The organism is Streptomyces sp. NPDC001714, from assembly GCF_042892755.1.
Classification (GTDB): Bacteria; Actinomycetota; Actinomycetes; order Streptomycetales; family Streptomycetaceae; genus Streptomyces.
On record NZ_JBIAUL010000001.1, the window covers coordinates 1 to 55508 of the forward strand.

Annotated in this window: 52 protein-coding genes, 1 rRNA gene and 1 pseudogene (1 of these 54 running past the window's edge); 32 read left to right on the top strand and 22 right to left on the bottom strand. The window is 70.6% G+C overall.

Annotation, left to right across the window (positions count from 1 at the left end):
- The 10 genes from rrf to ACFY0P_RS00050 all read left to right on the top strand — a co-directional run.
- Positions 1–81: ribosomal RNA gene (gene rrf, locus ACFY0P_RS00005) — 5S ribosomal RNA — on the top strand; the annotation flags it as partial.
- 72 nt (positions 82–153) lie between these two features.
- Positions 154–798: an HAD family hydrolase gene (locus tag ACFY0P_RS00010; RefSeq protein ID WP_388905474.1), complete on the top strand. Its 645-nt coding sequence runs from the start codon at positions 154–156 to the stop codon at positions 796–798.
- Positions 799–891: 93 nt separating this feature from the next.
- Positions 892–1623, top strand: a complete 732-nt coding sequence (locus ACFY0P_RS00015; RefSeq protein ID WP_388905476.1) for a VC0807 family protein — start codon at positions 892–894, stop codon at positions 1621–1623.
- Positions 1624–1704: 81 nt separating this feature from the next.
- Entirely contained in the window at positions 1705–2922 is a 1218-nt protein-coding gene (locus ACFY0P_RS00020; RefSeq protein ID WP_388905478.1) for an MFS transporter, read from the top strand.
- Positions 2873–4045, top strand: coding sequence for an acetoin utilization protein AcuC (locus ACFY0P_RS00025; RefSeq protein ID WP_388905480.1), 1173 nt, complete (start codon positions 2873–2875; stop codon positions 4043–4045). The genes ACFY0P_RS00020 and ACFY0P_RS00025 overlap by 50 nt, the downstream gene beginning before the upstream one ends.
- A 357-nt stretch (positions 4046–4402) precedes the next feature.
- Positions 4403–5218 (top strand): phosphatase, encoded by an 816-nt coding sequence (locus ACFY0P_RS00030; protein WP_388905482.1) that lies wholly within the window; start codon positions 4403–4405, stop codon positions 5216–5218.
- A 130-nt stretch (positions 5219–5348) separates the two neighbouring features.
- Positions 5349–5558 (top strand): helix-turn-helix domain-containing protein, encoded by a 210-nt coding sequence (locus ACFY0P_RS00035; RefSeq protein ID WP_067299677.1) that lies wholly within the window; start codon positions 5349–5351, stop codon positions 5556–5558.
- Positions 5559–5688: 130 nt separating this feature from the next.
- Positions 5689–5787 carry a 30S ribosomal protein bS22 gene (locus tag ACFY0P_RS00040; RefSeq protein WP_003948845.1) on the top strand — a complete coding sequence of 33 codons (99 nt, stop codon included), beginning with the start codon at positions 5689–5691 and terminating at the stop codon, positions 5785–5787.
- A gap of 170 nt (positions 5788–5957) precedes the next feature.
- Positions 5958–7043 (top strand): NAD-dependent epimerase/dehydratase family protein, encoded by a 1086-nt coding sequence (locus tag ACFY0P_RS00045; protein WP_388905484.1) that lies wholly within the window; start codon positions 5958–5960, stop codon positions 7041–7043.
- Positions 7044–7057: 14 nt separating this feature from the next.
- Entirely contained in the window at positions 7058–8161 is a 1104-nt protein-coding gene (locus ACFY0P_RS00050) for a lysophospholipid acyltransferase family protein (protein ID WP_388905486.1), read from the top strand.
- 108 nt (positions 8162–8269) lie between these two features.
- Here the strand turns inward: ACFY0P_RS00050 and ACFY0P_RS00055 are convergent, their stop codons facing one another.
- From ACFY0P_RS00055 to ACFY0P_RS00065, 3 genes are all read right to left on the bottom strand, one after another.
- Positions 8270–9520 (bottom strand): DUF5667 domain-containing protein, encoded by a 1251-nt coding sequence (locus ACFY0P_RS00055; protein WP_388905488.1) that lies wholly within the window; start codon positions 9518–9520, stop codon positions 8270–8272.
- Positions 9521–9755: 235 nt separating this feature from the next.
- The gene (locus ACFY0P_RS00060; protein WP_388905490.1) at positions 9756–10595 is read right to left on the bottom strand and encodes an ECF subfamily RNA polymerase sigma factor, BldN family; all 840 of its coding nucleotides are present in this window, start codon (positions 10593–10595) and stop codon (positions 9756–9758) included.
- Between the two features lie 499 nt (positions 10596–11094).
- The gene (locus ACFY0P_RS00065; RefSeq protein WP_351486201.1) at positions 11095–12018 is read right to left on the bottom strand and encodes an HAD-IB family hydrolase; all 924 of its coding nucleotides are present in this window, start codon (positions 12016–12018) and stop codon (positions 11095–11097) included.
- A 148-nt stretch (positions 12019–12166) separates the two neighbouring features.
- Between ACFY0P_RS00065 and ACFY0P_RS00070 the strand changes: the two genes are divergently transcribed.
- From ACFY0P_RS00070 to hemB, 6 genes are all read left to right on the top strand, one after another.
- Complete coding sequence (locus tag ACFY0P_RS00070) at positions 12167–12442, top strand: glutaredoxin family protein (RefSeq protein ID WP_167449868.1); 276 nt, start codon at positions 12167–12169, stop codon at positions 12440–12442.
- 280 nt (positions 12443–12722) lie between these two features.
- Positions 12723–13478 (top strand): redox-sensing transcriptional repressor Rex, encoded by a 756-nt coding sequence (locus ACFY0P_RS00075; RefSeq protein ID WP_388905493.1) that lies wholly within the window; start codon positions 12723–12725, stop codon positions 13476–13478.
- Positions 13475–15175, top strand: a complete 1701-nt coding sequence (locus ACFY0P_RS00080; protein WP_388905495.1) for a glutamyl-tRNA reductase — start codon at positions 13475–13477, stop codon at positions 15173–15175. Before ACFY0P_RS00075 ends, ACFY0P_RS00080 begins: the two co-directional genes overlap by 4 nt.
- Positions 15172–16131 (top strand): hydroxymethylbilane synthase, encoded by a 960-nt coding sequence (gene hemC, locus ACFY0P_RS00085; RefSeq protein ID WP_388905497.1) that lies wholly within the window; start codon positions 15172–15174, stop codon positions 16129–16131. Before ACFY0P_RS00080 ends, hemC begins: the two co-directional genes overlap by 4 nt.
- Entirely contained in the window at positions 16128–17834 is a 1707-nt protein-coding gene (locus ACFY0P_RS00090; protein WP_388905499.1) for a uroporphyrinogen-III synthase, read from the top strand. The genes hemC and ACFY0P_RS00090 overlap by 4 nt, the downstream gene beginning before the upstream one ends.
- A gap of 244 nt (positions 17835–18078) precedes the next feature.
- Complete coding sequence (hemB, locus tag ACFY0P_RS00095; RefSeq protein WP_388905502.1) at positions 18079–19071, top strand: porphobilinogen synthase; 993 nt, start codon at positions 18079–18081, stop codon at positions 19069–19071.
- Between the two features lie 58 nt (positions 19072–19129).
- On the opposite strand, the gene ACFY0P_RS00100 is transcribed toward hemB, so the two are convergent.
- Positions 19130–19336 (bottom strand): hypothetical protein, encoded by a 207-nt coding sequence (locus ACFY0P_RS00100; protein WP_388905504.1) that lies wholly within the window; start codon positions 19334–19336, stop codon positions 19130–19132.
- Positions 19337–19624: 288 nt separating this feature from the next.
- On the opposite strand from ACFY0P_RS00100, the gene ACFY0P_RS00105 reads away from it, so the two are divergent.
- Entirely contained in the window at positions 19625–20830 is a 1206-nt protein-coding gene (locus tag ACFY0P_RS00105; protein WP_388905506.1) for a PLP-dependent aminotransferase family protein, read from the top strand.
- A gap of 13 nt (positions 20831–20843) precedes the next feature.
- Here the strand turns inward: ACFY0P_RS00105 and ACFY0P_RS00110 are convergent, their stop codons facing one another.
- From ACFY0P_RS00110 to ACFY0P_RS00120, 3 genes are read right to left on the bottom strand one after another with little or no spacing between them, the layout of a single operon-like run.
- Positions 20844–21617 (bottom strand): DUF4253 domain-containing protein, encoded by a 774-nt coding sequence (locus ACFY0P_RS00110; protein WP_388905508.1) that lies wholly within the window; start codon positions 21615–21617, stop codon positions 20844–20846.
- A 42-nt stretch (positions 21618–21659) separates the two neighbouring features.
- The gene (locus ACFY0P_RS00115) at positions 21660–21902 is read right to left on the bottom strand and encodes a DUF397 domain-containing protein (protein ID WP_388905510.1); all 243 of its coding nucleotides are present in this window, start codon (positions 21900–21902) and stop codon (positions 21660–21662) included.
- Positions 21899–22726 (bottom strand): Scr1 family TA system antitoxin-like transcriptional regulator, encoded by an 828-nt coding sequence (locus tag ACFY0P_RS00120; RefSeq protein WP_388905512.1) that lies wholly within the window; start codon positions 22724–22726, stop codon positions 21899–21901. The genes ACFY0P_RS00115 and ACFY0P_RS00120 overlap by 4 nt, the downstream gene beginning before the upstream one ends.
- Positions 22727–22839: 113 nt before the next feature.
- On the opposite strand from ACFY0P_RS00120, the gene ACFY0P_RS00125 reads away from it, so the two are divergent.
- Genes ACFY0P_RS00125 through ACFY0P_RS00135 form a run of 3 tightly spaced genes read left to right on the top strand, consistent with a single transcriptional unit; the run spans position 22840 to position 23797 of the window.
- Positions 22840–23268, top strand: coding sequence for an ATP-binding protein (locus ACFY0P_RS00125; protein WP_388905515.1), 429 nt, complete (start codon positions 22840–22842; stop codon positions 23266–23268).
- 8 nt (positions 23269–23276) lie between these two features.
- A complete protein-coding gene (locus ACFY0P_RS00130; RefSeq protein WP_388905517.1) occupies positions 23277–23492 on the top strand; it encodes a hypothetical protein in 216 nt (71 codons plus the stop codon).
- Complete coding sequence (locus ACFY0P_RS00135) at positions 23480–23797, top strand: type II toxin-antitoxin system PemK/MazF family toxin (protein ID WP_388905519.1); 318 nt, start codon at positions 23480–23482, stop codon at positions 23795–23797. The genes ACFY0P_RS00130 and ACFY0P_RS00135 overlap by 13 nt, the downstream gene beginning before the upstream one ends.
- Positions 23798–23859: 62 nt before the next feature.
- Here ACFY0P_RS00135 and argS read toward each other — a convergent pair whose 3' ends face one another.
- Positions 23860–25617 (bottom strand): arginine--tRNA ligase, encoded by a 1758-nt coding sequence (argS, locus tag ACFY0P_RS00140; protein WP_388905521.1) that lies wholly within the window; start codon positions 25615–25617, stop codon positions 23860–23862.
- A 279-nt stretch (positions 25618–25896) separates the two neighbouring features.
- Between argS and lysS the strand changes: the two genes are divergently transcribed.
- Positions 25897–27636, top strand: coding sequence for a lysine--tRNA ligase (gene lysS / locus ACFY0P_RS00145; RefSeq protein ID WP_388907243.1), 1740 nt, complete (start codon positions 25897–25899; stop codon positions 27634–27636).
- Between the two features lie 71 nt (positions 27637–27707).
- Here the strand turns inward: lysS and ACFY0P_RS00150 are convergent, their stop codons facing one another.
- The 3 genes from ACFY0P_RS00150 to ACFY0P_RS00160 all read right to left on the bottom strand — a co-directional run bounded on the left by ACFY0P_RS00150 (position 27708) and on the right by ACFY0P_RS00160 (position 31022).
- Entirely contained in the window at positions 27708–29048 is a 1341-nt protein-coding gene (locus ACFY0P_RS00150; RefSeq protein ID WP_388905523.1) for a DUF2637 domain-containing protein, read from the bottom strand.
- Positions 29049–29147: 99 nt separating this feature from the next.
- On the bottom strand, positions 29148–30041 hold the full coding sequence (locus ACFY0P_RS00155; RefSeq protein WP_388905525.1) for a DUF3558 domain-containing protein: 894 nt from the start codon (positions 30039–30041) through the stop codon (positions 29148–29150).
- Positions 30042–30173: 132 nt separating this feature from the next.
- Complete coding sequence (locus ACFY0P_RS00160; RefSeq protein ID WP_388905527.1) at positions 30174–31022, bottom strand: DUF3558 domain-containing protein; 849 nt, start codon at positions 31020–31022, stop codon at positions 30174–30176.
- 228 nt (positions 31023–31250) lie between these two features.
- Here ACFY0P_RS00160 and ACFY0P_RS00165 point away from each other — a divergent pair, with 228 nt between their 5' ends.
- The gene (locus ACFY0P_RS00165) at positions 31251–32444 is read left to right on the top strand and encodes an RtcB family protein (protein WP_388905530.1); all 1194 of its coding nucleotides are present in this window, start codon (positions 31251–31253) and stop codon (positions 32442–32444) included.
- Between the two features lie 70 nt (positions 32445–32514).
- On the opposite strand, the gene ACFY0P_RS00170 is transcribed toward ACFY0P_RS00165, so the two are convergent.
- From ACFY0P_RS00170 to ACFY0P_RS00185, 4 genes are all read right to left on the bottom strand, one after another.
- The gene (locus ACFY0P_RS00170; RefSeq protein WP_388905532.1) at positions 32515–33045 is read right to left on the bottom strand and encodes a hypothetical protein; all 531 of its coding nucleotides are present in this window, start codon (positions 33043–33045) and stop codon (positions 32515–32517) included.
- A gap of 169 nt (positions 33046–33214) precedes the next feature.
- Complete coding sequence (locus ACFY0P_RS00175) at positions 33215–33397, bottom strand: hypothetical protein (protein WP_388905535.1); 183 nt, start codon at positions 33395–33397, stop codon at positions 33215–33217.
- Positions 33397–34155, bottom strand: a complete 759-nt coding sequence (locus ACFY0P_RS00180) for an SDR family NAD(P)-dependent oxidoreductase (RefSeq protein WP_388905537.1) — start codon at positions 34153–34155, stop codon at positions 33397–33399. The genes ACFY0P_RS00175 and ACFY0P_RS00180 overlap by 1 nt, the downstream gene beginning before the upstream one ends.
- A 173-nt stretch (positions 34156–34328) precedes the next feature.
- Entirely contained in the window at positions 34329–34661 is a 333-nt protein-coding gene (locus ACFY0P_RS00185) for a YnfA family protein (RefSeq protein WP_388905540.1), read from the bottom strand.
- A gap of 122 nt (positions 34662–34783) precedes the next feature.
- Here ACFY0P_RS00185 and ACFY0P_RS00190 point away from each other — a divergent pair, with 122 nt between their 5' ends.
- The gene (locus tag ACFY0P_RS00190) at positions 34784–35260 is read left to right on the top strand and encodes a hypothetical protein (RefSeq protein ID WP_388905542.1); all 477 of its coding nucleotides are present in this window, start codon (positions 34784–34786) and stop codon (positions 35258–35260) included.
- Positions 35261–35294: 34 nt separating this feature from the next.
- On the opposite strand, the gene ACFY0P_RS00195 is transcribed toward ACFY0P_RS00190, so the two are convergent.
- Positions 35295–36092 carry a maleylpyruvate isomerase family mycothiol-dependent enzyme gene (locus ACFY0P_RS00195; RefSeq protein WP_388905545.1) on the bottom strand — a complete coding sequence of 266 codons (798 nt, stop codon included), beginning with the start codon at positions 36090–36092 and terminating at the stop codon, positions 35295–35297.
- 31 nt (positions 36093–36123) lie between these two features.
- Positions 36124–37509 carry an NADP-dependent succinic semialdehyde dehydrogenase gene (locus ACFY0P_RS00200; RefSeq protein WP_388905547.1) on the bottom strand — a complete coding sequence of 462 codons (1386 nt, stop codon included), beginning with the start codon at positions 37507–37509 and terminating at the stop codon, positions 36124–36126.
- Positions 37510–37520: 11 nt separating this feature from the next.
- Between ACFY0P_RS00200 and ACFY0P_RS00205 the strand changes: the two genes are divergently transcribed.
- Positions 37521–37724, top strand: coding sequence for a hypothetical protein (locus ACFY0P_RS00205; protein ID WP_388905550.1), 204 nt, complete (start codon positions 37521–37523; stop codon positions 37722–37724).
- Between the two features lie 12 nt (positions 37725–37736).
- Here ACFY0P_RS00205 and ACFY0P_RS00210 read toward each other — a convergent pair whose 3' ends face one another.
- Positions 37737–38432 carry a type 1 glutamine amidotransferase domain-containing protein gene (locus tag ACFY0P_RS00210; protein WP_388905552.1) on the bottom strand — a complete coding sequence of 232 codons (696 nt, stop codon included), beginning with the start codon at positions 38430–38432 and terminating at the stop codon, positions 37737–37739.
- Between the two features lie 194 nt (positions 38433–38626).
- Here ACFY0P_RS00210 and ACFY0P_RS00215 point away from each other — a divergent pair, with 194 nt between their 5' ends.
- Positions 38627–39157: a YbhB/YbcL family Raf kinase inhibitor-like protein gene (locus ACFY0P_RS00215; protein ID WP_388905554.1), complete on the top strand. Its 531-nt coding sequence runs from the start codon at positions 38627–38629 to the stop codon at positions 39155–39157.
- Positions 39158–39182: 25 nt separating this feature from the next.
- Here ACFY0P_RS00215 and ACFY0P_RS00220 read toward each other — a convergent pair whose 3' ends face one another.
- Positions 39183–40058 (bottom strand): alpha/beta fold hydrolase, encoded by an 876-nt coding sequence (locus tag ACFY0P_RS00220; protein WP_388905557.1) that lies wholly within the window; start codon positions 40056–40058, stop codon positions 39183–39185.
- 223 nt (positions 40059–40281) lie between these two features.
- Positions 40282–41322 (bottom strand): thaumatin family protein, encoded by a 1041-nt coding sequence (locus tag ACFY0P_RS00225; RefSeq protein ID WP_388905559.1) that lies wholly within the window; start codon positions 41320–41322, stop codon positions 40282–40284.
- 173 nt (positions 41323–41495) lie between these two features.
- Between ACFY0P_RS00225 and ACFY0P_RS00230 the strand changes: the two genes are divergently transcribed.
- Positions 41496–43445, top strand: coding sequence for a sigma-70 family RNA polymerase sigma factor (locus ACFY0P_RS00230; RefSeq protein ID WP_388905561.1), 1950 nt, complete (start codon positions 41496–41498; stop codon positions 43443–43445).
- On the opposite strand, the pseudogene ACFY0P_RS00235 reads toward ACFY0P_RS00230, so the two are convergent.
- A pseudogene (locus tag ACFY0P_RS00235) lies at positions 43390–43851 on the bottom strand (thaumatin family protein); the annotation flags it as partial. The gene ACFY0P_RS00230 and the pseudogene ACFY0P_RS00235 sit on opposite strands and share 56 nt — an antisense overlap.
- A gap of 15 nt (positions 43852–43866) precedes the next feature.
- On the bottom strand, positions 43867–44700 hold the full coding sequence (locus ACFY0P_RS00240; protein WP_388905564.1) for a DUF6597 domain-containing transcriptional factor: 834 nt from the start codon (positions 44698–44700) through the stop codon (positions 43867–43869).
- 75 nt (positions 44701–44775) lie between these two features.
- On the opposite strand from ACFY0P_RS00240, the gene ACFY0P_RS00245 reads away from it, so the two are divergent.
- From ACFY0P_RS00245 to ACFY0P_RS00270, 6 genes are all read left to right on the top strand, one after another.
- Positions 44776–45375: a TIGR03086 family metal-binding protein gene (locus ACFY0P_RS00245; RefSeq protein WP_388905566.1), complete on the top strand. Its 600-nt coding sequence runs from the start codon at positions 44776–44778 to the stop codon at positions 45373–45375.
- Positions 45376–45458: 83 nt separating this feature from the next.
- A complete protein-coding gene (locus tag ACFY0P_RS00250) occupies positions 45459–46568 on the top strand; it encodes an LLM class flavin-dependent oxidoreductase (protein WP_388905568.1) in 1110 nt (369 codons plus the stop codon).
- Positions 46565–47155 (top strand): FMN reductase, encoded by a 591-nt coding sequence (locus ACFY0P_RS00255; RefSeq protein ID WP_388905570.1) that lies wholly within the window; start codon positions 46565–46567, stop codon positions 47153–47155. The genes ACFY0P_RS00250 and ACFY0P_RS00255 overlap by 4 nt, the downstream gene beginning before the upstream one ends.
- A gap of 275 nt (positions 47156–47430) precedes the next feature.
- Positions 47431–48183 (top strand): response regulator transcription factor, encoded by a 753-nt coding sequence (locus ACFY0P_RS00260; protein ID WP_388905572.1) that lies wholly within the window; start codon positions 47431–47433, stop codon positions 48181–48183.
- Complete coding sequence (locus tag ACFY0P_RS00265; protein ID WP_388905574.1) at positions 48184–49638, top strand: ATP-binding protein; 1455 nt, start codon at positions 48184–48186, stop codon at positions 49636–49638.
- Between the two features lie 314 nt (positions 49639–49952).
- Positions 49953–55508, top strand: partial view of an RHS repeat-associated core domain-containing protein gene (locus ACFY0P_RS00270; RefSeq protein ID WP_388905576.1) — the 5' portion only. Its footprint extends 2358 nt past the window's final position; the window shows 5556 of its 7914 coding nt (coding positions 1–5556); the start codon lies at positions 49953–49955; its stop codon lies off the right edge, out of view.

The window sequence follows — 55508 nt, forward strand, 5'->3', positions numbered from 1 at the left end:
ATTCCGAACCCGGAAGCTAAGCCTCACAGCGCCGATGGTACTGCAGGGGGGACCCTGTGGGAGAGTAGGACACCGCCGAACAAATATTGAGAAAGGCCCACGCCGTCATGGCGTGGGCCTTTCTGCGTTTATGGGTTCGTTTAGGCTCGGGGCATGCGCTACGACCTGGTTATCTTCGACAACGACGGCGTCCTCGTCGACAGTGAGCCCATCTCCAACCGGCTCCTGGCCGCCTACCTCACCGAGTTGGGGCACCCGACCTCCTACGAGGACTCCATACGGGACTACATGGGATCCGCCATGCACCGGGTCCACGACCTCGTCCAGGAGCGCACGGGGCAGCGACTGCCGGATGACTTCGACGATGTCTTCCATGCGCGGGTGTTCGCCGCCTTCGAGGAGGAGTTGAAGCCCGTGGCAGGGGTGGCGCAGGTGCTGGAACAGTTGGCGGCGGACGGGGTGCCGTACTGCGTGGCGTCGTCGGGGAGCCATGAGCGGATCCGGGTCGGGCATCGGACGACCGGGCTCGACCGGTGGTTCGACGAGTCACGGATCTTCAGTTCCCAGGATGTGGGGCGGGGGAAGCCGGCGCCGGACCTGTTTCTGTACGCGGCCGAGCGGATGGGGGTCGCGCCGGGGCGGTGTGCCGTGGTGGAGGACAGCCCGCTCGGGGTGCGGGCGGCGGTGGCGGCCGGGATGGACGTGTACGGGTTCACCGCCATGACGTCGGCCGAGCGGTTGCAGGGCGCCACTCAACTATTCACCGACATGGGGCAGTTGGCTGACCTGCTGGAATGACCGGGGGCATGACGGCGGCGCTGACAATTGTCATGCCGAGCTCCGGACGTTCGTTTCTACTGGGGGACCCCGGCCGGACGAGAGGCTGAGGGCATGACGAAGACGACGAACACCGGGTCCCAGAGCAAGCAGCAGCCCAGCGTGCTGGACAACCTCCGGCCGTTGATCGTGGACGTGGCGGTGCCTCTCGGGTCGTACTACTTCTTCAAGGGGGCCTTCGGGATGAGCACCTTCGCGGCGCTCGCCTGGAGCAGTGTGGTGCCGGCCGTGCGGACGGTCTGGAGTGTGGTGAAGGAGCGCCAGGTCAACGGACTCGCGGCGCTGATCCTGGTCGTGAACGTGGTCGGGCTGGCGCTCAGCTTCGTCTCCGGCGACCCGCGGCTGATGCTCGCCAAGGACGGCGCGGTCAGCAGCACCGTCGGGATCGGGATCCTGGTGTCGGTGGCGCTGGGCAGGCCGATGATGACGGCGGGGCTCAAGCCCTTCCTCCTCAAGGGGGACGCTGCCCGGGAGGCCGCCTGGGAGCGGCTGGCGTCCGGGACCGCGGTCCGGTCGGCGGAGTTCCTGCGCAAGGAGCGGGTCTTCTCCGTGATCTGGGGTCTGGTGCTGGTGGTGGAGTGCGTCGCCCGGGTCGTCGGCGCCTACACGATCCCCGTGGCCACCATGGTCTGGCTGAGCTCGCTCCTCCTGGTCGTCGCGATCGGCCTCGGGATGGTGCTCTGTGGTGGGGCGGCCGCCGAGCCGATGGCGTGCCTGATCACCGACGAGGTGAAGCGCCAGGAGGCCGGGCAGAGGCAGGAACAGGAGCTCGCGGTCGCCGCCTGAGCGGCCGGAAGGTAAAGCTGAAGGAAATTCATCTTTGGCCGGATCTACCCACGAGTACGCCGGGGCCCTACGCTCGCCGCCATGACAGATGTGCTGCGGCGCGGTAGGGCCTCGCTGGCGTTCAGCTTCTTCACTCAGGGTGCCACCTTCGCGTTGCTGGTGACGCGCATCCCCGCCATCCAGGACCGGTACGGCGTCTCCGACGCGCTGCTGCCGGCCTTTCTGGCGGCCGTGCCCATCCTGGCCGGCGTCGGCAGCGTCACCACCGAGCAGTTGGTGAAGCGCATACGGCCCAGTCAGTTGCTGCGCTGGTCCCAGCCCGTGGTGATGCTGGCGCTGCTCGGGGTCGGGTCCGGCGGGGTGATGGCCGAGCTGGCGGTGGCGCTGGCCGCGTTCGGGCTGGCCGTCGGTGCGCTGGACGCCTCGATGAACATGCTCGGGGTGAGCCTGCAGCGGACGTACGGGCGGAGCATCATGCTCAGCTTCCATGCCGCGTACAGCCTGGGCGGGATCCTCGGGGCCTCGCTGGCCTGGGTGGGGGCGCACTGGCATCTCGCGCTGTGGGTGTCGTACCTGCCGGTCGTCGCGGTGCTGCTGCCGGCCGCGCTGGTGGGGAGCCGGTGGTATGTGGACGGTGATCCCGCGCCCGTGGAGGAGGAGGCAGCCGGTGGGGGCGCGGGGGGTGTCGTCTTCAAGGTGCTGCTGCCGTTGTGCCTGGTGATGACCTTCGCCTACATCGGGGACTCGACCGTCTCCAACTGGAGTGCGAAGTACCTCAAGGACGTGCTGGGCAGCAGTGAGCAGCTCGCCACCGTGCCGTACAACGTGTACATGGTGACCACGCTGCTCGGGCGGGGCATCGGCGACTTCGGGGTACGGCGGTTCGGTGCCGTGCCCGTCGTACGGCTGGGGGCGGTGGTGGCGGCCGCCGGGTTCGCGGTGGTGGCGGGTGCGCCGGGGGCGTGGGTCGGCATGGTCGGGTTCACTCTGCTGGGGCTCGGGTTGTGCGTGCTGGTTCCGCAGACCTTCGCGGCGGCGGGGAGGCTGTTTCCGGGGGCTTCGGATGCGGCCATCGCTCGGCTGAACATTTTCAACTACGTCGGGTTCTTGATCGGTTCGCCGTTGGTGGGGGCACTCGGCGATGCGTGGAGCTATCGCGGGGCGATGCTGGTGCCGATGGTGTTGGTGCTGGTGACGTTGGTGTACGCCCGTTCGTTCGCGACCAGGTCGGACCGATACGGTGGCGGGCATGAGCGGCCGCGCACAGCTGATGTGGGACGAGGCAGTAACGGGCTATGACTTCGGTCCGGGTCATCCGATGGATCCGGTCCGGCTGGCGTTGACCCGGAGTCTGGTCGGTGCCTTCGGGCTCGACCGGGCGGTGGACGTGGTGGCGGCGAAGCCGGCCGGGGAGTCGACGCTGCGGCTGGTGCACCGGGAGGACTACATCGAGGCCGTGAAGGCGGCTTCGGCGGATCCGGCGGCGGCCGACCAGTCGTACGGGCTGGGTACCGTGGACGATCCCGCCTTCGCCGGGATGCACGAGGTGTCGGCGCTGATCGCCGGACAGTCGGTGGGGGCCGCCGAGGCGGTGTGGCGGGGGGAAGCCGACCACGCCGTGAACTTCGCGGGTGGGCTGCACCACGCGATGCCGGGGGCGGCGTCGGGGTTCTGCATCTACAACGATGCTTCGCTCGCCATCGCGCGGTTGCTGGAGCTGGGCGCCGAGCGGGTCGCCTATGTGGATGTGGACGTGCATCACGGGGACGGGGTGCAGGCCGCGTTCTGGGAGGATCCGCGGGTGCTGACGATCTCGCTGCACGAGCATCCCCGTACGTTGTTCCCGCAGACCGGGTGGCCGGAGGAGGTCGGGGCGGGTGCGGGGGAGGGCTCCGCGGTGAACGTGGCGTTGCCGGCGGGGACCGCGGACGCGGGGTGGGTGCGGGCGTTTCACGCTGTCGTGCCGGAGCTGGTCGCGGACTTTCGGCCGCAGGTGCTGGTGACGCAGCACGGGGCCGACACGCATTTCGAGGATCCGCTGGCTCATCTGGCGGTGTCGCTGGATGCGCAGCGGGCGGTGCAGGTGGCGTGTCATGAGCTGGCGCACGAGTACGCCGGGGGGAAGTGGGTCGCGTTGGGTGGGGGCGGTTACGAGGTGGTGGATGTCGTGCCTCGGTCGTGGACGCATCTGGTGGGGGTTGCCGCGGGGCGGGAGGTTGCGCCTGAGGCGCTGGTGCCGGAGGGGTGGCGGCAGGAAGTGTTTGCTCGGACTCGGCAGTTGGGGCCTGGGCGGATGACGGATGGGCGGTGGCCGGTGGGGTGGGTGGGGTGGGAGGCGGGGTACGACCCCGCTGATCGCTTGGATCAGGCCGTGCTGGCGACGCGGCGGGCCGTGTTTCCGCTGCGGGGGTTGCTGGCGTAGGGGTTTCTCGCCCCCGCCGCCCCTACCCGTCCCATCCTCCAGGGGGTGGGCCCCCTTCGACCGCCCGGTTCGGGGGCTGCCGCCCCCGGACCCCCGCTTCGGCCTGAACGGCCTCGTCCTCAAACGCCGGACGGGCTGGAGAGTGGGGGTGCGGGCCGTGTCTTGTCCTCAAACGCCGGACGGGCTGGAGAGTGGGGGTGCCGACGGTTTCTCGTCCCCAAGCGCCAGGCGGGCTGAAAGGTGGGGGTGCGGGCCGTCTCTCGTCCTCGCCGTCGCCCTGGGGTGCGTTACGCCGACTGTGCGGTGTTTGTCTGTTCTGGGGGTCGGGTGGGGGTGGGGGCCGTCAGCATTTCTGGTGTGGTGAGTGGTGGTGGGCTTCGGGCGTATCTGGTGGCTGCTGGGCTGGCGGGGGTGGTGGGGACCTCGCGGGAGCGGAGTCTTCGGAGTTATCGGCTGTTCGCTGCTCGGGATCCTCGGGCGTTGATCGGGATTGATCCGCAAGGGGGGTGGGGAGAGGCGGAGTTGGTTCGGTTGATGGCTGCCAAGTGTGGGGTTTCGGACGACCCTCGGTGTGTTTCAGGGCATGATGTGATCGATCCTGACTTGACGGTCGCCGGCCTCGATGCGTTCGCCGAGCGGGTGGGGGCCGTTGCCCGGCGGCGGGCTCCCGTGTTGTTCGGGACCGGGCATCCGCACCGGCTGATCGGGTTCTACGCAGGTCTCGCGGACGCGCTGTCGGCGGTGGGGTGTGAGGTTCTCACCCCCGCGCAGGGTCACTGTGTCGACATAACGACCCGGTTCGGTCTACGTACGTGCAAGCTCGATTACGTACGAGGTGTCGGGTTCATGAGAGAAGTGGGCCGTGAACGCCCCGGTTGTGCGCCGGGTGCGCACACGCATTCGCCGCTGCCGGTTCGGGTGGCGCTGGACGCGGCGGCCAGCGGCGGCGGGCCGTTGCCCGAGTTGGTGGTCGGGGACCACGGCTGGGTCTGCGGTGCAGGTCAGCTGGGGTTTGAGGCCATTGGGTTGGCGGATACGGATGACCCTGCGCCCTTTGTGGGGGAGGTCGAGGGGGTGGTGTCCGTCGCCGTTCCGGTTGATGACGGCGTGCGGTCTGATTACTACACGCCGCTTACCCGCTACGTACTCAATCGAGCGTGTCTGTCACAGTAGGCCGCCGATGGGTGCACCTCTTCCCCACTCGCATCACCCGCCCCTACATTGGGGAGTGAGCACGCAACGACGAAGAGTCACCGGAAGGGGAAGCCGGTGGCCCGTCGAGTGCGGAAGGTTCAGGTGTGTCATGGCAGCTGGCGAGAGGCCTCTGAACGAGGTCGTGTTCCTGACCGTGGCGGAGGTCGCCGCGGTGATGCGAGTGTCGAAGATGACCGTGTACCGACTGGTGCACAGCGGTCATCTGCCCGCGATCCGGGTGGGGCGGTCCTTCCGCGTCCCCGAGCAAGCGGTACACGAGTACCTTCGCGAGAGCTATGTGGGGGTGGAGACCGCCTGACGACGGTTTCGGGATAACCCGGAGCACCTCGATTACGAGCTCAGCGCTCGGGCGGGTAGGCTAGCCCCTCGTAGGTCGTATGGGCCCATGATGCCCAGCACCGAGTGATGAGAAGTGAGCGAGGGTAGTCGTGGGCTCTGTTATCAAGAAGCGGCGCAAGCGGATGGCCAAGAAGAAGCACCGCAAGCTGCTCAAGCGCACGCGTGTTCAGCGTCGTAACAAGAAGTAATTACGGCGCCGAGCCGCGAGAGCTTGTGTGTGGCCCCCCACCAGTACGGTGGGGGGCCACTGCATTTTCCGGCCGTTGCGGCCTGTCGTGGCCTGCTGGGGGTCATGCCAGCGCAACATCAACCCGCTAAGTTGGCCCGCATACGGGAACACGGAAGAAAGGCGCTGATCTTGGGGAAGGTCGTGCTCGTGACCGGAGTGGCCCGTCAACTCGGAGGCCGGTTCGTACGGCGCATTCAGCGTGACCCCGAGGTGGATCGGGTGGTCGCCGTGGACGCGGTGCCGCCGGAGCATCAGCTGGGCGGGGCGGACTTCATCCAGACCGACATCCGGCAGCCGACCATCGCCCGGGTGCTGGCCGAGAGCGGCGCGGACACCGTCGTCCACATGGACGTGACCGGGACGCCGCTCGGCAGCGGGAGCCGGGCCACCGTCAAAGAGACCAATGTCATCGGGACCATGCAGCTGCTCGGCGCCTGTCAGAAGTCCCCGAACGTCAAGCGGCTGGTGATCAAGTCCAGTACGAACGTGTACGGCTCCGCGCCGAAGGATCCGGCCGTCTTCACCGAGACCACCCCGCCGAAGTCCCTGCCCAGCGGGGGGTTCGCGAAGGACACGGTGGAGGTGGAGGGGTATGTGCGGGGGTTCGCCAGGAGGCGGCCCGACGTGGCGGTGTGCGTGCTGCGGTTCGCCAACATTCTCGGGCCGACCGCGGACACCCCGCTCGCCTCCTATTTCTCGCTGCCGGTGCTGCCCACCGTGCTCGGCTACGACCCGCGGCTGCAGTTCGTGCACGAGGACGATGTGATCGACGTGCTGCGGATCGCCTCGCGCGAGCCGGAGCGGGGGACGCTGAACAGCGGCACCTTCAACATCGCGGGTGACGGGGTGCTGCTGCTCTCGCAGTGCTCGCGGCGGCTGGGGCGGCCCACCGTGCCGCTGCTGCTGCCGGCGGTCACCTGGGCGGGGTCCCTGGTGCGGACGCTCGGCATGAGCGACTTCTCGCCCGAGCAGATCCGGCTGCTGACGCACGGCCGGGTGGTGGACACGGTCCAGATGCGCGAGACGCTGGGTTTCCGGCCGAAGTACACGACGGCGGAGACCTTCGCGGACTTCGTGCGCGTCCAGGCCCCGGGGCTGCTGCCGCCCCAGGCCGTGGCCGCCGCCGTCGACCGGATCGCCGCGCTGCCCGCGCTGAGCGGCGGAAAGACGCCGGCTGGGGCCCCGACGCAGAACCCGACCCAGAGCGCCAACTGAGGAGCGCAGCAACGATGGCGGACGCCAAGGTCATTCCGTTCGACGACGACCGGTCCCGCGGGGCTGCCGTGCAGCGGCCGGCCGCCCGGCGCCGGGGTGCGGGGAGCCGGCGCAAGGGCGGGGGCGAGCAGGCGGTGGTGCGCGAGCCTGCGGCCGTGCGCGAGTCCGCGGTGGTGCGTGAGGTCCAGCCTCTCGCCGGGCGGATCCCCGCGCAGGAGGATGTACATGTGACCCGGGAGAACCCTGATACGGGCGTGAAGCAGCCGCCGCACGACGAGGCCGGCCTGGAGCAGCGTGTCGCACGCGGACTCGCGTTCCTGCGGCGGCGGCTGACCGGGGAGTACGAGGTCGACGACTTCGGGTACGACGAGGAGCTGACCGACCAGGTCCTGATGTCCCTGCTGCGGCCGGTGTACGAGAAGTACTTCCGCGTCGACGTGAAGGGCATGGAGAACATCCCGGCCCACGGTGGTGCGCTGATCGTCGCCAACCACTCCGGGACGCTGCCGATGGACGGGCTGATGATGCAGGTCGCCGTGCACGACCGGCACCCGGCGAATCGTCACCTCAGGCTGCTCGCGGCGGACCTGGTCTTCGTGCTGCCGGTGGTGAACGAGCTGGCGCGGAAGCTGGGGCACACGCTCGCGTGCGCGGAGGACGCCGAACGGCTGCTGGCCCAGGGTGAGCTGGTCGGGGTGATGCCGGAGGGGTTCAAGGGCATCGGGAAACCGTTCGGTGAGCGGTACAAGCTCCAGCGGTTCGGGCGGGGTGGGTTCGTGTCCACCGCGCTGCGGCAGGGGGTGCCGATCATTCCCTGCTCGATCGTGGGGGCCGAGGAGATCTACCCGATGATCGGCAACGCGAAGACGCTGGCTCGGGTGCTGGGGATCCCGTATTTTCCGCTGACGCCGACGTTTCCGTGGCTGGGGCCGCTGGGGGCGGTGCCGTTGCCGACGAAGTGGACGATTCAGTTCGGGGAGCCGATCCGCACGGACGGCTATCCGCCGGAGGCGGCCGAGGATCCGATGCTGATGTTCAACCTGACGGATCAGGTGCGGGAGCAGATCCAGCACACGCTGTACAAGTTGCTTGTGCAGCGGCGGTCGGTGTTTTTCTGAGTCGCGATGCGTTGAGGGTTGCGTGCGGGTGCGTGGGGGCTGGTCGCGCAGTTCCCCGCGCCCCTAGGGAGATGGGGTGCCTCTTGGCTGAGAGGCACCCCATCTCCGTCAGTTGCTCGTGTCCTCGCTGTCGATGCCCAGGCCCGGAAGCAGCCCCGGCAGGAGCGGGGGCAGGGTGACGTCCGGGGCGCTGGAGGGGCTCTTCGACGGGGACGCGGTGCTGCCCGAACCCCCTGTCTTCGGCGGGTCCAGGAGGCCGCCCGTGGTGCCGCCGATCAGGCCGTTGTCGGCGCTGCCGGAGGCCGAGCCGCTGGGGCTGCCGGTGCCGGTGTCGTGGCCCGAGGAGGAACTGCCGGAGGAGGACGGGGCCGTCGACCGGTGGCGGCCGGAGGAGCCGGTGGACGCCGTGCCGGAGTGCTGCTTGCCGGTGCCGCCGCCGGTGTTCTGGGACGGCTGGGGGAGCAGGGACTGCAGCGGGGCGACCTCTTGGTCTATGGCGTCGAAGACCGACGACACCTGCTGGCTGACGTCCCCGAGCTGGACCGGGAGCTTCTCGCGCAGAGCGCCCCAGGCCTGGCGGTGGGACTGGGCGAAGGTGGACAGGGCCTCGATGGGACCCAGGGAGTTCGGGTCGCGCTCGTACGCCTCGTGGAGCAGGCGGTGGCCCTCGGTGACATCGTGCTGCATCCCGGACAGGGTGCGGCGGATCTCGCCGATCGACTCGTGGTCGAGGTGGCCGCCGCGGCCCCGGTCCATCAGCCGGCGTGCCTCCATCAGCCTGGTCGAGGCCTGGTCGAGGTAGGTCTGGCCGCGCTGGTCGTCGCCGTCGGACAGATAGTTGAGCTTGAAGTCCTCGATGCCGCGTTTGAGGCCGTACAGGGAGTCGCCGGGCAGGGCGTCGGAGCTGGCGGCGGCGACCCCGCCGAAGGCTCCGGCGGCCACGCCGACGCTCAGGCCGCCCGCGGCCAGCCCCTTGGTGAGCCGGGAACGCGGTCGCAACTTGCCCAGCGGGCTGGCCCGATGCGCGCCCTTGGCACGGGACGCACGCTGTTCGGGTACCGAAGCGTCCGCCGCCCCGCCCAGGGTGCCCTCCGCCAGCATGGCCTCCATCGCGGCCACCAGCTGGGCCCGCTGGACGACCTTGACCTCCGGGTCGAGCTCCGGCTTGGGCAGTGCGGTGAGCCCTGTCGCCAGGGCCAACAGCCCGCCCTGCTCGGTCCGTTCGGCCCGGTCCGGGGCGGCCGGTGGATCGCCCGTGGGTCCTCCGGACGGCTCGGCCGCCGGGTCCCGGTCGGGCTGCTCCTCCAGAGCCTGGGCGAAGGCGTTCGCCCGCCGGTGGGCCGATACGTTCGCGATCACTGGCGGCACCTCCTCTCGTCATGACGGTCGACTCCCCAGGGGGTCCTGAGGGTTGCACGCCCCCGACCAGTCCACACGATCGGGTGATCGGGGTCTGGTCGGACGTGACCACAGGGAGCCTGTATCCCGCACAACGAGCGGCTCGGCACTTGGGTTACGGACGGCCGGGGATCGGCTGAGAAAGTCAACACGCGTTAAACGGACGGTGAGTTGGACGTCGCCCAGGGTGCCCGGTTCAGCGTGCGTCGTCCGGAAGGAGCCGGGCGAGGGTGCGCACGGCCCGGTACTGGAGGGTCTTGATGGCGCCCTCGTTCTTGCCCATCACGCGGGCGGTCTCGGCGACCGAGAGGCCCTGGAGGAAGCGGAGCGTCACGCACTCCTGCTGCTGGGGGTTGAGGCGCCGTACGGCGTCGAGCAGGGCCGCGTTGGAGAGGGACTCCAGGACGGAGTCCTCGGGGGAGCGCTCGACCTCGTTGGCGTCGAGCATCTCGCCGGTGGTGACCTCCAGGCGGAAGCGGCTCGACTTGAAGTGGTCGGCGACCAGGTTGCGGGCGATCGTGACCAGCCAGGCGCCGAAGTCGCGGCCCTGCCAGGTGAAGGTGCCGATCCTTCGGAGCGCACGCAGGAACGTCTCGCTCGTCAGGTCCTCGGCGGTCGCCTTGCCGCCGACGCGGTAGTAGATGTAGCGGTACACGGTGTCGCTGTACTGGTCGTAGAGGCGGCCGAAGGCGTCGGCCTCGCCGGCCTGGGCGCGCTCCACGAGGTCCATCATCCGGGCGCTGTCACTGTCTGCGGCCGGGCGGCGGGTGGTGGTGGCGCCGGTGCCGGTGGTGCGGCCGCGTCTGCCCACGCCCCGTCCGTCGCCGGACCGGCGGCCCTCGACGACGGCGCTGCGCGCCGGCATCTGTTCCATGCCGTCGGCCAGTGCGTAGCACGGGCCGACGGGGGCGGCGGTGGCGAAGGCGGGGACGGCGTACGCGGTCGGGACAAGGCCGCGCAGCGTCTCTTTGACCGTCGCGACTGTTGCGCGCAGCGTAGCCAGGCCCGAGGCGTCAACCCCGACGTGTGGGTACACGGGACTCCCAGAGGCAGAGCTTCCATCACGTGCAGTACGGAACCTTTCACCCGTCGTAGCGACGGAGGGGAACCGGTTTGCGTCTGAGGAGAATAACGCTTCGTGCAGGCACTGCTACACCGAGTTGCTCAAATCGTCGATTGCGTCGCTTCTGTAACCGTTTGGCGCCACCTCAAGAGCCCTAGAGTGACCGGTTGTTGAACGAAAACGTGCGAGTTTCGGCGATGTGCGGGGCGTGTTGGGGTGACGGCGCGATAATTCGGGGCGCGCGGCGGGGTGGGGCGGGGGTGGGGACGCTCTCCGGCGCTTGCCGGGTGCCTCCCCCCAGCGCCCACCCGTGCCGCCGCCCAGCGGCACGACTGCCCGCAGCTTGAGAGGAACGGGGGGAGGAGCGCCCCTTTAGGGGCGCGGGGAACTGCGCGATCAGCCACGGCGTGCCCGCGCTCGGCAGCTGACCCGCAGTCCTGCGGCGACGCCCCGTCGGTCGCGGACCGAAGGGCTATCGACGCCGTCGGCTCAACGCGATCGCGGCCGCCGTGCCACCGGCAACCGCGCCGACCCCGGCCGCCGCCGGGATGCCCACCTTCGCCGCCTTGCGCCCCGTGCGGTAGTCGCGCAGGCGCCAGTCCAGTTCACGGGCGTGTTTGCGCAGCTTCGTGTCCGGGTTGATGGCGTAGGGGTGGCCGACCAGGGAGAGCATCGGGATGTCGTTGTGGGAGTCGCTGTAGGCGGCGCAGCGGGAGAGGTCGAGGCCCTCGGCGGCGGCCAGGGCGCGCACCGCCTCCGCCTTGGCGGGGCCGTGCAGGGGTTCGCCGACCAGCTTGCCCGTGTAGACGCCGTCCACCGACTCGGCGACCGTGCCCAGCGCACCCGTCAGGCCCAGCCGGCGGGCGATCACGCCGGCGATCTCCACCGGGGCCGCTGTGACGAGCCACACCTTCTGGCCCGCGTCCAGGTGGGCCTGGGCGAGGGCGCGGGTGCCGGGCCAGATGCGCTCGGCCATGTACTCGTCGTAGATCTCCTCGCCGATGGTCTGGAGCTCGGCGACGCGGTGGCCCTTGACGATGGAGAGGGCCGAGTCGCGGGCGTCCTGCATGTGCTCGGGGTCCTCGACGCCGGCCAGCCGGAACCATGCCTGCTGCCAGGCGAACCTGGCGAGGTCGCGGGTCTCGAAGAACTTCCGTTTGTACAGGCCGCGGCCGAAGTGGAAGATGGCGGCGCCCTGCATGACGGTGTTGTCCAGGTCGAAGAAAGCGGCGGCCTTGTCGTCGCCGAGCACCGGGAAGTCCGGCTCCGCGGCCTCGTCGAGGGGTGCCGTCGCTTCCTGGTTCTTGCGCGCGGCCTCCGCCGAGGCCTCGCCTGCCAACACGCTCCGCGCCGTGGCGGAGCGCCTACGGGGAGTGAGCCATCCGAGAGCGGCCATGTCGTGAGCATAGCCAGTTTGTTCGGGAGTTCCGGAGTCACGGGAGTTGGCTCGGTGTGAACTCTCCGCGACCGGGTCGTTAAACAAGGCGAAGAACCCGTGCAGAAGACGGCGGACATGCCCTCCCAGGGGCGGGACAATGGACGTCATGAGTCCCCTCTTTGGCCGGAAGGCGCCCGCGCCGAGTGCGCGATCGGTCACCCTCATCCGTAAACCCGGCTGCCATCTGTGTGATGACGCACAGGTCGTGGTCGAGAAGGTGTGTGGCGATCTCGGAGTGCCCTGGGAGCAGAAGGACATCACCCAGGATTCACAACTTCACGATCTCTACTGGGAACAGATCCCGGTGGTACTCGTCGACGGCGAACAGCACACCTTCTGGCGCGTGAACGAGGAACGGCTCCGCAAGGCACTGACCGACTAGTCCAAACCGGCTGGAAAAGTCGCTTAGGATCGAGCCGGCTTGGTCTCGGGGGCGGGATGCGTGAGGAGTGTGTACCGTTTTGCCCCCATCAGAGAGGGAGCGCGGGCGCTTGTGCGCCGGTTCCGGACGGCTGCGCCGGGGGCGCGTGACCCCGGTCACGTTGGCCGGGCAAATCGGACACCATCTTTGTGCACGCGTTCACAAAGACATAGCCTGCTGTCGACGGGGCGGTCCGGGTACGTGTGACCGTCCGCAGCCCCGCTCAACCCGTTGGAGCACCGTGGCAACTGGCCGAACTCACCGACCGGCGACCCGCAGCCGAGGGATCCCCGAGGCCACCGTCGCCCGGCTTCCGCTGTACCTCCGCGCTCTGACCGCACTGTCGGAGCGCTCGGTCCCCACGGTCTCCTCGGAGGAGCTGGCCGCGGCCGCGGGGGTCAACTCCGCGAAGCTGCGCAAGGACTTCTCCTACCTGGGTTCGTACGGAACGCGCGGTGTCGGCTACGACGTCGAGTATCTCGTCTACCAGATCTCCCGTGAGCTGGGCCTGACCCAGGACTGGCCGGTTGTGATCGTCGGTATCGGAAATCTGGGCGCCGCCCTCGCCAACTACGGCGGGTTCGCCTCCAGGGGTTTCCGGGTCGCCGCCCTCATCGACGCCGATCCGGCCATGACCGGACGACAGGTCGCCGGGATCGCCGTGCAGCACAGCGACGACCTGGAGAAGATCATCTCCGACAACGGCGTCTCCATCGGCGTGATCACCACCCCGCCGGGCGTCGCCCAGCAGGTCTGCGACCGGCTGGTGGCCGCCGGTGTCACCTCCATCCTGAACTTCGCGCCGACCGTGCTCGCCGTCCCGGACGGCGTCGACGTACGCAAGGTCGACCTCTCCATCGAGCTGCAGATCCTCGCCTTCCACGAGCAGCGCAAGGCCGGCGAGGAACACGAGGGCGCGGCCGCGCCGGTCGCCGCGCACCAGGACGCCGGCGAGCAGGGGCCCGACGGGGACGTACCCGCCGTGATGCCGGCATGAGTCTCCTCGTCGTCGGGCTGAGCCACCGCAGCGCCCCGGTCAGCGTCCTGGAGAGGGCCGCGCTCGGCGCGGACGCCCAGGTCAAGCTGGTCCAGGACACGGTCGCCGCCGAGCCGGCCACCGAGGCCGCGGTCCTCGCCACCTGCAACCGCATCGAGCTCTACGCCGACGTGGACAAGTTCCACGCCGGGGTCGCCGAGCTGTCCACGCTGCTCGCCCAGCACAGCGGGGTCGGACTGGACGAGCTCACCCCCTATCTCTACGTGCACTACGAGGACCGCGCCGTCCACCACCTGTTCTCGGTGGCCTGCGGGCTCGACTCGATGGTGGTCGGCGAGGGGCAGATCCTCGGGCAGATCAAGGACTCGCTGGCCCGCGCGCAGGAGCTGCACAGCGCCGGGCGGCTGATGAACGACCTGTTCCAGCAGGGGCTGCGGGTCGGCAAGCGCGCTCACTCCGAGACCGGGATCGACCGGGCCGGACAGTCCCTGGTCACCTTCGGCCTCGAGCAGCTGGCCGCCGGTGGCGATGTGCAGGAATGGGCGAAGGGCAAGAAGGCGCTGGTCATCGGCGCCGGGTCGATGTCCTCGCTGGCCGCCGCCACGCTGGCACGGGCGGGGGTCGCGGAGATCGTCGTCGCGAACCGCACGTACGACCGTGCGGAGCGGCTCGCGCAGATCCTGAACGACGCCGACGACACGGACGTGACGGCCCGCGCGGTACCGATGGACGCGGTGCCGGGCGAGCTGACACGTGCCGACGTCGCCGTCTCCTGTACGGGGGCGACGGGGCTGGTCCTCACCGCCGATGCGGTCGCGGCGGCGGTCGAGGGCCGTACGGGTGAACCCGTCGCCGAGATCGACGTACCGCAGGCGCCGCAGCAGCTGCCGGCCGCCGCCGGCCCGGGTAGCGGACTCGGCGCCGATGAGAACTGCCCCCTCGACCTCACCGCCGAGCAGAGTGGTTTCTCCGTCATGGGAGAGGCCGCCGTCGCCGGGATGGCCGCCGCCGAGCTGGAGCAGCACGCGGCCTGGGTGGACAACGGGACCGTGGACCGCCGGGAGGCCGGCCGTCGTACCCCCGAGGCCGAGGCCGAGCTGATCGGGGCGCTGGCCGCGGCCGCCGCCCGGGTCGGCCGGATCCCGGAACGGCGCAGGCCGGAGCCGGTCGCCGGGTTCGCCCGGCCCGCCCCCGCGCTCTTCCTCCTCGACCTCGCCATGCCCCGCGACATCGACGCGGCCGCGCACCGGCTGGCCGGGGTGCGCCTTGTGGACATCGAGTCGCTGGCGGAGGCGTCCGCGGACGCCCCGATGGCGGCCGACGTGGACCAGGTGCGGCGGATCGTTTCGGACGAGGTCGCCGCCTTCGGCGCGGCCCAGCGGGCGGCGCACATCACGCCTACCGTGGTAGCCCTGCGGACGATGGCCGCCGACGTCGTCGCGAGTGAGATCGCGCGGCTCGACGGGCGCCTGCCCGACCTGGACGAACGGCAGCGCGGGGAGATCCGGCAGGCCGTGCACCGGGTCGTCGACAAGCTGCTGCACGCGCCGACCGTACGGGTCAAGCAGCTCGCGGCCGAGCCCGGCGGCGCCGGGTACGCGGACGCGCTGCGGACCCTGTTCGACCTCGACCCCGAGACGGTGGCCGCCGTCTCCCGGGCCGTGGACAGCACAGACAAGAAGGACCGACCGGCATGAGTGACATTCCACTGCGACTGGGGACCAGGCGATCCAGACTCGCCATGGCCCAGTCCGGACAGGTGGCGGAAGCCGTGAGCCGGGTGACCGGGCGGCCCGTCGAGCTGGTCGAGATCACCACCTACGGCGACACCTCCCGCGAGCACCTCGCACAGATCGGCGGCACGGGTGTCTTCGTGACCGCCCTGCGGGACGCGCTGCTGCGCGGCGAGGTCGACTTCGCGGTTCACTCGCTGAAGGACCTCCCGACCACCCAGCCCGCCGACCTGGTCCTGGCCGCCGTACCGGTGCGCGAGGACCCGCGGGACGTGATCGTCGCCCGGGACGCGCTGAAGTTCACCGACCTGCCGCGCGGGGCCCGCATCGGCACCGGTTCGCCGCGCCGGGCGGCCCAGCTGAACGCGTACGCGCGCTCGCACGGGCTGGACATAGAGACCGTGCCGATCCGGGGGAACGTCGACACCCGGATCGGATACATACACGACGGCGAGCTCGATGCCGTGGTGCTGGCGGCGGCCGGCCTGAGCCGCATCGGCCGCATCGACGAGGTGACCGACTTCCTGTCGGTCGACACGGTTCTGCCCGCCCCCGGCCAGGGGGCACTGGCGATCGAGTGCGCCGCGGACAACGCGGAGCTCATCGCCCGGCTCGGGGAACTCGACGACCCGCTCACGCGGGCCGCCGTGACCGCCGAGCGATCACTGCTCGCCGCCCTGGAGGCCGGCTGCTCCGCCCCTGTGGGCGCGCTTGCCGACCTGCTGGCCGACGGGCAGATTGTCAAGGAAATGCGCCTGCGGGCAGTCGTCGGCACGACCGACGGCACCCGGACGGTGCAGATGTCCACCACCGGTCCCGTGCCCGAGACATACGACCAGGCGACGGCGCTCGGTCGCGAACTCGCCACCGAGATGCTTGCCCAGGGCGCGGCCGGTCTGATGGGGGAGCGAGCACATTGAGCCCCACCAACCTTCCCGCCGGCCTGGAACACGGGCACGTCACCTTCCTGGGTGCCGGACCCGGGGATCCGGGACTGCTGACCTTGCGTGCCGTGGAGGCACTGTCCAGCGCGGACGTCCTGGTCGCCGAGCACGACGTGCTCGACGTGATCAGAAGCCACGCCAGGCAGGGCGTCTCCGTCGTGACCACGAATCCGGATCCGTCGTCGGACCCGTATCCGGGCACAGGCACGCCTCAACTCACGGTTGTTGACGGCGCGTCAACAACCGCTTCCCTCCCGCCCGTGCGGGATGCGGCTCATCTTGTCATGGAGGCCGCGCGGGGTGGCAGGCGGGTCGTCCGTGCGGTGTCCGGGGACCCGGGACTTGATACGTACGCGACCGAGGAAATGCTCGCCTGCGTGGCCGCGGGTGTGCCGTTCGAGGTCGTGCCGGGTGTCGCGGCCGCGGTCGGGGTGCCGGCGTACGCCGGTGTGCCGCTGCGGGACGCGCAGGGCGCGGACGTCCGCTTCGTGGACGCCCGTACCGCCTCGGACCGGTGCTGGACCGAGGTCGGCGCCTCGGACGGCACGGTTGTCGTGTCGACGACCCTCGACTCGGTGGCCGCGGCCGCCGGGGAACTGGTCGCCGCCGGCCGCAAGCCGGACACTCCGCTGACGGTCACCGTCGCCGGTACGACGACCCGGCAGCGCACCTGGACCGCGACCCTCGGCACCATCGCGCAGACCCTGAAGCAGGCGAAGGTGCTGCCCTCGCCGGAGGGCGGCCGGCCGGTGATAGCCGTGGTCGGTGAGCGGTCCGCCGCCGCGCAGCGCGACCAGTTGTCGTGGTTCGAGTCCAAGCCGCTGTTCGGCTGGAAGGTGCTCGTGCCGCGGACGAAGGAGCAGGCGGCGTCCCTCTCCGACCAGCTGCGGTCGTACGGGGCCGTGCCGCACGAGGTGCCGACGATCGCCGTCGAGCCGCCGCGCACGCCCCAGCAGATGGAGCGGGCCGTGAAGGGACTCGTCACCGGCCGCTACGAGTGGATCGCCTTCACCTCGGTCAACGCCGTCAAGGCGGTCCGCGAGAAGTTCGAGGAGTACGGGCTCGACGCGCGTGCGTTCGCGGGCATCAAGGTCGCGGCGGTGGGCGAGCAGACCGCCAAGGCGCTGGTCGCCTTCGGCGTGAAGCCGGACCTGGTACCGAGCGGTGAGCAGTCGGCCGCCGGTCTGCTGGAGGACTGGCCGCCCTACGACCCGGTCTTCGACCCGATCGACCGGGTGTTCCTGCCGCGGGCCGACATCGCCACGGAGACGCTGGTCGCCGGGCTGATCGAGCTGGGCTGGGAGGTGGACGACGTGACCGCCTACCGGACCGTGCGGGCGTCGCCGCCGCCGGCCGACACCCGTGAGGCGATCAAGGGCGGCGGCTTCGACGCGGTGCTCTTCACGTCGTCGTCCACCGTGCGGAACCTGGTGGGTATCGCCGGGAAGCCGCACAACGTGACGGTGATCGCCTGTATCGGTCCCGCCACGGCCAAGACGGCCGAGGAGCACGGGCTGCGGGTGGACGTGATGGCTCCGGAGCCGTCGGCCGCGAAGCTGGCGGAGGCGCTGGCGGAGTTCGGCCTGCGCAGGCGCGCGAGCGCGCTGGAGGCCGGCGATCCGGTGACCCGGCCGAGCGAGCGGCGGCCGGGGGCGCGGCGGAGGCGTACCACTACGTGAGGTGAGGTGAGAGGGGGTCTGGGGCTGCGCCCCAGGCCCCCTTTTCCGTGGGTGGGTATCCGCGGGTGGGTGGGGGCTGGTCGCGCAGTTCCTCCCCCGGCGCCCCTGTTGGGGCGTGTCAGCTGGAGGACGGACTGGAGGTCCGACCCCCGCTGCCGTGGGGTCCCGGACCACCCGGGTGCGGGGCGGGGCGCCGACGCCGAGTCGGCAAGCGCGGTCTTGTGGCGGGCGTAGCGTAGAGGGCATGACGAAGTACGGCTCCTTCCCCGGCACGCGGCCCCGGCGGCTGCGGACCACCCCGGTCATGCGGCGCATGGTCGCCGAGACCCGGCTGCACCCCGCGGACTTCATCCTCCCGGCGTTCGTCAGGGAGGGCGTGAGCGAGCCGGTGCCGATCGCCGCCATGCCCGGCGTCGTGCAGCACACCCGGGACAGCCTGAAGAAGGCGGCCGCGGAGGCGGTCGAGGCGGGCATCTCCGGGATCATGCTGTTCGGGGTGCCGGAGGAGGGGAAGAAGGACGCCCTCGGGACCCCCGGTACCGACCCGGACGGGATTCTGCAGGTCGCGCTGCGGGACGTGCGCGCCGAGGTCGGCGACGACCTGCTCGTCATGTCCGACCTGTGCCTCGACGAGACCACCGACCACGGGCACTGCGGGGTGCTGGACGCCCAGGGCCGCGTCGACAACGACGCCACCCTGGAGCGGTACGCCGAGATGGCCCAGGTGCAGGCCGACGCCGGCGCCCATGTCGTCGGGCCCAGCGGGATGATGGACGGGCAGATCGGCGTCGTCCGCGACGCGCTCGACCAGATCGGCCGCGAGGACGTCGCGATCCTCGCCTACACCGCGAAGTACGCCTCCGCCTTCTACGGCCCCTTCCGGGAGGCCGTCGGGTCCTCGCTGAAGGGCGACCGCAAGACCTACCAGCAGGACCCCGCCAACGCGCGGGAGTCGCTGCGCGAACTCGCCCTCGACCTGGAGGAGGGCGCCGACATGGTGATGGTCAAGCCGGCCGGACCCTACCTCGACATCCTCGCGCGGGTAGCCGACTCGGTGGACGTGCCGGTCGTCGCCTACCAGATCTCCGGCGAGTACTCGATGGTCGAGGCCGCCGCAGAGAAGGGCTGGATCGACCGCGACCGGGCGATCCTGGAGACCCTGACCGGCATCAGGCGGGCCGGTGCGCAGAACATCCTCACCTACTGGGCGGTGGAGGCCGCCCGGATGCTGGGCTGAGCGCCGACACCGGCGCCCTTTCCCGTGCCCCGGCGGACGAGATTCCGCCGGGGCACGTTCATGACGTCTGCGCGGGCGTCGGTGCCGAGGCCTGAGCAGGACCGGCGGCGGGCCGGACGCGGGCCGCAGAGGAGGACGGGCCCTCGTCGCGTACGCCCTGTCCGTCGCGGCAGCCGGTGAGGGCGGTCGCGGCGGCCAGCGCCAGGGCGGTCGCCGCGAGCAGACGGCGGCGGCCGTGAGCCGGGGCGGAGTGCGTGGCGGACATACGAGGGCTCCCTTGACGATCTCGGCGCGGTCGGCGGTCCCGAAGCATCCTCAGCCTGTGGTGCGGCCCGGCCGAACCGCCAGACTTCACGGGCGATTCGGGACGCCTGAGCCCGGTCCACCCCGCTGAACTGCGCGGATCCCGCCGCGTGGGACGGCGGCACGGGACGACCGAGCACCCCGGAACACGGATCCGGCGCCGCTCGTCCGCATCGCGGAATCACCGGTGTAGACGACACGTACCTCTCTACGCTCCAGCCAAGACGAGTACCAGCCGGAGGAGCCGTCCATGACCGTCACCCCTGCCCCCGCAACTGGCTCTGCGCAACTGCCGCCGCTCGCGGTCCGGGCCCGTACCGTCGGCGGTTCGCCCGTGCGGGAGATCCTCGCGGTGACCGCACGCCCCGACGTGATCAACTTCGCGGGCGGGCTGCCGGCTCCCGAACTGTTCGACCGGGAGGGCATCGCGGCCGCCTTCCGCGCGGTCCTTGAGGAGGCGCCGGAGCGGGCCCTTCAGTACTCGACGACCGAGGGCGAACCGGCGCTGCGGCAGCGGCTCGCGGCGCGCATCTCGGCGCGGGGCCTGCCCACCGAGGCCGACGACCTCCTCGTCACCACCGGCTCCCAGCAGGCACTCTCCCTCCTCGCGAGCGCCCTGATCGACCCAGGCGACACGATCCTCGTCGAAAGTCCCTGCTACCTCGCGGCACTTCAGGTGTTCGGACTGGCCGGCGCACGCGTGCTGCCGGTGCCCGGGGACGCGGACGGCGTCGACCCGGCCGCCCTGGAGGAGCTCATCCGCGCCGAACGGCCCAAACTCCTCTACCTCGTCCCGACCTTCCAGAACCCCACCGGCCGCACCGTGCCTGCAGACCGCCGCGCCGCCCTGGCCACGACCGCCGCCCGGCACGGCCTGTGGATCATAGAGGACGACCCCTACGGCGAACTGCGCTACGACGGCGACCACGTCCCCTGGATCGCGTCCTTCCCCGGCGCCGAGGACCGGACGGTCCTGCTCGGCTCCTTCTCCAAGGTCATGGCCCCCGGCCTCCGGCTCGGCTGGCTCCGCGCCCCCGGCGCCCTGCGTCGCGCCTGCGCGGTGGCCAAACAGGCGGCCGACCTGCACACCCCGACCCTCAACCAACTCGCCGCCGCCCGCTACCTGGACGTGCTCGACGCCCATGTCGCCAAGGTGCGCGCGGTGTACGGCGAACGCCGGGACGCCATGCTCGCCCACCTGGCCGACGCCCTCCCGGCCGGCTCCACCTGGAACCGGCCCGAGGGCGGCATGTTCCTCTGGGCCAGGCTCCCGTCGTCGTACGACACCACCGCGCTGCTCCGACAGGTGGTGGAGCAGAACGTGGCGTACGTCCCCGGCGAGCCCTTCTACGCCGCCGACCCCGACCGCTCGACGCTGCGGCTGTGCTTCGTGACGCAGACGCCGGAGCAGATCGCGGAAGGGTTGCGGAGGCTGGCCAAGGGCCTGGGCAGCTAGCCGAGGCCGGGGCTCAGTCCCACCAGAAGTGCCACAGCCGCTCCCCGACCAGTTGCTCGGCGTACGACGAGAGGGTGTCGTCGGCGCCGGGCAGCACGGTGTACGGGCAGAACGCGAAGTGCTCGGCGGCGACCGCCTCCGCCGCGTCGAGGTCGGCGGGCGGGGCGGCGACGGAGAGCGCGAGGTGGTCGAAGCCGAGGGCCACCACCCGGATGCCGAACCGGTCCTCCCAGGAGCGCAGCACCGTGCACAGCCGGGCCACGTCCTCCTCGTAGTTGACCGGGCCGCTCCAGCCGATGGCCGCCGGTATGTCCGCGCTGCGCCGCGCCGACACCAGCGCCAGATGCGGCTCCTTCAGCCACGGGCGGCCCTGCGAGAGCGCGTCGGCGACATCGGCCGCCCGCGAGTCCGGGTCGGCGACCAGCGCCGCGGAGGGAGCGAGCCCCGGCCACTCCTCACCCTCCGGCGGGTCCTCCTCCCAGTAGTCCTCCAGCACCTCGTCGGCGTCGTGGTCCCCCGGGTACGACGTCTCCCCGGGCGCGAAGTCCCAGTCGTCGAGCTCGGACACGTCGATGAGCACCGGAAGCAGCCCCGCACGGGCGGCCGGCGCGCCCAGCGCGGTCCACGTCCCGGGCCCGGCGGGCTGCCCGGCGTACCACAGCAACGGCGCGTGCCACGGGCCGTCGAGCGTGTCGTCGAGCAGTGTCCCGGGCGGGAGTTGGAGCCCAAGTGACCGACCACTGGGGTCGGTCGCCAGCTTGGGCAGCGGGTTGGGAAGAGTCGCCATGGCAGTGACTGTAAGGGGCCCCACTGACAACGCCGGACGCGGTTATCGCAAGGAGGCGGCGAAGGTGGCCCAGGCGGCGGGGGAGGCGGTGAGGGCGGGGCCCGTCTCCGCCGGGTTCTTGGAGTCGCGGACGTGGACGGCGTGGGGGCAGGCGGCGACTTCGACGCATTCGCCGCCTTCGCTGCCGCTGTAGGTGGACTTGCGCCAGGCGACGGCGACTTCGAGGCACTCGCCGCCTTCATCGCTGCTGTAGGTCGACTTGAACCACTGAAGTGCGGTGTTCATTGCTCTCCTAGCAGACGGTCCAGCAGGCCCTTCGACTCCAGCGGGGACATGGCCTGTGCCCGCAGCATCGCATACTTGCGCGCGAGCCTGGACACCTCGTCTGCGTCGGAAACCCACTGGCTGCCGCGCTGGCCCTCGATATAGGCCAGGTGCTGATGGTCCGGTGTCTCCAGGAGGACGAACGGTCCTGCCAGTCCCGCGTGGGAAGGAGCTGGCATCGGCATGAACTGCAAGGACACACACGGAAGTTCGGCCGTTGCCCGCAGATGGCGAAGCTGCTCCGCCCGCACCTCCGATCCTCCGACGGCCAGATGCAGCACAGGCTCCCAGACGACGAAGCTGACCGTCGGCGGGTTCCTGCGCCGCAGGATGTCCTGGCGCTCGACGCGGGCCGTCGTCTTCGGCCCGATCTCGTCCTCGTCGTACGCCGGAACCCGTTCCCGCAGTACGGCCTCGGCGTAGTCCCGTGTCTGGAGGAGCCCCGGCAGGACCTGGTTGGCATAGGAGGACAGGGCGATCGCCTCCCGCTCATGCTCCATGTACAGCTCCGCCCACATCGGGAACTGGTCGATGTCCGGCAGGTTCGCCACCCCCGCCGCCAACATCCCCTTCGTGTCCAGGACTTCGTCCATCCGTGCCGCCACGTCCGGCTTCAGCGCCCGCCTGCCCTGCTCGATCGACGCGACCGTCTGCTCGTCGAGCCCCACCCGCAGGCCCAGCTCGGACTGGGTCAGACCGGCGACCCGGCGGGCCGCGCCGAGCTGCTTGCCGAGCATCTTCATCGACGTCTGGTTCTTCGGCCGCGGCGGCTTCTTCGCGCTCATGTCGGTCTCAATCCCCTGGGGCACGCGTACGTCACCGGGTCGGCACCCGTACAAAAATTTCGTACGGGTTCACTGCCTGCTCTACGTTAGTGACTCTGCGCGACATTCGTCCCGTGAACGACGTAACCGAACTCCTCTATCCCCGCGAACAGTTCTACGTCCGGGAGCGCCGATCCGTGCCCGCCGCCAGGCGGTTCGCCGCGCAGTCGCTCAGGTACTGGGGCCTGGCGGACTGGGCGCGCGCCGACGACATGTCGCTGTGCGTGAGCGAGTTGGCCACGAACGCCCTTCTGCACGGGGTGCCGCCCGGCCGCGGCTTTCTCCTGCGACTGCGGTACGACGGTGACGTCGTCCGCGTCGAGGTGCACGACAGCGGGTCTGGCGTACCGAAGATCGCCGAAGAAACGTACGGAGAGGGTGGGCGCGGGCTGGTGCTGGTCGCGGCCCTGGCCGACAAGTGGGGGGTGTGTGAGCGGGAGCTCGGCAAGGTGGTGTGGGCCGAGTTCGAGACGACCGCCGTAGTGGACGTACAGCTGGTATAACCAATGGTATGTCGACGAGTAAGCTCACGGTGACCGTGCCGGACGAACTCCTCAAGGCCGCTCGCGAGGCGGCGGACGGCAATCTGTCGGCCTTCGTCGCCCGGGCCATAAGAGACCAGCTGTTGCGGGACGCGATGGCGCTGTACGCCGAGGACAGCGCCCGTATCGGAGACGACCTGGACGACCTGTACAGCGCGGCGGAGGACGACCTGTGCGACAACTGAAGCGTGGCCAGGTGTGGACCGTCCCCACAGTGGGCCGGGACCGCACGGTGGTCGTCGTCCAGAACGACCACGTGGCCGAGCTGCACCCCGGTGCGGTCCTCTGCGCGCTGCTCGACACGTCCGGGGAGCGGCGGGAATCACTGGTCACGGTGCGGGTGACGGCTCCGCTCGGGGGTGTGGTCCTGGCCCCGGACCTGTACAACTTCCGGCTGGGCCGGTTCGAGCAGGGGAAATACCAGGGAGACGTTCCCGGTGAGCAGATGGAACGCGTGGACATCGCATTGCGGGCGGTGCTCAGCCTCTGACGTCGTACATCGCGTGAAGCCTCCACCGGGGCCCGGAGACCCCGGTGGACGACTGAGACCGGTCAGAGCCGCTCGGGCGTCCTGATGCCCAGCAGCGCCATGCCCCGGTGCAGGGTCCGGGCCGTGATGTCGCACAGGAGGAGGCGGTTCTCCACCTGCTCGGGGGTCTCGGCCTTCAGGACCGGGCACTTGTCGTAGAACGACGTGTACAGGGACGCCAGCTGGTACAGGTACGCCGCCAGCTTGTGCGGGGCGTACTCCGCGGCCGCCTCGAAGACCGTGTCGCCGAACGCGTCCACGTGCAGGCCCAGCGCCCGCTCCGCCGCGTGCAGTGCCAGCTCCGGATGCGCGGCGGGCCGTACCTCGCCCGCCTTGCGGAGGATCGACCGGATACGGGCGTACGCGTACTGGAGGTACACGGACGTGTCGCCGTTGAGCGAGACCATCTGGTCCAGGTCGAACTTGTAGTCCCGGTTCGGCGACGTCGACAGGTCCGCGTACTTCACGGCGCCGATGCCGACCTGCTGGGCCCGCTCCTGGATCTCCTCCTCGGTCAGGTCCTGCGCCTTCTCCCGGACCACCTCGGCGGCCCGCTGCACCGCCTCGTCCAGCAGGTCCTCCAGCCGGACGGTCTCGCCCTCACGCGTCTTGAACGGCTTGCCGTCCGCGCCCAGCACCGTGCCGTAGCCCATGTTGTGCGCGGTGACGTTCTCGGTGAGCCAGCCGGCGCGGCGGGCCGCCTCGAAGACCATCTTGAAGTGGAGGGACTGGCGGACATCCACGACGTAGAGCAGGGACGTGGCGTGCAGGTCCTGGACCCGGTTGCGGATCGCGGTCAGGTCGGAGGCCGCGTAGCCGAAGCCGCCGTCCGCCTTCTGCACGATCAACGGCACCGGCTGGTCGTCCTTGCCCCGGATGTCGTCGAAGAAGACGACCAGTGCGCCTTCGGAGCGGACCGCTACGCCCATCTCCTCCAGGAGGCGGGCGGTCTCCGGCATGCCCTCGTTGTACGCCGACTCGCCGACGATCTCGTCGTCCCGGATCTCCATGTCCAGCTTCTCGAAGACCGAGTAGAAGTAGACCTTCGACTCGTCCACGAACCGCTGCCACAGCTCCAGCGTCTCCTTGTCGCCGGACTGCAGGGCGACCACCCGCTTCCGCGCCCGCTCCTTGAAGCCCTCGTCCGCGTCGAAGACGGCCCGGGACGCCTTGTACACCCGGTTCAGGTTCGACATGGCCTGCTCGCCGTCCGTGTCGGTCTCCGCGGACAGCTCGTCCGGGTTCTCGATCAGGTGCTGGATGAGCATGCCGAACTGGGTGCCCCAGTCGCCGATGTGGTGCCGGCCGATCGTCCGCTCGCCGGTGAAGTCGAGCATGCCGCGCAGCGCGTCGCCGATCACCGCGGACCGCAGGTGGCCGACGTGCATCTCCTTGGCGACGTTCGGCTGGGCGTAGTCGATGACCGTGACGCCCGGCTCCGCCTTGGGGGGCACGCCGAGCCGGTCGCCGTCCGCGTACCGCGCGGCCAGGTTCTCGGTGATCGCCCGGTCGGAGAGGGTGATGTTCAGGAAGCCGGGGCCGGAGACCTCGACGTCCTGGATCAGCTCCGCGCCGGTGGTGATGTGGGAGACGACCTGCGTCGCCAGCTCCCGAGGGTTCGCCTTGGCCTTCTTGGCGGCGGCGAGGATGCCGTTCGCCTGGTAGTCGGCCCGGTCGCTGCGTCGCAGCAGCGGGTCGACGGAGGCCTCCGGCAGGGTTGCCGAGAGGGCGTCGGTGAGCTGCTGGTTGACGGAGGCGCTGAGGGACGTGACCGGGGCCATGGGGTGGGAGCCGTTCTCCTCGGGGGGCTTGGTAGACGGGTCCAGTATTTCACGGGGGGTAAAGGGGTTTTTGCGGCTACGAGCCCGCGGGGGGCCGGTGCGTGGCCGGGTGCGGGTGCGTCGTGGCTGGTCGCGCAGTTCCCCGCGCCCCTGAGCGCGCGGCTGCGCCGCCTCGCAGGGGCGCGCTGATAACCCGTTTTCGTGGATTCGACGTCGGCTGGGAGAATGGAGCGGTCAGCCGTGCGACCGTACCGGCTGTCCCGTGCCAGAAAGAAGGACGTGCCGATCGTGGCTCAGAGCACCGAGACCACCGACTGGGTCTCCCGTTTCGCGGATGAGGTCATCGAGGAGTCGGAGCGTCGGGCCCCGGGCAAACCGGTCGTCGTCGCGTCCGGGCTCTCGCCGTCCGGGCCCATCCACCTCGGCAACCTCCGCGAGGTCATGACCCCGCACCTGGTCGCCGACGAGGTCCGGCGGCGCGGGCACCAGGTCCGGCACCTGATCTCGTGGGACGACTACGACCGCTATCGCAAGGTGCCCGCCGGTATCGCCGGGGTCGACGAGAGCTGGGCCGAGCACATCGGCAAGCCGCTGACCTCCGTGCCCGCGCCGAAGGGCTCCGCGTTCCCGAACTGGGCCGAGCACTTCAAGGCCGCGATGGTCGAGTCGCTGGCCGAGCTCGGTGTGGAGTTCGACGGGATCAGCCAGACCGCGCAATACACGTCCGGTGTGTACCGGGAGCAGATCCTGCACGCCATGAAGCACCGGGGTGACATCGACGCGATCCTGGAGCAGTACCGGACGAAGAAGGCCCCCAAGAAGCCCCAGCAGAAGGCCGTCGACGAGGCCGAGCTGGAGGCCGAGGAGGGCTCGGGCGCGGCGAGCGAGGACGACGGCTCGTCCGGCTCCGCCGGGTACTTCCCGTACAAGCCGTACTGCGGCGGGTGCGGGAAGGACCTGACCACCGTCACCGCGTACGACGACGACACCACCGAGCTGACGTACACCTGCACCGCGTGCGGGTTCTCCGAGACCGTCCGGCTCAGCGAGTTCAACCGCGGCAAGCTGGTCTGGAAGGTCGACTGGCCCATGCGGTGGGCCTACGAGGGCGTGATCTTCGAGCCCAGCGGTGTCGACCACTCCTCGCCGGGGTCCAGCTTCCAGGTCGGCGGGCAGATCGTCGGGATCTTCGGGGGCAAGCAGCCCATCGGGCCCATGTACGCCTTCGTGGGCATCAGCGGCATGGCGAAGATGTCGTCCTCGCGGGGCGGGGTGCCCACCCCGGCCGACGCGCTGAAGATCATGGAGCCGCAGATCCTGCGCTGGCTGTACGCCCGGCGCCGGCCCAACCAGTCCTTCAAGATCGCCTTCGACCAGGAGATCCAGCGGCTCTACGACGAGTGGGACAAGCTGGACGGCAAGGTCGCGGACGGGTCCGCGCTGCCCGGTGACATCGCCGCGCACTCCCGCGCGGTGCGCACGGCCGGCGGCGAGCTGCCCCGGACGCCGCGGCCGCTGCCGTACCGGACCCTCGCCTCCGTCGCCGACATCACCGCCGGGCACGAGGACCAGGCGCTGCGCATCCTCAGCGAACTGGACCCCGCGAACCCGCTGGGATCGATGGACGAGGCCCGGCCGCGGTACGACAAGGCCGAGGCCTGGATCAACACCCAGGTACCCGCCGACCAGCGCACCATCGTCCGCGACGAGCCCGACGCAGAGCTGCTGAAGTCCCTCGACGAGGCGTCCCAGCAGTCCGTACGACTGCTGCTCGACGGGCTCGCCGACCACTGGTCGCTGGACGGGCTCACCCACCTCGTGTACGGCGTGCCCAAGGTCCAGGCCGGGTTCTCCGCCGACGCCACCCCGAAGGAACTGCCGCCGGAGATCAAGACCGCCCAGCGGACGTTCTTCGCCCTGCTCTACCACCTGCTGGTCGGGCGGGACACCGGCCCCCGGCTGCCCACGCTGCTGCTCGCCGTCGGGCAGGACCGGGTACGGGCCCTGCTCGGGGCGTGACGCCGGCATGAAGAAGGGGCCCTCCACCGAGGAGGGCCCCTTCTTCATGCCGTACGCCGTGCGCGGCTCGCCTACGCGATGTGGTCGTCCTGCAGCTCCGCCGTGTGGCGGTTCGTGAAGCGGTTGACCATGCGGTCGGCCTCGCGCTGCGGGAGCGTGGTGCCGAACGTCGCCTCCACGTCACCCCTGAACTGGCTCGAACTGGGATAGCCCCCGTCGATCGACTTCTTGAAGACCAGGTAGAAGTCCTCCTCGGTCGGCTCCGGCGGGCCACCGCCCTCACCGAGCTCACGGGTACGGCCCGGGCCGGAGGGGATGGGGAAGCTGCCTGTCGTCTCCGACGGGGACTCCTCGGGGAGGGGCTGCTGCTCCTGGGGGAGCTGGTCCGGCGGGAACTGCTGCTGGAGCTGCGCCTGCTCGTACTCCTGCAGCTGGCGCTGGTACTGCTCCTGCTCCTGCTGGTACTGCCAGGCCGCGTACTGCTCCTCGGAGTACTGGGGCTCGTACGTCGGGTCGTAGTCGCCGTGGTACTCGATCTGCTGCGGGTTCCTGGCGTGCAGCCAGGGGTTGACCTCCGGGTCGGGCTGCGACGGCTCCGGCTCGGAGGCGTACACAGGCTGCTCCGGGCGGGGGCCGGGGACCAGCTCCGGGCGCTGCCCGCCGGAGGGCGCCGCCTGCTGGGGGGCGGGCGCCGCCCCGGCGGCGCGACCGCCCGCAGCCGACTCGGCAGCGGGCAGCAGCGCCGGGAGGTCGATGCCCGCCGCCGCCAGGCCGTCCGGAGCCGTGTCCGCCAGCGGGACGCCGTACTTGGCCAGCCGCAGCGGCATCAGGGACTCCACGGGAGCCTTCCTGCGCCAGGCCCGCCCGAAGCGGGACCGGAGCCTCGCCTGATAGACGAGACGTTCCTGCTCCAGCTTGATCACCTGGTCGTAGGAGCGCAGCTCCCACAGCTTCATCCGGCGCCACAGCAGGAAGGTCGGCACCGGGGAGAGCAGCCAGCGGGTGAGCCGGACCCCCTCCATGTGCTTGTCCGCCGTGATGTCCGCGATCCGGCCGATCGCGTGCCGGGCGGCCTCCACCGCCACCACGAACAGCACCGGGATCACCGCGTGCATACCCACACCCAGCGGGTCCGGCCAGGCCGCCGCGCCGTTGAAGGCGATCGTGGCGATGGTCAGCAGCCAGGCCGTCTGCCGCAGCAGCGGGAAGGGGATGCGGATCCAGGTCAGCAGCAGGTCCAGGGCGAGCAGGACGCAGATACCCGCGTCGATGCCGATCGGGAACACATAGGCGAAGTTCCCGAAACCCTTCTTGATGGCCAGCTCACGGACGGCCGCGTACGAGCCGGCGAAGCCGATGCCGGCGATGATCATCGCGCCGGTCACGACCACGCCGATGAGAACGCGGTGCATCCGAGTCAGCTGAATTGGCGCGGCCACCGGTACTCCCCTCCCCTTGCGTGTTGTTGCGCGCAACAGGGTGGCACATCAGTGCGGCGCACGTACGGCCGGTCAGCTCTTCTTGGCTGACGACTTGGAGGGCGACGCGGACGGCGAGGCCGACCTGGAGGCCGACTTCGAGGGCGTCGCCGCAGGTGAACTCGGCGCAGAACCCGAGCCGTTGGCCGTCGCCACCGACGCCACCGCCTCCTTGGCCGCCTTCTCCGCCGCCTTCGTCAGAGTGTCCGCGTCCGGCGCCTTCTCGCCCGCCAGACCCGCACCGTTGTAGTCGAGGGTGACGACGACGTTCGCGACGCGTGCCACGACCGTCTGCTGCTTGAAGGCGCCCTCCTTCTTCTTCAGGTCGTAGCGCACGGCCGTCGCCTGGTCGCCGGCCCCGGCCAGCGGCTCCGACTTGGTGTTCTTGGCACCCGTCACGGACTGGGCACCCTGCACCTGGCTCGCGTAGTACGCCTCGGCCTGCTTCTCACCGGAACCACGGCCGGCGTCCGAATCGAAGCGCAGGAAGGAGATGTTGAGCCAGCGGAACTGGGAGCCCTTCACACCCTTGCTGTCCAGGCTGCTCCAGGAGCAGCTGCCCCGCGTGGCCACATCGTTCGACGTGCCCTCCTTGCCCGACTTCACACCCTTCGGCACGAGCGAGGTGAGCGTCTCCTTCGACAGCACCGCACACGGCTCCGGCAGCTTCGCGTACTTGGCCGCCTGGACGGTCGGGGAAGCGGCCGTGGAGCCGCCGGAGTCGCTCGACCCGACGGCGGAGTTCGAGCCGCCGCCCGTCCCCTGCGCGGCGGTGTCCGAGTCCGAGGAGCAGGCCGTCGCGAACAGCGCCACGGCGGGGACGGCGGCCGCGCAGACGAGGCCGCGGCGCAGGCGCCCTGCCCGTCGCTGTGCGTTCCGCCCGTTCCGGGCGCGCTGGTCGTCTGACTGGACTGCTACTCGCTGCATGGTTCCTTCACTCACACGTTCGGGGTTCCTGCGGTCGGATCGGGTCCGAGGGGCCACGGTACGCGGTGAGGGAGCTGTGCGGTTCCGGTTCGCGCCCTTTGCGGGCGGGGTGCAGAGGGTGTGCAGGGGGCCTCAGCCGTTGAGGGCCTCGGCCAGTTGCCCGGCCAGATTCTGCGCCCTGTCCTGCATTTCCTTGCTGTCCGGCACGGTCCCCGTGGCCATCGGCTGCTCCTCGTACACGATGGTCACGACGACGTTGGACGTGCGGAACACCACAGTCACCGTCCGCTGTTCGGCCGTCGAACCCGAGCCGCTGAGCTGGTCGTCGAGGTACGCCTCGTCGCCGAGATCGGAGAGGGTGCGCGGCTGGAGACCGGCCGGGGTGGTGGAGGGCGAGGCGGAGGCGGAAGCCGAGGAGGACGGGTCCGCGGATCCGGTGGGAGACGCGGACACGGACCCGGACACGGACGCGGACGGGGAGTCCGACGCCGACTCGGACGGTGATTCCGTCTCGGCCGGGCTCGGGGGCGCGGACTCGGGGATGTCGGCCGCCGCCTCCAGCTGCGTGTAGATCGTCTGCGCCTCGCTGTCGTCGCTGACCGCGTTGTCGTACGACACCACGCGCTCGAAGTCGACGGACAGCCGGTCCGTGGCGTCGGTGGACTCGATCTTCCAGTGGCAGCCGACCTTGCGGTCGGTGTCGTAGGTGAGCGCCGCCTGGCCCTCGTACGCCTTGGCGCGCTGGTCCTCGTCGGTGAGCTGGGCGATGCCCGGCAGCAGGGAGTCGAGGGTGTCGTGGCTGACCGCGCCGCAGGCCTCCGGGAGGGTGCGGTACTTGCCGGGCTGGGCGGCGACGGTGGAGGTGCTGGTGTCCGCGTTCTTGTCGGTGGTGTCGTCGCCACCGCTGGTACCGCTCGTGCAGCCGGCCAGCAGCACCGCGAGGAGGGCGGCGATGCCGGTTACGTACGCCTTCCGCTGCACGGTCAGGCTCCTTCCGTTCACTGGTCCGCTCGGTCCTGCTCCAGTGTCCCCGCTGGTTAATCGCTTGCCGCAGCGGGGCGCCCCCTGGAGACAATGTCTATCGCACGCACTGCTGTGAACGCCGGTCCGCTGTCTGGTTTCCGGGCCTCTGGCGCCGCATTTGCGTTTTGTTGGAATTAAAGCTTTTTGTCCTTTTTGATGTGCTGTCCGCGGGGGAATGAGGAAGACATGTCGTACGTGGAGATACCGGGCGCGAAGGTACCGATCCGGATGTGGACCGACCCGGCGACCGTCGAGGACGTGGCGCTCCAGCAGCTGCGCAACGTCGCGACCCTGCCGTGGATCAAGGGCCTGGCCGTGATGCCGGACGTCCACTACGGGAAGGGCGCGACGGTCGGGTCGGTCATCGCCATGCGGGGTGCGGTGTGCCCGGCGGCGGTGGGGGTCGACATCGGGTGCGGGATGTCCGCGGTGAAGACGTCCCTCACGGCGAACGACCTGCCGGGGGACCTGTCGCGGCTGCGCTCGAAGATCGAGCAGGCGATTCCGGTGGGGCGGGGGATGCACGCGGATCCGGTGGAGCCGGGGGACTTCCACGGGCTGGCCGCGGCTGGGTGGGGGGAGTTCTGGGGGCGATTCGAGGGGGTTGCGGAGGCGGTGAAGTTCCGGGAGGAGCGGGCCGTGAAGCAGATGGGGACGCTCGGGGCTGGAAACCACTTTGTTGAGGTCTGTGTAGATATATCCGATTCGGTATGGCTCATGCTGCACTCCGGATCCCGGAATATCGGCAAGGAACTCGCCGAGCACCACATCGGCGTGGCCCAGAAGCTTCCGCACAACCAGGGGATCATCGACCGAGACCTCGCCGTCTTCATTGCGGACACCCCGCAGATGACGGCCTACGAGCACGATCTCTACTGGGCTCAGGAGTACGCGAAGTACAACCGGTCGATCATGATGGCCCTTCTCAAAGACGTGATCCGTAAGGAGTTCAAGAAGGCCAGGGTCACCTTCGAACCCGAGGTGAGCTGCCATCACAACTACGTGAGCCGCGAGCGTTACGAAGGCGTGGACCTGCTCGTGACCCGCAAGGGCGCGATCAGTGCCCGAACCGGGGAATACGGCATCATCCCCGGCTCCATGGGCACCGGCTCGTACATCGTGAAGGGTCTCGGCAACGAGATGTCCTTCAATTCCGCTTCGCACGGTGCGGGTCGGCGCATGAGCCGCAACGCGGCGAAGCGCCGTTTCTCGACGAAGGACTTGGAAGACCAGACCCGGGGCGTCGAGTGCCGTAAGGACTCCGGTGTCGTGGACGAGATCCCCGGCGCCTACAAGTCGATCGACCAGGTCATCGACCAGCAGGGGGACTTGGTGGAGGTCGTCGCGAAGCTGAAGCAGGTCGTCTGCGTGAAGGGCTGAGGTCCGGCTGAACGGGGGCTCGGGAGTGCGCATGGCCGAGCCCCCGATATCGGACGTCCTGGGCAACCGGCTAGGCAGACGGTGTCGATGAGTTCTTCTTTCGCCACACGGGAACGACCAGAGTGGGGTCAAAGCGGTGAGACCCCTTGGTGCAGGGAAGGATGATCACCGAATCAAGCAGTCCGCGGAGAACCTGATGCTTCGCGTCTGTGGTCAGGCGAGTCCATTGCGTGCGCACGTCTGTGCTTTCGTTCCTACCGGGGCGGTGCTTGACCGGCCAGGCCCGCTGGTCGTTCACGAGCCGTTTGATTTCCGCCTCCTCCTGCGCGAGGAGGCGGAAGTACGCGGAATCACCGATTTCCCCGGCGTACCACTGTTCCTGGAGTGACGCCTTGCGCCGCATGGCGAGGTCTAACTCGCGGGCGCCCGGCCACGGAACGATGATGGGCACGCTGGCGTATTGCCGGTCCAGTTCGGTGAGGGCGTACTCGATGATGAGGTCATCAACGGCCCTGCCTTGACGGCTCAGTCGCCCGCACCCTCCGTCCAGCGCGGAGCGGCAGCGATATTCGTGTGACGTGCGGGTCGGGTGTCCGTGCATGGATGCGCCGCGAAATCACGCCGCTGGACCCTCACTTTGGATGCCGACTTATCGTTGTCCATGTATCGATGAATGATGATCATGCGATGACGTGCTGCAATGCGCGCGCAGTGCTGTGCCTAGACGGCCCCGGCCCCCGGCCTCCTGTGTCTGTCCGCGGGCCGCGAGCCTACTTCGCGTGCCGGACCGCGTAGATCATCACGAAGGCGATGATGTGGATGCCGAAGAGGAAGTAGGCGAGGAAGTACCAGACCTGGCGTTCGTTCTTCGTCTCCTGTTTCAGGCGGCGTTCTTCCAGTTGGCGTTCGAGGGCGGCCGTGGGGTCGTCGTCCGGTGTCGCGGGGTCGGGCATCACGGTTCCCGGTGGACCTTGGTGTTGGAGGCCTGGGCGCGGGGGCGGACGACCAGGAGGTCGATGTTGACGTGGCTGGGGCGGGTCACCGTCCAGGTGATGGTGTCGGCCACGTCGTCCGCGGTGAGGGGCTCGGCGACGCCCTGGTAGACCTTCGCCGCCTTCTCCTCGTCGCCGCCGAAGCGGGTCAGCGCGAACTCGTCGGTCTTGACCATGCCGGGGGCGATCTCGATGACCCGGACCGGCTTGCCGACGATCTCCAGGCGGAGGGTCTCGGCGAGGACGTGGGCGCCGTGCTTGGCGGCGACGTAGCCGGCGCCGCCCTCGTAGGTGGCGTGACCTGCAGTGGAGGAGACCACCACCACCGTGCCGTCGCCGCTCGCCTCCAGCTTGGGCAGCAGGGCCTGGGTGAGGTTCAGGGTGCCGATGACGTTCGTCTCGTACATCGTGCGCCAGTCGGCCGGGTCGCCGGTGGCGACCGGGTCGGCGCCGAGGGCTCCGCCGGCGTTGTTGACGAGGACGGCGACGGTCTTGAAGGCGGTCGCGAACTCGTCCACCGCCGCGCGGTCCGTCACGTCGAGGGGGTAGGCGGTGGCCTGGTGGCCCGCCTCGTTGATCTCCTTGGCCAGGGCCTCGATGCGGTCCTCCCGGCGGGCGGTGAGGACGACGCGGTAGCCGGCCTCGGCGAGCCGGCGGGCGGTGGCGGCGCCGATGCCGCTGCTGGCGCCGGTGACGACCGCGATGGGGGACGGGGCCATGGAGGTCTCCTCAGCGGGGGTGAGTCAAGTGTGCGGCTTGCTTCAGAGAGTCTAGGCGCCGTCCGGGTTGCGGAATCGGGCGGCTTCGGGTTCGTCGTGGCTGGTCGCGCAGTTCCTCCCCCAGCCTTCGGCCGGGGGTACCCCAGCGCCCCTTGAGGTGGGTGTCCGCACCGTCAGTTTCTTGGCGCCCACATGATCACCGCCATTCCCGCCAGGCAGATCGCTGCCCCGGTGATGTCCCAGCGGTCCGGGCGGTAGCCGTCCGCCACCATGCCCCACAGGATCGAGCCCGCGACGAAGATGCCGCCGTACGCGGCGAGGATGCGGCCGAAGTGGGCGTCGGGCTGAAAGGTGGCGACGAAGCCGTAGGCGCCGAGGGAGAGGACGCCGCCGGCGACCCAGAGCCAGCCGCGGTGCTCGCGTACGCCCTGCCAGACCAGCCAGGCGCCGCCGATCTCGAAGATCGCGGCCACGACGAACAGGGCGGCGGAGCGGAGGATCAGCATGCGTGCAGCGTGCCACGTCCGGCGGGTGTCACCTGATGGGGGGCGACTGTGGCGGGGGCGGGGTGGCATACATCCGTACGAGAGCAGGAGTACGGATGCCGGAGTCGGACGGGACAGGTGGCATGACGATGCGTCGTGGTGGGCCGGCGGTGGCCGGTGCGGTGGCGGTGGCGGTGGGCGTGCTGGTCGTGGGGGGCGGTGGTACCGCCTGGGCCGGGGACGCCGATCTCGAGGTGCACGGGTCCGCTGTGCTGAGCGGGGACCTGGTGGAGGTCCGGGTGACTCCGCGCAACCACGGGCCGGACGGTGTGACCGGGGCCAGCGTGCGGCTGGCCTCCTCGGCGCCGTTGGCGGACTCGCAGCAGCTGCCGGCCGGGTGCGCGCGCACCGGCGACCGGGAGGTGGTGTGTGACACCGGACCGCTGGCGGTCGAGCTGCCCGGCGAGCAGCTGGTGGTGCCGGTGCGGCTGCGGGAGCAGCAGGCGGAGGTGACGCTGGCGGTGGACGTGGTGTGGGGCGGGGGCGCGGTGGATCAGGACCGTACGAACGACAGGCAGCGGGTGCTGGTGCTGGCGACGGGGGACGCGTACGCGTTCTGAGTCGCGGGGACACCGGCTGACCCGGCCGTCCGGCTCAGATGATGTCGAGGCGGTCGAGGAACGGGGTGGCGTCGGCCGGGTCGCCCGTGACGCGGCAGTGGTCGCGCCAGGGTGTGCGGGTGGTGGCCCAGGCGATGAAGTCGAGTGCCGTGCTGTGCACCCGGGTGGGGGCGTCGGCGCCGGGGGTCACGGTCAGGCGGCCGTCCGGGGTGGTCGCGGGGTGGACGGTGACGGTCGTTGCGCCGGGGCCGGTCAGGTCGAGGACGAGGGGGCGGCGGACGGTGGCGGTGAGTTCGGGTCCCTGCATCTGGGGGAGGCCGGCGAGCATGAACTCGACGGCGGGGGCGACCTGGTCGTCGGTCGGTTCCGGGAGGGTGAGCGGGAGCGGGCCGTCGGGGGCGAGCAGGTCGTTGCGGAGGTGGCAGAAGACGTTGAACGCCATGGTGTTCGCGAGGAGATGGCGGGGGTAGGTGCCGAGCCCGGGGACCTCGACGGGTTCGTCGGCCCCCGGGGGTTCCTGGGCCGCCGCCAGGAGGTCCAGCTGGCGGGGGGTGCTGTGCCGCCACTCGGCGAGGACCTCGGCGTGGCCGAGGCCGCGGCGTTCGTCGACGCGCAGGTCGTGGTAGCGCTCGCGGTTCTTCGGGAGCGTGGGGTCGGGCGGTGGCGGGTCGACGGCCTCGGAGGCGAGCGCCGCCAGGTGGGCCACCACGTCGATGGCGCGCCAGCCGGCGCAGGCGGACGGCAGCTCCCACTGGCCGTCGTCCACCTGGGGAACGATCTCGGCGAGTTGCGCCGTGCTGGAGCGCGCGGCGGCCAGGCCGGTCCGGGTCATCGTGTCTCCCTCACCTGTCCGGCCCGTCCGTTCAGGCGGTGTCCTGCCCGATCCAGACGGTCTTGGCGTTCATGAACTCCCGCATGCCGAGGTCGGACAACTCGCGTCCGTAGCCGCTGCGTTTGACGCCCCCGAAGGGGATCTCGGGGTAGCTGGTGGTGTTGCCGTTGATGAAGGCCATGCCGGACTGGATGTCGCGGACGAACAGGTCGCGTTCGGCCTGGTCCTCGCTCCACAGGTTCGATCCGAGGCCGTAGGGGTGGCCGTTTGCCTCCCGCAGGGCTTCCTCCAGGGAGGAGACCGTCCACACCTGTGCCACGGGGCCGAAGACCTCCTCGTGGTACATCCGCATCTGCGGGGTGATGCCGGTCAGGACGGTGGGCGGGTAGAACCAGCCGGGTCCCTCGGGGCGTTCGCCGCCCAGCAGTACGGTCGCGCCCTTGGCGACGGCGTCGTCGACGTAGGACTCCACGTCCTGCCGGCCGGACTCGGTGGCGAGCGGTCCCACGTCGGTGCCCGCGTCCATCGGGTCGCCGACCACCAGGGCCCCCATCTTGGCCACGAACATCTCGATGAACGCGTCACCGATGGCCTCGTGCACGTAGAAGCGTTTGCCGTTGATGCAGGACTGGCCGTTGTTCAGGGTCCGCGCCCGGACCGCGACGTCGGTGGCCCGGTCGAGGTCGGTGGAGGGCATGACGATGAAGGGGTCGGAGCCGCCGAGTTCGAGGACCACCTTCTTGATCTCGTCGCCGGCGATGGCGGCCACCGAGCGTCCGGCCGGTTCGCTGCCGGTCAGGGTCGCGGCGGCCACCCGCGGGTCGCGCAGCACCTGTTCGACCCGCCCCGAGGAGATCAGGAGGGTCTGGAACACGTCGTCAGGGAAGCCCGCCTCGCGGAAGAGCTCCTCCAGGTAGAGGGCGCACTGCGGCACGTTCGAGGCGTGCTTGAGCAGGCCGACGTTGCCCGCCGTGAGCGCGGGCGCGGCGAACCGCATGGCCTGCCACAGCGGCAGGTTCCACGGCATCACCGCGAGGACGACACCGATCGGCTGGTAGGTGACGAACGTCTGCCGCGCGCCCACGCGTTCGCCGTCGCCCTCCAGGTCCCGCAGGAACGCGGGGCCCTCCGTGGCGTAGAAGCGCAGCCCGTGCACGCACTTGGCCACTTCCTGCTCCGCCGCCCGGAAGGTCTTGCCCATCTCGGTGGTGATCATTTCGCTGACGCTCTCGACCTCCTTCTCCAGGCGGTCGGCGGCATGCTGCAGCCACTCCGCTCGCTGTTCGACGCTCGTCAGCCGGTACGAGGCGGCCGCTGCCGCCGCCCGGGCGAGCTTGTCCTCGAGTTCCTCCGGGGTCAGTTCGTCGAACCTCCTGAGGACCTCACCGGTCACCGGACTCGTCGTTGCGATAGCCATGAATCCACCGTATGGCCGGCCGACAAGCCCGGCAATTCACCCATTTGCGCTCGTTCTGGGGCAACCACCTGGACCTCGTCGAGGTGCTCTCGCTCGCCGAGGCCGGCCTCGTCAGACGCAACGTGACCAAGGTGGCGCTGGAGGACATCAAGGAGAACCTGGACGCCCTGGGCCGGGGTGACGTCGTCGGGCGCCAGGTCATCGTCTTCCAGTGACCCACTGCTGACTCACCGCAGGGCGGCTATGAGCTCCTGGGCGAGGGGGCCGGAGGACGCGGGGTTCTGCCCGGTGAAGAGATTGCGGTCCACGACCGTGTAGGGCTCCCAGGCGGGACCCCGCGAATACTCGGTGGGCAGCTTCTTCAGCTCGTCCTCCAGCAGCCACTTGGCCCTGTCGGCGAAACCGACACCGGCCTCCTCCTCGTTGCAGAAACCCGTCAGCCGGTAGTTCGCGAAGGGCGTGTCACCGTTCGCGTCACGGGTGGCGAGGATGGCGGCCGGGGCGTGGCAGACGATGCCGAGCGGACGGCCGGAGGCGAGTGCCTCCCGCAGCAGGGCGGCGGAGTCCGGGTCGGCCGAGAGGTCCTCCATCGGGCCATGGCCGCCGGGGTAGTAGACCGCGTCGTAGTCCTCCAGCCGGATGTCCGTGAGGGGCACGGCGTACCGCAGCTCCTCCGCCTCCTCGATGACGGCCTCCTCGCGCAGGGCGTTCTCCTCGCCGCCCGCCATCCGGGGCCGCAGGCTCATGGTGTCCACGACGGGTACGACCCCGTGCGGGGTCGCCACGGTGACCTCGTGTCCGGCGTCGGTGAACACGCTGTAGGGGGCCACGAACTCCTCGGCCCAGTAGCCGGTGGGATGTCGGTGCCCGTCCTTGAGAGTCCAGTAGCTCGCGCCGGTCACCACACACAGGATCTTGGCCATGGGACGCTCCTCCGGGACAGGGCTCCGGGATACGTTCAATTGCGCCCATCAAGTCTGGGCGGGTATTCCGGAGGCCGCAACCCGTGGCCGCCGTGCCGGAAATGCGCCGGTCATCGGGGTGACGGGTATTGTTGTGACGTGTTTTCCTGAGGTGCGGTCGAGGCGCGGCAAACCGACGGTGTCGAGGAATTGCCATGATCAGACCCTATGGTCCTTACGATTTCCTGCCGCCGATCAGGGCCTTCTCGGTGGCCTCCGAATCCGTGGCCGATGGTGGGGAACTGGCCCGCGAGCAGGTGAGCGGCATTCTCGGTGCCGGCGGGTCGGACATCTCACCGCAGCTGAGCTGGTCCGGTTTTCCCGAGGAGACGCGGAGTTTCACGGTGGCGATGTTCGACCCCGACGTGCCCACCGCCTCGGGGTTCTGGCACTGGGCGGTGGCCAACCTGCCCGCCTCCGTGACCGGCCTTCCGGCCGGGGCGGGAGACGGCAGGCAGCTGCCCGGCGCGGCGGTGACACTGGCCAACGACGCCGGCTACCGGAGGTACCTCGGTCCGGCGACTCCGCCGGGCAACGGCCCGGACCGCTACTTCCTCGTGGTGCATGCCGTCGACGCCGAGGAACTGGAGGTGTCGGAGTCGACGACCCCTGCCTACCTCGACTTCCTCCTGTTCAGCCACGCGATCGCGCGGGCGACGATGTACGGCACCTTCGAGCGGGCCTAGGCAGCACGGCGCCGGACACCCCGCCCTATTTCCACATGTAGTCCTCGGCGGCTTCGGTGATCAGGTCCTTGACCGCCTGTGGGTGGGAGACGAGGGACACGTGCGAGGAGTTGATCTCCACCGTCTTCCGGGCGTTGGCGCGTTTCGCCTCGAACAGTTCCAGGGCCGGGTTGATCGCGCGGTCCTGCCTGCCGACAAGGGCGTACACGGGTTTGTTCCGCCAGGCGGCGCCGGTGAGCTTGTCCGCGAACGCCGACATCGCGATCGGGCGCTGAGTGGCCGCCATGACGGTGGTCTGGCTCGTGGGCAGGTCCGCGGCGAAGACCTGGCGCAGTTTGTCCGGCTGTATGTACACGTCCGTGCCGGTGGTGCCGTCACCGCCCCGGAAGGGCACCAGCTTGAGGGCCTTGGTGAGGGGGGCGGGAGCGAACTTCGCGGCGAGGCTGGCCTGCGACTCTCCCTTGTCGGGCATGATCGCGTCGATGTAGACGAGGGCCTTGACGTTGTCGTTTCCGACGGCGGCCTGCGAGATCACCTCTCCGGCGTAGGAGTGTCCGACCAGGACGATGGGTCCCTTGACGGACTTCAGGAAACTCGCGAGGTAGGCCGAGTCCTGGGCGACACCGCGGAGCGGGTTGGCCGGTGCGGCCACCGTGTAGCCGTTCTGCTGGAGCCGTTGCACGACCCCGTTCCAGCTCGACGCGTCGGCGAAGGCTCCGTGGAGGAGCACGATGGTGGGCTTCTCCCGGCCGGGATCGCCGGACGGACCGCCGGCCTGTGCCGTCATGGGGGCCAGGACGGAGGTGGTTCCCGACAGTGCCAGCAGCGCCGCACCCCAGCGGGCGGCTGTCACGGTGCGGCGGTGTGTGCGGGACTCGCGGGAGACGCGGGATATGTGCATGCCGGTCCTTCGGTGCGGGAGCGTCGGGCGACGCCCGGGATTCCAGCGTCGAGGACACCTGTCGGCGTGTCCCCGTGTGCGGGCCGTCCGGGTGAACAGGGCCGCTCCGGAGGCCGCACCCCGGGGTCCGGCGCTCCGCCGCCGCCCGCCGTCCTCAGGCGTAGCTGCCCGCCGTCCTCAGGCGTAGCTGCCCGCCGTGCTCAGGTGGAGCCGGCCGCCTTGCTCAGGTGGACCCGGCCGTCGTGCCGAAGGTCACCCGGTAGTAGCAGGCGCCCTTGCAGGGCATGGTCGCGCCGTCGTCGAAGGCGTAGGAGTAGGCGTACGGTTCGGCACGCTTGAAGACCCGGGTGTAGTCGACCGGCCACTTGGAGGGGACGCAGTTGTCGCGGCCGGCCCAGGCGCCGCGGCAGCAGTAGGTGTCGCCGCCGAACGCCGCGCAGGGCGGCTTGCAGCCGATCTCCTGGCCGCCGGAGAGGGCCTGCATGGCCTTCGGGCAGTCGACGTCCGTGGTGCAGGTGCCCTGGTAGCAGCCGGAGGCGCTGACCGGGTCGGTGGTCGTGGTGTGGGAGATGTTGACGTACATGGGCAGGTTGGAGCCGTCGACCATGCTCACGTCGTAGAAGTCCATGCCCGCGTAGGCGTCGAAGGTGAACTCGCCGAGGGTGGTGGGCGGGTTGCCGCCGTTGCAGACGCTGGTGCAGTCGCCGGAGGCGCAGGGGCCCGCTGCCGTGCCGGTGCATCCGGTACGGCCCCAGATGCGGCCGCCCCAGTTGTTCGCGACGGTCACCGAGAGGCTCTGGCCCGGGGCGAGCTTGCGGCCCGCCGGGTAGACGGAGGTGTTGGTGACGACCGCCCACACCGTCTTCCGGGTCTTGTTGACGACCGTGATCAGGCGTTGGCCGGCGGGAGCGGTGGTGGGCCGCCCGGCCTCGGCGGTGGTCGCCGGCCTGCCCGCGGCCCCGGCCTTAGCCGGGGTCGATGCCGATGCCGACGGCGTGGGGTGGGCCGACGCGGAGGGGGAGGCGCGGTGGCTCGGTGACGCCGACACCGACGCCGACGGTGATGAGGCGAGCGCGGGGTCCGACGGGCCGGTGGGCAGGGCCGCGGCCGTCTGCCGGTCCGTGTTCGCGGTGGGGGTTCCGGCCGGTGTCCACATGCCGTAGGCGATGACTACGGTGGCGGTCGTCGCGAGGGCGGCCGCGCCGGTGTACCACCAGCGGCGTCGCGGTGGTCTCGCGCCGTGTCTCCTGCGTCCTCGTGCCATCCTTGTGCCTTCCTCGGGCTGTGCCTGACGGGTGCCTGCCTTTCGGTGACCTCCTCGACGAGGGCCGTACAACACAAAACGCGAAGCCGACTCGCCGGTTTTTCTGTTGTTCCCGCGGCTGCCGCGGGGTCTCCGTTCCGACAGCCGGACTCTGCGCGGAGGAACAGACCCACATGACCGAGAACCATCGGAGCGGACCCGACCCCGGCGTGGTGACGGCCGCCCGCGCGGGGGACAGAGCGGCCCTGGAGCACCTGGTGACCGCGTGTCTGCCGCTGGTCTACAACATCGTCGGCCGGGCCCTGAACGGTCATGCCGACGTCGACGACGTCGTACAGGAGACGCTGTTGCGCATGGTGCGGGGGCTGGAGAAGCTGCGGGACCCGTCCGCGTTCCGGTCGTGGCTCGTCGCCATCACGATCCGGCAGGTGCGCAACCGGGAGCAGTCGCGGGCCACGGACCGGGAGCGCAGGGCACAGCTGGACGACGCGGAGGCGATCACCGACCCGGCGCTCGACTTCGCCGGGCTGACCATCCTGCGGCTGGGGCTGACCGAGCAGCGCCGGGAGGTCGCGGAGGCGACGCGCTGGCTCGACCCCGACGACCAGGAGTTGCTGTCCCTGTGGTGGCTGGAGGAGACCGGCGACCTGGAGCGCGCCGAACTCGCCGGTGCGCTCGGGCTGTCCGATCGGCATGCCGCGGTGCGGGTGCAGCGGATGAAGAAGCAGATGGAGGTCTCGCGGGGTGTGGTGCGGGGGCTGGCGGCCGACCCGCGCTGCGCCGAGCTGGACGGGATCGCCGCGCCGTGGGACGGCACACCGAGTCCGCTGTGGCGCAAGCGGTTCGGCCGTCACATACGTGGCTGCGGGGTGTGCGCGGGCCTGGAGCGGGGGCTGCTGCCGATGGACCGGTTGCTGAGCGGCCTCCCGCTGGTGGCCGTACCGGCCGGCCTCGACCCGGCCCGGGTGCTGGCCCACGTCACCGCGCCGCATGTCACCGCGCCCCATGTCACCGCGGGGCATGGCACCGCGTCCGCTGATTCCAGCGGCGGGGGCGGTCTTCCGCGGCGGCGGCACGGACGTACGGGCAGGCGGGTGGGCAAGCGGATGGGCAGGCAACTCGTGGGCAAGCAGGCCGTCGTGGGTGGTTCGGCGGCGGTCGCGGTCGTCGCGGCGGTCGCGCTGGTCGCGGCCCGGATGACGGCGGGCCCGTCCGCGCCGGCCGCGGACACGGCCCCGCCGCCGACGCCGGTGGCCGTGGCCTCCCCGAGTCCGAGCCCGACGCACTCCGCCTCCCCGTCACCGTCCGCCACCCGCGGCGCGTCCCCGAAGCCGTCGGTCAAGCCGGCCCCTTCGAAGCACCCGGCGGCCCCGGTGCGGGTGGCCTCCGGCGCCAAGAAGGGCGTCGGGGTGTGGACGTTCAATGGCGTGAGCCAGGCGCTCGCCGCGAGCGGGGCGAGCTGGTACTACACCTGGAACACCCGGCACCAGGGCGTGACGACCCCGTCCTCGGTCTCGTTCGTGCCGATGATCTGGGGGGCCGCGTCCGTCACCGATGCGGCGCTGGCGCAGGCACGGGCGGCGGGACCGTACCTCCTGGGCTTCAACGAACCCGACATGGCGCAGCAGTCGAACATGACCGTCGATCAGGCGCTGGGGCTGTGGCCCAAGCTGATGGCGGCGGGCAAGGTGCTGGGCAGCCCGGCGGTGGCGTACGGCGGGGACACGGCCGGCGGCTGGCTGGACCGGTTCATGTCCGGGGCGAAGGCGAAGGGGTACCGGGTCGACTTCATCACGCTGCACTGGTACGGCGGCGACTTCCGCACCCCGCAGGCGGTGCAGCAGCTGACCTCGTACCTGGCGACGGTGTACGCCCGGTACCACAAGCCGATCTGGCTCACCGAGTACGCGCTGATCGACTTCTCGCAGGGGACCCGGTTCCCGTCGGCTCAGCAGCAGGCGGACTTCGTCACCGCGTCCACGAAGGCGCTGGACGCGCTGTCGTACGTGCAGCGGTACGCGTGGTTCGGGCTCGGTGCGGACCCGGCGAAGCCGAGCAGCGGACTCTTCACGAGCGGTACGGCGGCCACGGCGGCGGGCCGGGCCTTCCAGGCGGCGCGCTGAACGGAGGGGGCCGGTACGGCGGCCGGCACCGGCCCCCTCCGGCTATGGGCTGACACCCCAGGTGACGCGGTAGCCGCACTCTCCGGAGCAGGTGAAGACGCTGGTCGCGTCGTCGCACGCACTGGGGGCGGGCGGGGTGGGCGCCGGTGCAGCAGGTCTGGTCCGTGTTGAACACCAGGCAGGCGCTCAGGCAGGCGACGACGTGGCCGTCCCGGACGCGTCGCAGCTTCTCGGGGCAGGTCGCGATGGTGTCCTTGACGCAGCCGGCCGCGGTGCAGCCGTTGCTGTCGACCTTGTCGGCGGAGGTGCCGCCGTAACTGTTGATCCACATCGGCAGGTTGTAGCCCTCGACCTGGCTGACGTCGTAGAAGTCCATGCCGTTCCAGGCGTTCAGGTTGAACTCGGCGAGGGTGGAGGGGAATCAGTGGCCGGCCGTATACGCCGTCGGCGGAACGCCCACCGTCGCCTTGAAGTCGCGGATCAGGTGGGCCTGGTCCGCGTAGCCCAACTCGGCTGCCAGGGCTGCCCAGTCCACGTCTGCCTCGTTCCCCGCCCGTTCCAGGGCCTCGTGGATCCGGCACCGGAGGACGGCCCATTTCGGGGTGATGCCGACGTAGTCGGCGAAGAGGCGTTGCAGGCCGCGTACGGAGATGCCCTGGGCCCGTGCGAAGTCGCCGACGCGGCGGGCGGTGTGGTCGGTCCTGATCCGTTCGGCGAGGGCCATGGCGCGGTCGGCCCGCGGGTCGGGGGCGGGGCAGAGCGCGAGCAGGAAGGCGTCGAGGGCGGCCACGCGGTCGGCGTCGTCGCTGGGGCCCGCCACCGCGCGGGCCGTCTCGGCGGTGGCCCGCGGGAGCACCTCGTCGGCCCGGAGGGCGCGGCCCGTCCAGTGGGAGACCGGGTGGCCGGGGGCGTACGGCCGGAAGCCGCCGGGGCGGAACTTGACGCCGCACACCCGGCCTCGGCCGGTGAGCCTGCGGGCGTAGAGGCCGAGGGCGACGCCGGTGAGTTCGGCGTAGGGCGGGCCTTCGGCCTCGTCCCACTGGAAGGTGAGGTTGACGGACGGGTGCGGGACCACGTGGGAGACGTACGGCTCGGGCAGGTCCCAGTCGATGAACCAGTACGTCTCGATGTGCCGGCGCAGCGGCTCGGCGGGCCGGTGGCGCCGGAACCGTACCCGGGAGAGGAGCCCGGCCGGGTCGACGATCCCGCGGGTGTCGTGGACGGGGCCGGGCGGGGGTCCGGAGGGGGCGGCCATGGCCGGATCGTACGTCCCGGCGCGGTGTCGCGTTTGTTCAATAAGGGGTGCGGGCGGGGTTCGTACGGTCGGCGCATGGAGACGAACACGAGCAGTGTGCGGACGTACGGCATCGGTGAGCTGCTGGGCAGGGCGCGGGACGGGGCCGTGCCGGTGGTGCGGGGGGTGCCGGACGAGGCACTCGGCGCGCCCACGCCCTGTGCCGAGTACGACGTGAAGGCCCTGGTCAACCATCTCCTCCACGTGATCGTGGAGTTCCAGGCGCTGGCCGCGAAGGGGACGGCGGACTTCACCCGGACACCCGACCGGGTCGGGGCGGGCCCGGACTGGCGGGAGCGGTTCGCGGCCGAGGCCGAGCGGCTGGTGGCGGCCTGGTCGGCGCCGGGGGCGGAGGACGGCCTGACGGGGGCGATGAACATGCCCGCGCGGACCGTCGGCTCGATGGCGCTGCTGGATCTGACCGTGCACGTGTGGGATCTGGCGCGGGCCACCGGGCAGCCGGAGCCGGCGGCCGACCCGGCGGTGGTGGCGGAGCTGGCCGGGCAGGTCGCGGGGCTGGCGCCGACCGCGCGGGCGATGGGGATGTTCGGGGAGCCGGTGGCGGTGGCGCAGGGGGCGTCGGAGTTCGAGCGGCTGCTGGCGGCGACCGGGCGGGAGCCGGGCTGGAAGGCGTAGCGAGCACGCGGGGGAATAGGTGGCGGTGGGGTCTCGTTCTGCAGGTATAGTTGAATCGTAAACAACCTGGAGGGTGAGCGAGCATGCAGTTCGGGATCTTCACGGTCGGCGACGTCACGACGGACCCCACCACGGGCCGGACGCCGAGCGAGCGGGAGCGCATCAAGGCGATGGTCGCGATCGCGCTGAAGGCCGAGGAGGTCGGCCTGGACGTGTTCGCGACGGGTGAGCACCACAACCCGCCGTTCGTGCCGTCGTCGCCGACCACCATGCTCGGTTACGTCGCCGCGCAGACGGAGAAGCTGATCCTCTCCACCTCCACCACCCTCATCACCACCAACGACCCGGTGAAGATCGCCGAGGACTTCGCGATGCTCCAGCACCTGGCCGACGGCCGCGTGGACCTGATGATGGGCCGCGGCAACACCGGGCCGGTCTACCCGTGGTTCGGGCAGGACATCCGCGAGGGCATCAACCTCGCCGTCGAGAACTACGCCCTGCTGCGCCGGCTGTGGCGCGAGGACGTCGTCGACTGGGAGGGCAAGTTCCGCACCCCGCTGCAGGGCTTCACCTCCACCCCGCGGCCGATGGACGACGTGCCGCCGTTCGTCTGGCACGGCTCGATCCGCTCGCCCGAGATAGCGGAGCAGGCCGCCTACTACGGCGACGGCTTCTTCCACAACAACATCTTCTGGCCCGCCGACCACACCAAGCGGATGGTCGAGTTCTACCGGAAGCGGTTCGCGCACTACGGGCACGGCACGCCCGAGCAGGCGATCGTCGGGCTCGGCGGCCAGGTGTTCATGCGGAAGAACTCGCAGGACGCGGTGCGCGAGTTCCGGCCGTACTTCGACAACGCGCCGGTCTACGGGCACGGGCCCTCGCTGGAGGACTTCACCGACCAGACCCCGCTGACGGTGGGCTCGCCGCAGCAGGTGATCGAGAAGACCCTGGGCTTCCGCGAGTACGCGGGTGACTACCAGCGCCAGCTGTTCCTCATGGACCACGCGGGGCTGCCGCTGAAGACGGTCCTGGAGCAGCTCGACATGCTCGGCGAGGAGGTCGTGCCGGTGCTGCGCAAGGAGTTCGCGAAGGGCCGCCCGGCGGACGTCCCGGAGGCGCCGACGCACGCGTCGCTGCTGGCCGCCGCCGCTGAGGAGAAGAAGACCGAGAAGAAGGAGGTCGGGGCATGAAGCTCGTCGTCGTCTCGGCGGGGCTGAGTGTGCCGTCGTCCACGCGGCTGCTGGCCGACCGGCTGGCGGCGGCCGTGGGCCGGCAGGCCGAGGTCGAGCTGGAGGTGGTGGAGCTGCGCGACCTCGCGGTCGAGATCGCGCACAACTTCACCAACGGGTTCCCCGGGCGCAAGCTCGCGGCGGCCCTGGAGGCGGTGACCGAGGCGGACGGCCTGATCGCGGTCACACCGGTGTTCACGGCCTCCTACAGCGGGCTGTTCAAGTCGTTCTTCGACGTGCTCGACAAGGACGCGCTGGCGGGCAAGCCGGTGCTGATCGCGGCGACCGGGGGTACGGCACGGCACTCGCTGGTGCTGGAGCACGCGCTGCGGCCGATGTTCGCGTACCTGCGGGCGGTGGTCGTGCCGACGGGTGTGTACGCGGCGTCCGAGGACTGGGGTGCCGAGGGCCTGGAGGGCCGGGTCGAGCGGGCGGCGGGGGAACTGGCGGGGCTGATGCAGGGGCTGAGCCGGCCGTCGCGCGAGGAGCCCGAGGCTCTGCCGGTCGTCCCGTTCGCGGAGCAGCTGGCGAGGCTGGCCGCGAGCTGAGGGGGGCAGGGGAGGGGGTTTCACTCGCCCGCGTTGGCGGGGTGCCGCTGCGCCCACCCGTGCCGCCCTGCGGCACGCCCGCCCGCAGCTATGTAGCTGACGTGACTGCAGCGTGCCCCTTTAGGGGCGCGGGGAACTGCGCGAGCAACCCCCACCGGCCCGCAGCCGAATCGCGGCGCCCGGTTGCCTCTGTGACGGTGAGAGGCAGGTAAAAAGGGTGATCGTAGGCCCGCTCACCACGGCAGAACCGCCGGAGGCCTTGGCAGACTGGGGAGGTGCCCCAGACTGTGCTGCTCGCCGAAGACGACCGCGCCATCCGCCACGCCCTGGAGCGGGCCCTCACCCTGGAGGGTTATGAGGTGACGGCGGTCGCGGACGGTGTGGAGGCCTTGGCGCACGCCCATCGCACCACCCCGGACGTCCTCGTCCTCGACGTGATGATGCCCGGCATCGACGGCCTCCAGGTCTGCCGCGTCCTGCGGGCGGAAGGGGACCGTACCCCCATCCTCATGCTGACCGCGCTGGTGGAGACCGCCGACCGGATCGCGGGACTGGACGCCGGCGCCGACGACTACGTCGTCAAGCCCTTCGACGTGGAAGAGGTCTTCGCCCGGCTGCGGGCGCTGCTGCGCCGGACCTCGCCCGTGACCACCGGCGCCGGCAGCGGCGCAGGCAGCGGCGGTGGCGTGGTCGCCGCCGAGCCCGGCCGGGAGCCGCAGGTCTCCGACCGGCAGGTCGAGGCGGCCGGCCTGCGGATGGACCTCCAGGCCCGCCGGGCCTGGCGCGGCAAGCGCGAGCTGGAGCTGACCCGCACCGAGTTCGAGCTGCTGGAGCTGCTCGCGCGCAACGCGGGCATCGTCCTCGACCACTCCACGATCTACGACCGCATCTGGGGCTACGACTTCGGCCCCGGTTCCAAGAACCTCGCCGTCTACGTCGGCTACCTGCGCCGCAAGCTCGACGAGCCGGGCGCCCCGCAGCTGATCCACACCGTCCGGGGCGTCGGTTACGTGCTGCGGGAGGACTGAGTGGGCCCGCTCCGGCGCCTGGAGCGGCTCACGCGGGTCCTGGCCCGGCGCCGGCCGGGCCTGGTCTCCCTGCGGACCACCTTCGTGGTCTCCTTCGCGGCGGTCACCGCCGCCGTGACCATCGTCGTCGGCATCCTGTCGTACAACGCCGCCGCCCGGCTGGTCCGCGTCGACCAGCAGTCGGTGTTCACCCAGGTCGTCTCCGACGTCCAGGACGAGGTCAAGCAGCACAAGATGGTGCCGGCGGACTTCTCCTCGTCCCAGCCCGGCCACGACCTGGTCCGGCCCGCGCGCACCGACGTCCAGGTGCTCGGCGCGCAGGGCGAGATCATCGACCGCGGCAGCCCGGTGCTGCCCGTCACCGCCGCGGACCGGGCGGCCGCCACCGCCGCGGAGGCCGGGAAGACGGTCCAGCACAAGGACGTCCAGGCCGGCGAGGACCTGTTCCGGATCGCCACGGTCGCGCTCGGCGGCGGCCGGGGCGCGGTGCAGGTGGCGCAGGAGTTCAGCGACACCGAGGACCTGCTCAACGCGCTCCAGCAGCGGACACTGCTGCTGATGGCGGCGGTGGTGGTGGCCGCCGGGCTGTTCGGCTGGTGGCTGGCGCGGCGGATCACCCGCCGGCTGGTGATCCTGACGTCGGCGGCGGAGAACGTGGCCCGCACCCGGCAGCTCGGCATCCAGGTGCCGGTGACGGGACTGGACGAGGTGGGCCGGCTGGGCCGCGCCTTCGACCGGATGCTGGGCCGCCTCGCCCAGTCGGAGGAGGACCAGCGGCGCCTGGTCCAGGACGCGGGCCACGAGCTCCGTACTCCGCTGACCTCGCTGCGTACGAACATCTCCCTGCTCCGCCGGATCGACGAACTCCCGCCCGCGACCCGTGACGAGCTCGTCGCCGACCTCGGCCAGGAGGCACGCGAGCTGACCGACCTGGTCAACGAACTGGTCGACCTCGCGGCCGGGCAGTCCGACACCGAGCCGCCGCAGCACGTGGACCTGGCCGACATCGCGGAGGACGTGGCGGGGCTGGCCCGGCGCCGTACCGGACGCGAGATCGTCGTGCGGGCGGCCGGCGACACCACGACCGACGGCCGGCCCGGCATGCTCCAGCGGGCCGTCTCCAACCTCGTCGAGAACGCGGCCAAGTTCGACCGGGACGGCAAGGCCCCCATCGAGATCAGTGTCACCGGCCCCGCCCGGCCGGGCACGGTCCGCGTCGAGGTCCTCGACCGGGGCCCCGGTATCGCCGAGGGCGACCTGATCCGCATCTTCGACCGCTTCTACCGCGCCGCCGACGCGCGCTCCCTGCCCGGCTCCGGCCTCGGCCTCTCCATCGTCCGCGAGGTCGCCATGGCCCACGGCGGCGCCCCCTTCGCCTTCCGCAGGGAGGGCGGCGGCGCGGTGATCGGGTTCACGGTGGGCGGGGGGATCACGGGCGGCACGCCTCGCGGTTGACCCGGTTGACCTGCGGTGACCCGACGCTGACCTGCGGTGGCCCGCGGCTGACCTGCGGTGACCCGACGCTGACCTGCGGTGGCCCGCGGTTGCCGCGCCTGGCTCGGGCCGTCAGTGCCCCGGCTGGCCGGCCGTGTGTTCCGGTGCGGCGCGCAGACGCCCGCCGTTGCCCGCTCTCCCCGATCCGGAGATTCTGTGTGAAAGCTGAGCAGGATCTGTTGCCCAGCTGTTCGTGTGCTGTTCATTCATGCCGACCGCATTGGCATGCACATGGATGATCTGCTCCCCCAAGGTCCACACCACCTGGGGGAATCGTGTGCCCTGCCGCCGTACGGATTCGGCTCGTCTTCGTCCTCGCCCTGGCGTTGCTCACCGGCCTGCTCGGGCCGAGCGTGGGGCACGCCGGCGCGTCGACGGTGGTGTCCAGGCCACTGCCGCCCGGCGCGGTCTCCGCGCCCGCCAAGCCCGACCCGAACCGGCCGACACAGAGCCGTGGCAAGTCGGGAGACGCCTGGCACAAGGCGGTCGCCCGCTTCGACGCCGCGGTAAAGACCCAGAAGACCCGGCACGTACCAGCCCAGATCCCGGTGGCCTCGGCCGACCGCAAGGCCCAGCAGAAGGCCGCGGCTCTGCGTACCGCCCACCTGCTCCCCAAGCGCCCACCGCACCTGAGGCGGCAGCCCGGCACCCAGAGCCCAGCTCGCCGGAGCGCCTTGAGCACCGCGACGACGGACGCCTGCGTCACCGGGGGTACCCTGCCGTCGGCCCCCACCCCCTACGGCGCCACCTACACCCCCGAGACCCCCTTCGCGGTGCAGCCCGCGCACGACGTCGACGGGGCGATGTGGGTCACCGTGAAGAACACCTCGACCAAGGACTGGGCGGCCAACTCCGTCATCCTCGGCTACCACCTCTACTGGTCGAACAACACCGCCTACAACTGCAACGGTTACGGCGTCCTGATCAACAAGGCCGTGGCCCGGGGTCAGTCGATCCGGGTCCTTTCCTATGTGGAGCCGCTGCCGGCGGGCTCGTTCAAGCTCGTCTGGGATGCCGAACTCAACACCACCGACGGCTCTGACACCTGGTTCTCCACGCACGGCGTCCCGGTCAGCCCCGCCCTGTCGTTCACCATCCCGCACTCCGCGCCGAGCGGCCACCTGGTCTACCCGCAGTGGGACGCGACCGTCGCCACGCTCACCCCGCAGCTGGAGATCGGTCTCTCGGCGGACAAGACCCAGCCGGTGCAGTCCGAGTTCACGGTGTGCGAGGACGCGGCCGCCACCAAGGGCTGCCACGACTCCGGCTGGCTGGGCGTCACCATGGGCGACAGCTTCGACTCGTTCTCCCTCTGGACCGTGTCGTACGGGTGGCTCAAATGGAACACCACCTACTACTGGCGGGCCCGGGTCAAGGACTCCCTCACCAGCCCCTGGTCGGCGATGAGCCCTTTCACCCCCGTGGTCTCCCCGCCTGCCTCCAACGGCTCCCACTACGGGGTGGATCCGGCCACGCTCGACCCGGCCGGTGTGAACCTCTTCGCCGGCAACTACACCCGCGCCGAGACCGACCTCGCTGTCCCGGTCCCCGACGGGGCGCAGCCCCTGAGGGTGGACCGCACCTACAACTCCGTCAACACGGTCAACGGCGCCTTCGGCACCGGCTGGTCCTCGATCCTGGACATGGCGATCGACCCCACGTCAGAGGGCTGGATGCGGGCCTCCTTCAAGGACGGCAAGCAGATCCAGTTCGGCAAGAACCCCGACGGCAGCTGGGCACCGTCGTACGGCGAGGGCGACTCGGTGAAGTACGAGGTGGAGCACGACACTGGCGTGCCCTGGCTGCGGTTCAAGGACGGCTCGTCCGCCGAGTTCTCGCCGACCGGCGGCCACCAGCCCGTGAAGCGGTTCTACTCGCCCAACGGCAGCCAGCTGTACTTCGGCGTCAGCGGCGGCCACATCACGGAGATCGACGAGGGCCCCTCCCAGCGGTCGATCTTCCTGACCTGGACCGGCAGTCACGTCACCTCGGTGTCGGCGGGCCTGGCCTCCGGCGAGCGCTGGAACACCTGGAGCTACTTCTACACCGGCAACCAGCTCACCAAGGTCTGCGACGCCGAACCGACTCCCCGCTGCACCACCTACGGCTACGGGGGCACCGACTCCTCCCACACGGTGCCCCGGCTGACCCAGATCACCCGCCCCAACACGGCCGCCGTCACCAAGCTGACGTACAGCGGCGACCGCCTCTACACCCTCGCCTACCCCTCGGACCTGGTCAGCGGCGGCTGGGACACCTGGTTCTACCGGCGCACCGACCCGCCGAGCGGCGACACGAACGCCTCCGACGTCATCCACACCACCGACCCGACCGGCGTCAACGTCTACTACGAGTTCGACGCGCACGGCAGCCTGCTCTCCCGGTGGACCGGCGGAACCACGCCCACCCACGGCAACACCCGCAGCTGGCAGTACGACTCCACCGGCCGGGTCGCCGGCCTGATGGACGAGAACGACAACATCACCGAGTACTACTGGGACAGCATCACCGGCCGGCTCCAGGACCAGAACCGCTACCGGGACACCTCCGGCACGATCGTCAACACCCACTACGAGTACGACTCGACGCCGTACGCCAACACCCTCTCCGTCGCCGACGGCAACCACCACGCCGTCACCATGACCTACAGCGGCGAGCGCCTGAAGACCCGCACCACCCCGCCGACCAAGTCCGCCCCGAACGGCGCGACGACCACCTACGGCTACACCTGCGACTCCGGCACCCAGCCACCGGTGGTCAACGACCCGTCAGCACCGGCCGGCAGCGTCCAGCCATGCGGCCTGCTCGCCACCGTCACCGACCCGGACGGGCACGTCACCCGGTACGGCTACGACCGCTTCGGCGACCGCACCCTGCAACAGCTGCCCACCGGCGGCGCGGTCAACAGCTACTTCGACACGCACGGCATGATGACCCGCCAGGTCGTCTCCGGCACCCCGGGCGGCTCCGGCTACACGACCTCGTACACGTACGACACCCACGGGCGGGTGGTTTCCGCCATCGGCGACCCGGTGTCCGACCCCCTGGTGGTGGGGGGCGGCTGGAACGACCAGCTCAAGGTCTTCTACGGCTACGACGCGGACGGCAATGTCTCCTTCACCTCACGCGTCGACTCCCTCAATCTGCCCGAGGTGGACGACGTCACGCGCTACGAGAGCTACGCCTACGACGCACGGGACCGCCTCACCAGCACCACCACCGAGAACGACCAGGGGAGCGGACCCGAGTCGTACGTCCTGTCCCACCAGCTCTACGACGGGGTGGGCCACGTCGCGGACTCCTGGGACGCCAACAACATCCACTACCACTACACCTACGACTCGCGCGGCCAGCTCAACTCCGTCGCCATCCCCGAGTACACGGACACGCCCGGCCAGAGCGGCGCCACCACCCGCAGCGTGCGCCTGAAGGCCTACGGCTACGACAACGCCGGCCGGCTGGAGGACTTCTGGGACGCCAAGGGCCACGTCGTGTCGTACACCTACACCCACGACGACCTGCTGAAGTCCGAGACGTACATCGCGCACGCCGACCCGGACAACCCGAACTCCACCCGGGACGTCCCCCTGCACTCCTACACCTACGACCTGGCCGGCAACCTGGTCCAGGACATCGAGGGCGGTGGCAGCGACGCCCGCACCACGACGTACGGCTACGACGACGCCAACGAGCGCACCTCGACGACTGTCGACCCGGCCGGCCTGAACCGCACCACCGCCTACAGCTACGACAAGGCGGGCCTGCAGACCGGCACCGCGGTCTCCGACGCCACCCGCACCGAGTCCACCAGCCAGTCCTACGACCCGGTGACCGGTGCCATGACCCAGTCGGTGGTCCACAACGACGCCACCGCCGACCTCGTCACCAAGTACACCCGGGACACCTTCGGCCGCGTCCTCACGGTCACCGACCCGCGCCAGAACACGACGTCCTACACGTACGACGCGATGGGCCGCACCTCGACGGTGACCGGACCCGCGGTGCCGGTCGAGGACGGGTCCGGTGCGGGGGCGACGATGACCCGGCCCGTCACGAAGTACGGCTACGACGCCTTCGGCGACACGACGGGCATGCGCGATCCCAAGGGGGGCGGCTCGAGTTTCGGGTACGACAGGCGCGGCGAACTGACCGACATCCACCGCAACGACGGCTCGTCGGACCACCGCGCCTACGACCACGCCGGGAACGTGGTGTCCGACACGAACACCGACTCCGGCCGCACCGACTACACCTACGACGCCCGCAACCGGGTGCACACCGCGACCCGCTGGAACCGGGACACGAACAAGGCCGACGGCACCCCCGCCACCTACATCTACGACGACAACTCCAACCTGCTGTCGGCCATCTCCTACACCGGCGCCCAGACGCTGAGCACCTACGACGACATGGACCGCCGGCAGACGGTGGACCAGGTCGTCCGCAACGGCACCGCCACCCCCGACCAGGACATCACCCAGTACCGCTACGACGACTTCGGCGAGCCGACGCACAGCTGGCAGACGATCAACGGCACGGTCTTCGAGTCCCGCTCCGGCTACAACGCGGCGGGCGAGCTCAGCTCCGTGTCGGAGACCGGCCGGGGTACCACGAACTACCTCCACGACGTCGCGGGCCGGCTCACCCGGGTCACCGACCCGCTGCAGCGCTCCACCGAGACCGTCTACGACCTCGCCGGCCGCCGCACCGCGGTCATCGCCAGGGACCCCGACGGCAACGAGGTGGCGCGCACCGACTACACCGTGGACCCGGCGGGCAACGTCACGGCAGTCAAGGACCCCAACAGGAACGTCTGGCAGGCGAGTTACGACGCCGGGAACCGGCTCACCGCCCTGACCGACCCGGCCCCGACCGCCGCCGACGGCACGGTCGCCGCCAACCCGGTCACCACCTTCGGCTACGACGAGCTCGGCGACGCCACCCGCGTCACCGACGCCGACCAGCACACGACGTACCAGACGTACATCGGCAGCTGGCTGCACACCCGGGTGGAACCCGCCACCAGCGCCCAGCCGGCCGCCGCCGACCGCACCTGGACGTACGAGCACAGCTCCGGAGTGGGCGGACGCGTCACCAAGGTGACCGAACCCGGGGGCGTCTCCACGTCGTACACCTACGACACCTACTACCGGAACACCGGCCAGACCGGCACCGGCGGCGCGGGCGGCACGACGACCCGGTCGTTCGGCTACGACCTGGACGACCGGCCGACCTCGATCGGCACCCCCAGCGGTACCCAGACCTTCACCTACGACGACCGCGCCCTGCTCACCGGCAGCAGCGGCCCGCTGGGCACCTCTTCCTACCGCTACGACCCGCTCGGCCGCCTCACCTACCAGCAGGACCCGGCGACGTCGGTGTCCTACGGCTACAGCGGCCTGGAGGACGTCGGGAACGTCCACGACGGGCTGACCGGCGCCAGCGTGTTCTACACCCGGGACACGGCCGGCCAGGTCAAGAAGATCACCGGCAGCGTGCCGGGCGAGGGCACCTACTACCCCGTCCAGGACTTCACCTACGACGGCCTCGGCCGCCTCACCTCCGAGACCATCACCCCCGACGCCCCTTTCCAGGACCAGAAGAGCACGCTCTCCTACACCTGGGACAAGAACGGCAACCTGAAGACCGCCACCCGCACCGGCCGCTACATCGCCGCGGGCACCACCGACTACGACTACGACGAGGACAACCGGCTGGTCCGTTCCTCGACGGAGGGTGCCACACCGACCGGCACCGACTACACCTGGGACGCGGTGGGCAACCGCACCTGGGCCACGCCGTGGTCGGGCACCGCGCACACCCCCACCGGC

What these genes read in the sequence shown, in the direction of transcription:
- hemC (WP_388905497.1), top strand. Translation starts at nt 15,172, where the DNA reads ATGAGTGACATTCCACTGCGACTGGGGACCAGGCGATCCAGACTCGCC.
- ACFY0P_RS00195 (WP_388905545.1), bottom strand. Translation starts at nt 36,092, where the DNA reads ATGACCCGGACCGGCCTGGCCGCCGCGCGCTCCAGCACGGCGCAACTC.
- ACFY0P_RS00015 (WP_388905476.1), top strand. Translation starts at nt 892, where the DNA reads ATGACGAAGACGACGAACACCGGGTCCCAGAGCAAGCAGCAGCCCAGC.
- ACFY0P_RS00255 (WP_388905570.1), top strand. Translation starts at nt 46,565, where the DNA reads ATGAAGCTCGTCGTCGTCTCGGCGGGGCTGAGTGTGCCGTCGTCCACG.
- ACFY0P_RS00210 (WP_388905552.1), bottom strand. Translation starts at nt 38,432, where the DNA reads ATGGCCAAGATCCTGTGTGTGGTGACCGGCGCGAGCTACTGGACTCTC.
- ACFY0P_RS00230 (WP_388905561.1), top strand. Translation starts at nt 41,496, where the DNA reads ATGACCGAGAACCATCGGAGCGGACCCGACCCCGGCGTGGTGACGGCC.
- ACFY0P_RS00180 (WP_388905537.1), bottom strand. Translation starts at nt 34,155, where the DNA reads ATGGCCCCGTCCCCCATCGCGGTCGTCACCGGCGCCAGCAGCGGCATC.
- ACFY0P_RS00205 (WP_388905550.1), top strand. Translation starts at nt 37,521, where the DNA reads ATGGCCGGCCGACAAGCCCGGCAATTCACCCATTTGCGCTCGTTCTGG.
- ACFY0P_RS00170 (WP_388905532.1), bottom strand. Translation starts at nt 33,045, where the DNA reads ATGCACGGACACCCGACCCGCACGTCACACGAATATCGCTGCCGCTCC.
- ACFY0P_RS00240 (WP_388905564.1), bottom strand. Translation starts at nt 44,700, where the DNA reads ATGGCCGCCCCCTCCGGACCCCCGCCCGGCCCCGTCCACGACACCCGC.
- ACFY0P_RS00185 (WP_388905540.1), bottom strand. Translation starts at nt 34,661, where the DNA reads ATGCTGATCCTCCGCTCCGCCGCCCTGTTCGTCGTGGCCGCGATCTTC.
- ACFY0P_RS00070 (WP_167449868.1), top strand. Translation starts at nt 12,167, where the DNA reads ATGAGTCCCCTCTTTGGCCGGAAGGCGCCCGCGCCGAGTGCGCGATCG.
- ACFY0P_RS00155 (WP_388905525.1), bottom strand. Translation starts at nt 30,041, where the DNA reads ATGCAGCGAGTAGCAGTCCAGTCAGACGACCAGCGCGCCCGGAACGGG.
- ACFY0P_RS00215 (WP_388905554.1), top strand. Translation starts at nt 38,627, where the DNA reads ATGATCAGACCCTATGGTCCTTACGATTTCCTGCCGCCGATCAGGGCC.
- ACFY0P_RS00200 (WP_388905547.1), bottom strand. Translation starts at nt 37,509, where the DNA reads ATGGCTATCGCAACGACGAGTCCGGTGACCGGTGAGGTCCTCAGGAGG.
- ACFY0P_RS00100 (WP_388905504.1), bottom strand. Translation starts at nt 19,336, where the DNA reads ATGTCCGCCACGCACTCCGCCCCGGCTCACGGCCGCCGCCGTCTGCTC.
- argS (WP_388905521.1), bottom strand. Translation starts at nt 25,617, where the DNA reads ATGGCCCCGGTCACGTCCCTCAGCGCCTCCGTCAACCAGCAGCTCACC.
- ACFY0P_RS00025 (WP_388905480.1), top strand. Translation starts at nt 2,873, where the DNA reads ATGAGCGGCCGCGCACAGCTGATGTGGGACGAGGCAGTAACGGGCTAT.
- ACFY0P_RS00130 (WP_388905517.1), top strand. Translation starts at nt 23,277, where the DNA reads ATGTCGACGAGTAAGCTCACGGTGACCGTGCCGGACGAACTCCTCAAG.
- ACFY0P_RS00165 (WP_388905530.1), top strand. Translation starts at nt 31,251, where the DNA reads ATGTCGTACGTGGAGATACCGGGCGCGAAGGTACCGATCCGGATGTGG.
- ACFY0P_RS00080 (WP_388905495.1), top strand. Translation starts at nt 13,475, where the DNA reads ATGAGTCTCCTCGTCGTCGGGCTGAGCCACCGCAGCGCCCCGGTCAGC.
- ACFY0P_RS00250 (WP_388905568.1), top strand. Translation starts at nt 45,459, where the DNA reads ATGCAGTTCGGGATCTTCACGGTCGGCGACGTCACGACGGACCCCACC.
- ACFY0P_RS00065 (WP_351486201.1), bottom strand. Translation starts at nt 12,018, where the DNA reads ATGGCCGCTCTCGGATGGCTCACTCCCCGTAGGCGCTCCGCCACGGCG.
- ACFY0P_RS00050 (WP_388905486.1), top strand. Translation starts at nt 7,058, where the DNA reads ATGGCGGACGCCAAGGTCATTCCGTTCGACGACGACCGGTCCCGCGGG.
- hemB (WP_388905502.1), top strand. Translation starts at nt 18,079, where the DNA reads ATGACGAAGTACGGCTCCTTCCCCGGCACGCGGCCCCGGCGGCTGCGG.
- ACFY0P_RS00150 (WP_388905523.1), bottom strand. Translation starts at nt 29,048, where the DNA reads ATGCACCGCGTTCTCATCGGCGTGGTCGTGACCGGCGCGATGATCATC.
- ACFY0P_RS00245 (WP_388905566.1), top strand. Translation starts at nt 44,776, where the DNA reads ATGGAGACGAACACGAGCAGTGTGCGGACGTACGGCATCGGTGAGCTG.
- ACFY0P_RS00010 (WP_388905474.1), top strand. Translation starts at nt 154, where the DNA reads ATGCGCTACGACCTGGTTATCTTCGACAACGACGGCGTCCTCGTCGAC.
- ACFY0P_RS00175 (WP_388905535.1), bottom strand. Translation starts at nt 33,397, where the DNA reads ATGCCCGACCCCGCGACACCGGACGACGACCCCACGGCCGCCCTCGAA.
- ACFY0P_RS00120 (WP_388905512.1), bottom strand. Translation starts at nt 22,726, where the DNA reads ATGAGCGCGAAGAAGCCGCCGCGGCCGAAGAACCAGACGTCGATGAAG.
- ACFY0P_RS00225 (WP_388905559.1), bottom strand. Translation starts at nt 41,322, where the DNA reads ATGGCACGAGGACGCAGGAGACACGGCGCGAGACCACCGCGACGCCGC.
- ACFY0P_RS00220 (WP_388905557.1), bottom strand. Translation starts at nt 40,058, where the DNA reads ATGCACATATCCCGCGTCTCCCGCGAGTCCCGCACACACCGCCGCACC.
- ACFY0P_RS00105 (WP_388905506.1), top strand. Translation starts at nt 19,625, where the DNA reads ATGACCGTCACCCCTGCCCCCGCAACTGGCTCTGCGCAACTGCCGCCG.
- ACFY0P_RS00035 (WP_067299677.1), top strand. Translation starts at nt 5,349, where the DNA reads ATGGCAGCTGGCGAGAGGCCTCTGAACGAGGTCGTGTTCCTGACCGTG.
- ACFY0P_RS00110 (WP_388905508.1), bottom strand. Translation starts at nt 21,617, where the DNA reads ATGGCGACTCTTCCCAACCCGCTGCCCAAGCTGGCGACCGACCCCAGT.
- ACFY0P_RS00020 (WP_388905478.1), top strand. Translation starts at nt 1,705, where the DNA reads ATGACAGATGTGCTGCGGCGCGGTAGGGCCTCGCTGGCGTTCAGCTTC.
- ACFY0P_RS00115 (WP_388905510.1), bottom strand. Translation starts at nt 21,902, where the DNA reads ATGAACACCGCACTTCAGTGGTTCAAGTCGACCTACAGCAGCGATGAA.
- ACFY0P_RS00190 (WP_388905542.1), top strand. Translation starts at nt 34,784, where the DNA reads ATGACGATGCGTCGTGGTGGGCCGGCGGTGGCCGGTGCGGTGGCGGTG.